Source organism: Xenorhabdus sp. TH1, from assembly GCF_037260955.1.
GTDB lineage: Bacteria > Pseudomonadota > Gammaproteobacteria > Enterobacterales > Enterobacteriaceae > Xenorhabdus > Xenorhabdus griffiniae.
Window position 1 is genome coordinate 1,875,036 of record NZ_CP147734.1, and the last position, 57,671, is coordinate 1,932,706.

Annotated in this window: 46 protein-coding genes (2 of these 46 cut by a window edge); 28 read left to right on the plus strand and 18 right to left on the minus strand. The window is 41.8% G+C overall.

Annotated features, from left to right (window positions below):
• The 7 genes from WDV74_RS08360 to WDV74_RS08390 all read left to right on the plus strand — a co-directional run.
• On the plus strand, window positions 1-2,830 hold the 3' portion of the coding sequence (locus tag WDV74_RS08360; protein WP_338885493.1) for an aminotransferase class III-fold pyridoxal phosphate-dependent enzyme. It extends 2,684 nt beyond the left edge of the window; only the last 2,830 of its 5,514 coding nucleotides appear in the window; the start codon falls outside the window, past its left edge; its stop codon occupies window positions 2,828-2,830.
• Window positions 2,827-4,077: an MFS transporter gene (locus tag WDV74_RS08365; RefSeq protein ID WP_273559014.1), complete on the plus strand. Its 1,251-nt coding sequence runs from the start codon at window positions 2,827-2,829 to the stop codon at window positions 4,075-4,077. The genes WDV74_RS08360 and WDV74_RS08365 overlap by 4 nt, the downstream gene beginning before the upstream one ends.
• A gap of 1 nt (window position 4,078) precedes the next feature.
• The gene (locus tag WDV74_RS08370) at window positions 4,079-5,083 is read left to right on the plus strand and encodes a ketopantoate reductase C-terminal domain-containing protein (protein ID WP_338885494.1); all 1,005 of its coding nucleotides are present in this window, start codon (window positions 4,079-4,081) and stop codon (window positions 5,081-5,083) included.
• Window positions 5,083-6,303 (plus strand): SRPBCC family protein, encoded by a 1,221-nt coding sequence (locus WDV74_RS08375; protein WP_338802937.1) that lies wholly within the window; start codon window positions 5,083-5,085, stop codon window positions 6,301-6,303. The genes WDV74_RS08370 and WDV74_RS08375 overlap by 1 nt, the downstream gene beginning before the upstream one ends.
• Window positions 6,300-9,611 (plus strand): condensation domain-containing protein, encoded by a 3,312-nt coding sequence (locus tag WDV74_RS08380; RefSeq protein WP_338885495.1) that lies wholly within the window; start codon window positions 6,300-6,302, stop codon window positions 9,609-9,611. Before WDV74_RS08375 ends, WDV74_RS08380 begins: the two co-directional genes overlap by 4 nt.
• Before the next feature lie 66 nt (window positions 9,612-9,677).
• A complete protein-coding gene (locus WDV74_RS08385) occupies window positions 9,678-10,367 on the plus strand; it encodes an alpha/beta fold hydrolase (RefSeq protein ID WP_338885561.1) in 690 nt (229 codons plus the stop codon).
• 126 nt (window positions 10,368-10,493) lie between these two features.
• Window positions 10,494-11,393: an IS982 family transposase gene (locus WDV74_RS08390; RefSeq protein WP_338882223.1), complete on the plus strand. Its 900-nt coding sequence runs from the start codon at window positions 10,494-10,496 to the stop codon at window positions 11,391-11,393.
• Window positions 11,394-11,563: 170 nt separating this feature from the next.
• Here the strand turns inward: WDV74_RS08390 and znuB are convergent, their stop codons facing one another.
• Together znuB and znuC are read right to left on the minus strand one after the other, a co-directional pair.
• Window positions 11,564-12,349: a zinc ABC transporter permease subunit ZnuB gene (gene znuB / locus WDV74_RS08395; protein WP_189759472.1), complete on the minus strand. Its 786-nt coding sequence runs from the start codon at window positions 12,347-12,349 to the stop codon at window positions 11,564-11,566.
• Window positions 12,346-13,095 (minus strand): zinc ABC transporter ATP-binding protein ZnuC, encoded by a 750-nt coding sequence (gene znuC / locus WDV74_RS08400; RefSeq protein ID WP_338885562.1) that lies wholly within the window; start codon window positions 13,093-13,095, stop codon window positions 12,346-12,348. The genes znuB and znuC overlap by 4 nt, the downstream gene beginning before the upstream one ends.
• Window positions 13,096-13,180: 85 nt before the next feature.
• On the opposite strand from znuC, the gene znuA reads away from it, so the two are divergent.
• The 3 genes from znuA (at window position 13,181) to lpxM (ending at window position 16,568) form a co-directional block, all read left to right on the plus strand.
• Complete coding sequence (gene znuA / locus WDV74_RS08405; protein WP_338882225.1) at window positions 13,181-14,137, plus strand: zinc ABC transporter substrate-binding protein ZnuA; 957 nt, start codon at window positions 13,181-13,183, stop codon at window positions 14,135-14,137.
• Window positions 14,138-14,156: 19 nt separating this feature from the next.
• Complete coding sequence (gene mepM / locus WDV74_RS08410) at window positions 14,157-15,476, plus strand: murein DD-endopeptidase MepM (protein WP_338882227.1); 1,320 nt, start codon at window positions 14,157-14,159, stop codon at window positions 15,474-15,476.
• Window positions 15,477-15,599: 123 nt separating this feature from the next.
• The gene (gene lpxM / locus WDV74_RS08415) at window positions 15,600-16,568 is read left to right on the plus strand and encodes a lauroyl-Kdo(2)-lipid IV(A) myristoyltransferase (RefSeq protein ID WP_338882229.1); all 969 of its coding nucleotides are present in this window, start codon (window positions 15,600-15,602) and stop codon (window positions 16,566-16,568) included.
• 82 nt (window positions 16,569-16,650) lie between these two features.
• Here lpxM and pyk read toward each other — a convergent pair whose 3' ends face one another.
• Both pyk and WDV74_RS08425 read right to left on the minus strand, forming a co-directional pair.
• On the minus strand, window positions 16,651-18,093 hold the full coding sequence (gene pyk / locus WDV74_RS08420; RefSeq protein WP_338882230.1) for a pyruvate kinase: 1,443 nt from the start codon (window positions 18,091-18,093) through the stop codon (window positions 16,651-16,653).
• 231 nt (window positions 18,094-18,324) lie between these two features.
• Entirely contained in the window at window positions 18,325-19,173 is an 849-nt protein-coding gene (locus WDV74_RS08425; protein ID WP_338882231.1) for a MurR/RpiR family transcriptional regulator, read from the minus strand.
• Window positions 19,174-19,515: 342 nt separating this feature from the next.
• Here WDV74_RS08425 and zwf point away from each other — a divergent pair, with 342 nt between their 5' ends.
• The 3 genes from zwf (at window position 19,516) to mdtI (ending at window position 22,473) form a co-directional block, all read left to right on the plus strand.
• Window positions 19,516-20,991 (plus strand): glucose-6-phosphate dehydrogenase, encoded by a 1,476-nt coding sequence (gene zwf / locus WDV74_RS08430; protein ID WP_338882233.1) that lies wholly within the window; start codon window positions 19,516-19,518, stop codon window positions 20,989-20,991.
• Between the two features lie 737 nt (window positions 20,992-21,728).
• Window positions 21,729-22,139 (plus strand): multidrug/spermidine efflux SMR transporter subunit MdtJ, encoded by a 411-nt coding sequence (gene mdtJ / locus WDV74_RS08435; RefSeq protein WP_338882234.1) that lies wholly within the window; start codon window positions 21,729-21,731, stop codon window positions 22,137-22,139.
• Between the two features lies 1 nt (window position 22,140).
• Window positions 22,141-22,473, plus strand: coding sequence for a multidrug/spermidine efflux SMR transporter subunit MdtI (gene mdtI / locus WDV74_RS08440; RefSeq protein ID WP_338882235.1), 333 nt, complete (start codon window positions 22,141-22,143; stop codon window positions 22,471-22,473).
• Window positions 22,474-22,565: 92 nt separating this feature from the next.
• Here mdtI and WDV74_RS08445 read toward each other — a convergent pair whose 3' ends face one another.
• A complete protein-coding gene (locus WDV74_RS08445) occupies window positions 22,566-22,910 on the minus strand; it encodes a RidA family protein (protein ID WP_338882237.1) in 345 nt (114 codons plus the stop codon).
• A gap of 100 nt (window positions 22,911-23,010) precedes the next feature.
• Here WDV74_RS08445 and WDV74_RS08450 point away from each other — a divergent pair, with 100 nt between their 5' ends.
• The 4 genes from WDV74_RS08450 to fadD all read left to right on the plus strand — a co-directional run bounded on the left by WDV74_RS08450 (window position 23,011) and on the right by fadD (window position 28,578).
• The gene (locus tag WDV74_RS08450; protein WP_338882239.1) at window positions 23,011-24,927 is read left to right on the plus strand and encodes an ATP-dependent DNA helicase; all 1,917 of its coding nucleotides are present in this window, start codon (window positions 23,011-23,013) and stop codon (window positions 24,925-24,927) included.
• Window positions 24,928-25,007: 80 nt separating this feature from the next.
• Window positions 25,008-25,703, plus strand: coding sequence for a tRNA (adenosine(37)-N6)-threonylcarbamoyltransferase complex dimerization subunit type 1 TsaB (gene tsaB, locus WDV74_RS08455; RefSeq protein WP_338882241.1), 696 nt, complete (start codon window positions 25,008-25,010; stop codon window positions 25,701-25,703).
• A 19-nt stretch (window positions 25,704-25,722) separates the two neighbouring features.
• On the plus strand, window positions 25,723-26,412 hold the full coding sequence (locus WDV74_RS08460; protein WP_338882243.1) for a Slp family lipoprotein: 690 nt from the start codon (window positions 25,723-25,725) through the stop codon (window positions 26,410-26,412).
• A 474-nt stretch (window positions 26,413-26,886) separates the two neighbouring features.
• Window positions 26,887-28,578: a long-chain-fatty-acid--CoA ligase FadD gene (gene fadD / locus WDV74_RS08465; protein WP_338882244.1), complete on the plus strand. Its 1,692-nt coding sequence runs from the start codon at window positions 26,887-26,889 to the stop codon at window positions 28,576-28,578.
• A 70-nt stretch (window positions 28,579-28,648) separates the two neighbouring features.
• On the opposite strand, the gene WDV74_RS08470 is transcribed toward fadD, so the two are convergent.
• The gene (locus tag WDV74_RS08470; RefSeq protein WP_338802927.1) at window positions 28,649-29,035 is read right to left on the minus strand and encodes a LecA/PA-IL family lectin; all 387 of its coding nucleotides are present in this window, start codon (window positions 29,033-29,035) and stop codon (window positions 28,649-28,651) included.
• Between the two features lie 47 nt (window positions 29,036-29,082).
• The gene (locus tag WDV74_RS08475) at window positions 29,083-30,126 is read right to left on the minus strand and encodes a phage tail protein (protein ID WP_338882245.1); all 1,044 of its coding nucleotides are present in this window, start codon (window positions 30,124-30,126) and stop codon (window positions 29,083-29,085) included.
• A 589-nt stretch (window positions 30,127-30,715) separates the two neighbouring features.
• Between WDV74_RS08475 and rnd the strand changes: the two genes are divergently transcribed.
• Window positions 30,716-31,873, plus strand: a complete 1,158-nt coding sequence (rnd, locus tag WDV74_RS08480) for a ribonuclease D (RefSeq protein ID WP_338882247.1) — start codon at window positions 30,716-30,718, stop codon at window positions 31,871-31,873.
• A 180-nt stretch (window positions 31,874-32,053) separates the two neighbouring features.
• Here rnd and minE read toward each other — a convergent pair whose 3' ends face one another.
• The 3 genes from minE to minC are packed head-to-tail and all read right to left on the minus strand — an operon-like array spanning window position 32,054 to window position 33,846.
• Window positions 32,054-32,323: a cell division topological specificity factor MinE gene (gene minE, locus WDV74_RS08485; protein WP_193848106.1), complete on the minus strand. Its 270-nt coding sequence runs from the start codon at window positions 32,321-32,323 to the stop codon at window positions 32,054-32,056.
• 3 nt (window positions 32,324-32,326) lie between these two features.
• The gene (minD, locus tag WDV74_RS08490; RefSeq protein ID WP_338882249.1) at window positions 32,327-33,139 is read right to left on the minus strand and encodes a septum site-determining protein MinD; all 813 of its coding nucleotides are present in this window, start codon (window positions 33,137-33,139) and stop codon (window positions 32,327-32,329) included.
• A gap of 23 nt (window positions 33,140-33,162) precedes the next feature.
• The gene (gene minC / locus WDV74_RS08495) at window positions 33,163-33,846 is read right to left on the minus strand and encodes a septum site-determining protein MinC (RefSeq protein ID WP_338882251.1); all 684 of its coding nucleotides are present in this window, start codon (window positions 33,844-33,846) and stop codon (window positions 33,163-33,165) included.
• A 154-nt stretch (window positions 33,847-34,000) separates the two neighbouring features.
• Between minC and WDV74_RS08500 the strand changes: the two genes are divergently transcribed.
• From WDV74_RS08500 to WDV74_RS08515, 4 genes are read left to right on the plus strand one after another with little or no spacing between them, the layout of a single operon-like run.
• Window positions 34,001-34,282, plus strand: coding sequence for a YcgL domain-containing protein (locus tag WDV74_RS08500; protein ID WP_338882253.1), 282 nt, complete (start codon window positions 34,001-34,003; stop codon window positions 34,280-34,282).
• Window positions 34,283-34,328: 46 nt separating this feature from the next.
• Window positions 34,329-35,417 carry a lytic murein transglycosylase gene (locus WDV74_RS08505; RefSeq protein WP_338882255.1) on the plus strand — a complete coding sequence of 363 codons (1,089 nt, stop codon included), beginning with the start codon at window positions 34,329-34,331 and terminating at the stop codon, window positions 35,415-35,417.
• A 37-nt stretch (window positions 35,418-35,454) separates the two neighbouring features.
• Complete coding sequence (locus WDV74_RS08510) at window positions 35,455-36,111, plus strand: fumarylacetoacetate hydrolase family protein (RefSeq protein ID WP_338882257.1); 657 nt, start codon at window positions 35,455-35,457, stop codon at window positions 36,109-36,111.
• A 20-nt stretch (window positions 36,112-36,131) separates the two neighbouring features.
• Window positions 36,132-36,566, plus strand: coding sequence for a YcgN family cysteine cluster protein (locus WDV74_RS08515; protein WP_338882258.1), 435 nt, complete (start codon window positions 36,132-36,134; stop codon window positions 36,564-36,566).
• 608 nt (window positions 36,567-37,174) lie between these two features.
• On the opposite strand, the gene WDV74_RS08520 is transcribed toward WDV74_RS08515, so the two are convergent.
• Complete coding sequence (locus WDV74_RS08520) at window positions 37,175-38,170, minus strand: 2-hydroxyacid dehydrogenase (protein WP_338882259.1); 996 nt, start codon at window positions 38,168-38,170, stop codon at window positions 37,175-37,177.
• A gap of 247 nt (window positions 38,171-38,417) precedes the next feature.
• Between WDV74_RS08520 and WDV74_RS08525 the strand changes: the two genes are divergently transcribed.
• Genes WDV74_RS08525 through WDV74_RS08535 form a run of 3 tightly spaced genes read left to right on the plus strand, consistent with a single transcriptional unit; the run spans window position 38,418 to window position 41,582 of the window.
• On the plus strand, window positions 38,418-41,030 hold the full coding sequence (locus WDV74_RS08525) for a YdbH family protein (RefSeq protein ID WP_338882260.1): 2,613 nt from the start codon (window positions 38,418-38,420) through the stop codon (window positions 41,028-41,030).
• A 35-nt stretch (window positions 41,031-41,065) separates the two neighbouring features.
• Window positions 41,066-41,251: a YnbE family lipoprotein gene (locus WDV74_RS08530; protein WP_338805397.1), complete on the plus strand. Its 186-nt coding sequence runs from the start codon at window positions 41,066-41,068 to the stop codon at window positions 41,249-41,251.
• 10 nt (window positions 41,252-41,261) lie between these two features.
• Complete coding sequence (locus tag WDV74_RS08535; protein ID WP_338882261.1) at window positions 41,262-41,582, plus strand: YdbL family protein; 321 nt, start codon at window positions 41,262-41,264, stop codon at window positions 41,580-41,582.
• A gap of 494 nt (window positions 41,583-42,076) precedes the next feature.
• Here WDV74_RS08535 and WDV74_RS08540 read toward each other — a convergent pair whose 3' ends face one another.
• Entirely contained in the window at window positions 42,077-42,715 is a 639-nt protein-coding gene (locus tag WDV74_RS08540; protein WP_338882262.1) for an FMN-dependent NADH-azoreductase, read from the minus strand.
• 288 nt (window positions 42,716-43,003) lie between these two features.
• On the opposite strand from WDV74_RS08540, the gene hrpA reads away from it, so the two are divergent.
• A complete protein-coding gene (gene hrpA, locus WDV74_RS08545; protein WP_338882263.1) occupies window positions 43,004-46,924 on the plus strand; it encodes an ATP-dependent RNA helicase HrpA in 3,921 nt (1,306 codons plus the stop codon).
• Window positions 46,925-47,064: 140 nt separating this feature from the next.
• Here the strand turns inward: hrpA and WDV74_RS08550 are convergent, their stop codons facing one another.
• From WDV74_RS08550 to ydgH, 6 genes are all read right to left on the minus strand, one after another.
• Window positions 47,065-48,063 carry a fimbrial protein gene (locus WDV74_RS08550; RefSeq protein ID WP_338882264.1) on the minus strand — a complete coding sequence of 333 codons (999 nt, stop codon included), beginning with the start codon at window positions 48,061-48,063 and terminating at the stop codon, window positions 47,065-47,067.
• Between the two features lie 144 nt (window positions 48,064-48,207).
• Window positions 48,208-50,763 (minus strand): fimbria/pilus outer membrane usher protein, encoded by a 2,556-nt coding sequence (locus WDV74_RS08555; RefSeq protein ID WP_338882265.1) that lies wholly within the window; start codon window positions 50,761-50,763, stop codon window positions 48,208-48,210.
• Window positions 50,764-50,787: 24 nt separating this feature from the next.
• Window positions 50,788-51,474: a molecular chaperone gene (locus WDV74_RS08560; protein WP_338882266.1), complete on the minus strand. Its 687-nt coding sequence runs from the start codon at window positions 51,472-51,474 to the stop codon at window positions 50,788-50,790.
• Between the two features lie 81 nt (window positions 51,475-51,555).
• Entirely contained in the window at window positions 51,556-52,086 is a 531-nt protein-coding gene (locus WDV74_RS08565) for a fimbrial protein (protein ID WP_338882267.1), read from the minus strand.
• A gap of 717 nt (window positions 52,087-52,803) precedes the next feature.
• Window positions 52,804-54,195, minus strand: a complete 1,392-nt coding sequence (locus WDV74_RS08570) for a basic amino acid/polyamine antiporter (protein WP_338882269.1) — start codon at window positions 54,193-54,195, stop codon at window positions 52,804-52,806.
• Window positions 54,196-54,722: 527 nt separating this feature from the next.
• Entirely contained in the window at window positions 54,723-55,676 is a 954-nt protein-coding gene (gene ydgH, locus WDV74_RS08575) for a DUF1471 family protein YdgH (RefSeq protein ID WP_338882270.1), read from the minus strand.
• Window positions 55,677-56,059: 383 nt separating this feature from the next.
• Between ydgH and pntA the strand changes: the two genes are divergently transcribed.
• Together pntA and pntB are read left to right on the plus strand one after the other, a co-directional pair.
• Window positions 56,060-57,595 carry a Re/Si-specific NAD(P)(+) transhydrogenase subunit alpha gene (gene pntA, locus WDV74_RS08580; RefSeq protein ID WP_338882272.1) on the plus strand — a complete coding sequence of 512 codons (1,536 nt, stop codon included), beginning with the start codon at window positions 56,060-56,062 and terminating at the stop codon, window positions 57,593-57,595.
• A gap of 25 nt (window positions 57,596-57,620) precedes the next feature.
• Window positions 57,621-57,671 carry the 5' portion of a Re/Si-specific NAD(P)(+) transhydrogenase subunit beta gene (pntB, locus tag WDV74_RS08585; protein ID WP_338885563.1) on the plus strand. The gene runs 1,338 nt beyond the window's last position, so 51 of the gene's 1,389 nt are visible here — the first part of the coding sequence; the start codon lies at window positions 57,621-57,623; its stop codon lies beyond the right edge, outside the window.

Here is a 57,671-nt window from a genome sequence, read left to right on the forward strand (position 1 = left end):
TTGGCACAAGTACCTGTCTGGCTGGCAGAGGGATTTGGCAAATTTACCCGAACCGGCTCCTGTCGTGCTGACAGAAGAGGGGAATGTACTTGCGACGGGGGGATTTTATCTTGAGAAATTATCGGCTGACTTGACGGCTAAGATTTTGGCTTATGCGGCTGGACAGCGTGCGACTCCTTACATGCTGATGTATACCGTCTACTCTATTTTTTTGGGTACGGTACTCAAACAATCCCAATTTGTTATGTCTACTTCAGTATCCGGGCGTAACTTTGACAATTTCGACAATCTGGTGGGCTTGACGACGGCAATGTTGCCCGTTCGGGTAAATACTTGCAATGGTGAACAACGTTTCAGTGAGTATCTTGACCTTACTTGTGAACAATTGTTGGATATTTTTTCTAACCAGGATGTCACGATTGAAGATTTGACGGTGCAGAATTGCAGCCTGGGGCATCATTCGGAAATGGTAAACCGTTATCTTAATTACGACTTCAATTTCAGTCCCCGTAAACTTAAGCTTAATGAAAGTGGTAGTTGGTCTTTGTTACTGGATAACCCCAAACGCTACATTGTTGGTCAATTGTCTTTGGATGTATTTCAGAGCGAGCACGATCTGTATTTACATTGGGAATATGCAGCACAAGCCTACAACAAGGCGCAAATCAAAACGCTGTCAGGTAAGCTGGTACAGTTACTGGATTATCTCATTAACTCCCCGAAGAGGGATACACTGACCCTGGCTGATATTGTCACTTATCTGAACTCGCTGGATACACCCTCTATTGCCATTGGGCCGTTGCGGAAGGATTTTCTGTACAAGGCACCAATCCATGCCTTGTTTGAACGGCAAGCCGCCGATGATCCACAGGCATGTGCATTAATCGATGCCAGTTTGAAAGAAGGACAGCGTCAGCTTTCATTTGCCGAATTGAACCGACAGGCAAATGCATTGGCACATCATTTGCTGCAACAAGGTTTACAGCCAGAAGAGCCTGTTTTTATCAGTGTACGTCGTGGGATACCCTTAGCCATCTCGGTATTAGCAGTACTGAAAGCGGGGGGCGTGTACGTTCCTATTGATAAGAAGCTACCTCTTACCCAAGTCGAATTCTTGCTCTCAGAACTTATTCCGCGATTTGCCCTGCTCGATGGGGATTATGGAGGCTTAAATGATGGTAATGAGGTGAGAAACTCTGACCATATTTCGTTGCTGAAAACGCTATCTCATGTCCGGTATTTCAACTTTTACGATGAAGGGATGTTGCTGCGTCAATGTGGGGTTGCCCCGGGGGATACCGCGTTACTGCAAAATCCGGGAAAAGTAATACCTGCGGGGCAAACAGCCTATATTACCTGTACCTCAGGAAGTACCCAAAATGCTAACAACGTGATGAACTCCCATGGGGCTATCGCCCATCACTGTTTGATGATGAAGGAATATCTGGCGATTTGTTCGGAAGATCGGATGCTTCAATTTACCGATTTGTGCTGGGATATCGTTCTTGAGGAACTTTTTCCTGTTTGGAGCGCAGGAGGCAGGGTTGTATTTTTCGGTGATACCCCGCCAAATACGTTTGCTGATTTCAACCAATTGCTGATTGAACAACAGATTACGTTGGCCGATTTACCGTCTACCTATTGGCAAGGATGGGTGGATAGTTTGGAAGATCCTGCCATAGATTACCCATCCCACTTACGGCGTATTTTAGTGGGAACTGAAAAAGTTGATCCACAGACGTTGAAAAAGTGGCAGAAATTTGTGCCTGAAGGGGTAATTTTCTCCAATGCTTACGCCCAAACTGAAACCACTATTACCGCTACGGATTCAGTGATTACTAGGGATACACCGGTGGGAGAAACTGTGCCGCTTGGGAGGCCGCTCGCCAATACCGGATTTTATGTGCTGGATGAGTCAGGCAAACCAGTGCCACGCGGTGAGCCTGGTGAATTGTATATCGGTGGTCCGCTGGTATCTAAGGGATACTATGGCAATGACACTCTGACAGCCACCAGATATGTAGTTGATCCTTATATCCCTGCTGAAATTTGCAACCAGACAGCACCACTTATGTACAAAACCGGTGATTTGGTCAGCATGGATGAACAGGGATGCCTGTCTTTTCTTGGTCGAACAGATTTTCAGATCAAGGTACGAGGTTATCGCATTGAGCCAACCCAGCTGGAAAGTACCATTGGTCAGTGGGAAGAAATCGAACAAGTTGTACTGACGACAAACAGCGTGATTGATCCGACTATTCCTGTGGCAGAAACAAAATTGCTTTGTTATGTGAAAACCCAAGCCGACAAAGCGGTACAAAGAGAATTAAGTGAACGGATCCGGCAGTTCATCAACTGTAATTTTGCTCATTATATGCAACCACATCGCATTATCTATCTGGCTGAATTCCCTAAAACCGCTAACGGCAAAGTTTCGATAAAGCAGTTCCCTTTGCCGGAACGAACTGTACCCAATGATCCTTTACAGTATCTTAACAGTGCGGCGGGGCGTTTGCTGATGACTCATCTTAGGCAACGTGAACTGGATATGGGCGAAAGTTTCGTGGCGTCGGGCGGGGATTCGTTAACCGCGATCAAGATCTTATCTGCATTGCAAAAAGAGCATGGAGTTACCCTTAAGTTGCCGGAGTTTATGGCTTGTCCAACATTGGCTAGCCTGATCGAATGGATAGATTCAACATTGGTTGTGAACAAAGAAGAGGTTGTATCACAAACATTCGTGTCGGATAGCCATAAGCAGATAGCAGGGCGAAAAGAAAAACCTGTATTACAGGCTCGTCGTCGTAACAAAAAGGGAATTGTTGGATGAAGGGCATACATGGATTTTATCCGCTCTGGATTGGCATCGCGGTGTCGATATTTGGTAGTGAATTGACGGAATTTGCTTTCGGGTTATGGCTGCTTCAGAAACAAATGTCAGTCATGGCTTATACGAATATGTATTTAGTATTAGTGCTTCCGGCCTTTTTACTGATGCCGTTAGTGGGCTATGTGATTGATCACTACGATAAACGCAAGGTGCTGCTACTCACTGAAGGGATTGCGGGTTTGGCCTTGGCAATTGTGCTCTTGTGCAATCATTTTGGCTATATCAATTCCATCGTAGTCTATCTGTATATCGCCCTGACCAGCGTGCTGACCGCGTTGCAGATTGACTGTTACAGCACTCTGGTTTTTCGGCTGGTTCCACAATCTTCATTAAATCGGGCAAATGCATTGGGCAGTCTTAGCGATTCATTGCCACAAATGCTTGCTCCGGTTGTTGGTGCGTTTCTGTTTTCTCACTATGGCCTGGGTATGGTGCTGACGGTTGATCTTCTAACCTTTATGGTAAGTGCGTTCGCCGCAGGGTTATTGTTCAGGGTGAAGTCTGTACAGTTTCTGCCGCACGATGATGGCACATTATCTAAGTTGAACTGGAAAGCCATTTTTCCTGATATGGAATGTGTTCGTTTGGTTAAGGCATCGCCAGAAATGACTTATATGATCGGGTATACCTTCTTTAAGTCAATTTTGGTTGGTGGAACGCTAATCACGATTGTTCCTTATTTTACCACCTATTTTTCTGTCGCAGATGCAGGCTACATGATGTCTGTCGGCGGAGTTTCTATGGTGATAGTCAGCCTGATGTCGGCATGGAAGCCCTCTATATTGCGATATATGCCATTGCTGTTATTGGAGTTTTTATTTGCGATTGGTTTTTTGATATTGACGCAGATAAAAAATGTTTACGTCTTAGGGGCTTGTATTGCTATCAGCTTTATCACGATGCGAATAAGCATTATTAAAATGCAAACGTTATGGCAAACCATTGTGCCGAAAATCTATCACGGTCGTGTTTTTGCCTTACGTAATCTGGTTAAGACATTCAGTAGCTTCATTATTTATCTTATCACTGGGATTGTCTTGGAAATATTACTGGCTCAAGAGGGAGGGTGGGCGATTTGGGGGCAAAGTAACCCGATGGATCTTTATTTTATTGGGATCACCCTTCTGATATTACCTCCCTTACTTATCACGACACAAAAACTGTTATTAGCGATAGGGGGGAAATAATATGCTGAAGATAGGCATTATCGGTACAGGCGCGGTTGCATGTTATTTGGCTCATCAATGCAAGAAACAAGGATGTCAGGTTTTTTTATTATCTTCACGAGGAATAAGGAACCAGACATTACCTATCAGTCACATACAACTCAGTGATGATACAAATCATGAGCAGGCAATCAGCAAAGATCTCGGCAGTATCGTTATTGATGGTCATTTCACTGATTATGCAGATTTTCTGTCTAAAGATTTTGATCAATTGTATGTGTGCAGCAAGACGGTATCCAATCAACATATTTGCCAGCAATTATCGCGCAATAAACATCAGCTCCGTAGCCCTGTGGTTATATTCCAAAATGGTTTTACCACAGAACAAACCTTTATTGATGAGGCATTAGGTGTCACGGTCATCCGTGGTGTACTCAACTTTTCGGTGACTTTGCATAACAAACAAAACCTGAGATTGATGTTTCTTAAAACCAGCTATCTTGGATGCATTGAACTCACTGAACAGGCAGAAGCGGATATTTTGGCGGTTTTGGATTTACTCAACCGAGTCGGCATTCCCTTCGAAGGTTGTGAAGATATCGGACATAAAGCGTTTGCCAAAAACACGCTCAATGCGGCGGCCTCTGTGTGCGGATTAGTCCGTATCGGCGTATATACAGCGATGCGTAATTATGCTTCCCGATCTGTTATTCAGTCGATTATTGACGAGTGTGCTGCCATTGGCGAAAAAACCGGATATGTCAAAGATAGCGAAAGTTTCCGGCGTCAGTCCGTGGGGTATTTAATGTCAATTCCCGATTTTAATTCTTCTTTGGTATTGGATGTGATCAATGGCCGGGAAACAGAGGCAGATACCTTACTGGCTTCCTTGGTCAAACTTAGCCAACGAATAGACATTGCCACGCCAAATCTGAATTTTGTTTATCGTTATTTCGATTTTTATAACACATATATAACCCAATCCCAGACATTCACGAAAACGATCCTGGTCGAAGGAGATGCCTAATGAGTAATAATACTACAATCGATACTACAGTCATGTTACCTGAAGGTGGTGAAGGTGTTCTGAATAACGTATTTTCTCCTTATGCTGATTATTTTGTCGACATGATCGACCAGCGTCACTCTCATATTGCGATTGAACCGGTTGGAATATATGAGAGCCAAATTAAACATTACGTTTGCCAGGATTATTTCAATTACGAACAGAAAGAACTGTGGAAAAGTATTCCCCAGTTTATAGCGCCCATTCAATCATTGGAAAAAGTAGGGGATTTTATTACAGTCGATTATCAGGGGCGTGTTCCGATGATTGTGAGTAAAGTCGATGATAATCGTTGTGCCGTATTTGAAAATGTCTGTCCTCATCGGGGAGCCAGACTTGAACATCATAAGGAAGGGTGCAAAAAAGCTTTTGTTTGCCCTTATCATAGTTGGTCATTCAGTCATCAAGGCCATCTGATAGCTGCTCGTTGGCGAGAAGCTTTCCCTGAAATACCCGATCAATATCGTTCACTTAATGCAATTGATACGCTACAAAAGTTTAGTATGTTGTGGCAAATGCCAGGTGAATCTATGCCTGACTTTTCGCTGGAACATTGGTTTTCTGCCATTGATGATCAAATTTCCGCTATCGGCTTTGAACAGCACCAATTGTTGAATTCCCGTGAAAGGATGATTAAAGCTAACTGGAAATTACTGATTGAAAATTTTATTGAATATTATCATGTCCAGTCTCTGCACCGAAACAGCCTGGCTCCCACATTAAATGGCCAGCTTTATTCATTGGATTCTTTTGCCCAGCATGGACGGATTTTGACCCCACTGAAAAATTTGGCTCAGGTTCGTCGACAAACACCACATAAGACACGTCGGGAGATGGTAGCCACTTATTTGCTGTTCCCCAATGTGATTATCGGGGTACAGCCTTATCATGTTTTTGTCTCTTTTTATCATCCTGTGTCGGTAAACCAAACCTGGTCGAAGACGTTCAACTTTATCCATAAAGCAGATGAGGCGATAAGCGAGGTATGCCAACTGGATGTGGAATATCTGGCAGAAGCCCTTGAAGAAGATTACGAGGCGATTGAGCAAGTCCAAAGAAATCTGGAAGTATGCACCGCGCCGAGCCTGCTGTATGGCGAAGCGGAATCCCTTATTGTGCAGTTGCATCGCAATTTGGCAGCCATTTTGAACCAAAGTGGTAAGGGAGCAAACAAGGTATGAGTGAGATAAGAGATCTGGAGCGTGCTGATTTTGAGATTGATGAAGTGCCGGTCTCTGCTGGCCAGCAAGATTTGTGGTTGGCAGAACAATTAACTGCAAAACAGCTTTACATCGTACCCGTAACCTACGAATTAGTTGGCTCATTAGATCAGGATAAATTGCTGGATGCGATTGCCCAGACGATACAAAACAGTGAAGCTTTCCGTACCGCATTTGTCGAAAGCGATCAGGGATTGGTTCAGCATATCTACCCTGAGATTGAATTACCCGTTACTGTGATAGATCTATCTAGGCAAGGCATAGCATCAGATAATGATGAGCGCCTGCAACAGGCATTGACGCACTGTCAGCATAATTTGGAAACCCCATTTACTTTGGGAAAACCCGGTTTGGCACGTTTTTTATTGATCAAGTTAGGAGAGCAAAGCCACATTTTGCATTTTTGCCTCCATCACCTGATTTGCGACAATGATTCAGTGGCATTGATTCTTAATAATATTGCGACAGTGTATGCGGGTGGTTCGTTACCGAGCGGTGATACTGATCGCCTTGAATACGCTGAATTTGCCAGCTGGCAGGATGAATTGCTGCGCGGTGATTATCTGGCTAATGATGAAGAATATTGGTTGACAGAACTTGAAGGAGTAGATGGACGCTTGGAACTGGCTATTGGTAATCCTGTTCCATCGAAAAGTGAGCAAGGTGGTATGATCCGGTGCCAGCTAGCCCCTTCTTTAGTTACCTCCTTCAATGATTGTGCCGCTACTTTGGGTATTTCACCAGCACTGGGTTATTTTACCCTATATGCTTCTCTTTTGTATCGGCTGACGGGGCAGCAAACCATAGTGTTTGGGGTACCGGCCTCTTTGCGAGATGATCAGCGTTTGGAGAAAACGATAGGTTATTTTATCAATGTGTTGCCGATTAAAGTGATATTCCATCCGCAAATCAGTTTTGCTGATATTGCAGCCCAGCTTAGTCGCCAGCTCTACAATGGCATTGAACACCAGCAATTGCCTTACAGCCATATTGTACGTTGTGTCAGCCATGCCCAGCAAATCCCGCAGTCCCCCTTATTCAATGTGATGTACAACTATTTTGTTGGTCAGGGAGATTGGGTATTGCCCGGAACCCGATCTCGTCAACATGAGTTGATACCCGTTGGGGGAAAATTCCCATTGACGTTGTTTGTGGTTAATCACGCTGATACCGTAGAGTTAAGTTTTGAATATCAATACGCACATGTTGCCGCAGATTATGCTGAAGTATTAAGCGACAGTTATCAGCAATTGTGTACGGCGATGGTTTTTGATGTTGATCAGGAAGTGTTGGCGCAACCTTTGTTGAATGAAGCTGATTATCAACGTCAAGTCCTGGCATTCAACCAGACTGACACTGTCTTCCAAGATGATTTTTGTCATCATTTTTTCCGTCAATTGGACGCTGAACCTGAGCTAACGGCGGTTGAATATTGGGACGAATCGCGAACTGGACGACTCAGTTATAAAAAACTGTACCACTTAAGCCAATGGGTAGCTGACGAATTACGCAGTCATATTATTTCAGGTTCATCACGGCAGGCTAAGGTGGTTATTTTCTCTGGCGCCACCCCCTTGTCCCTAGCCACGATTGTTGCTTGCTTGATTGAAGGTATTGTATGGATACCGGTAGATAGCCAATTACCCCTCAACCGTCTGTTGCTGATTGTTCAAGATGCCATCCCCGATGCCATAGTGATAGAAGATAAGATCGCGGGCAAAAATGCATCTTTATTGGCGGCAATGGAGCGTTTCGATATACCCGTTATTGAGTTAAACAGCGAATGGGAAATAAGAGATGATAATAATCACATAGGCTGCATCCCTTTGATTCCTCGTTGGAAACTCATTGCAGAAAATGACTGCCTTTGCTACATGATTTATACCTCCGGTACGACAGGGAAGCCAAAAGGTGTCGAAATTTATCGCAAGGGCCTTAACAACTATCTCAATTGGACAACACAGGCTTATATGCCGCCAGGTACGTCTGATTTGGGGGGATTGGGTGTGCCAGTGACCACTTCCTTCGGGTTTGATGCCACTATTACGAGTTTGCTTCTGCCATTAATTGCGCGAGGATACGTCATCCTTTTTTCTGCGCAGGCCAGCCAAAATGCGGCATTATTGCGCTTATTTGAGCTAAATCAGCCTTTAGGATTGATGAAAACGACGCCTTCACAATTGGAGCATTTAGCATTAAGCATGGGGCAGAAGCAGACTCCGCTGGATGTTAAGGTCATAGTGATCGGGGGGGAGCAAATGAGTCGTGCTCATTTGGGCTATCTCAAAACAATCGCGCCAGAAAGTAGGTGTTTTAATGAATATGGACCGACAGAGACTGTTGTTGGTTGTTGCGTGGAGCGGTTAAATATCGCTGCTGAATCAAACCAACATTATCATGGCGTGTTACCGATAGGTTCTCCCATAGCTAATACACAGATGTATGTGTTGAATGAAAGAGGTTGCCATCAACCCTCTGGCGTGATTGGTGAATTATGTATTGGTGGGGAGGGAGTAGCTAAAGGATATTGGCAACGCCCGGATTTAACAGCCGCTGCATTCATTGCCGATCCATTCGCAAAAGTTAATGGGAAATGGCTTTACCGAACTGGCGATCTGGCTTGTTTTACCATGGATAATAAACTCTTATGTCTGGGGCGAAAGGATAATCAGATCAAGCTTCGTGGTTACAGGATTGAACCGGAAGAAATTGAGTCGTGGATTAAACAGGTGCCGGATATTGATAAGGCTGTGGTCGTGATTGAAAAACAGCTCCATGAACGGCTTTGTGGCTACCTGGTTGCATCTTCACGGTTTACGGGAAGTGCGCAAGAACTTATTGATAAGGTCAAACAGTATCTGCAAGGCCAATTGCCGGATTACATGATCCCAACACAATGGCGGGTAATTGAAGCCATTCCTTATACAATTAACAATAAGATCGATACTGCTGCATTATTGGCATTAGGGGGGAACCGAATCTCTTCTGATGCAGAGGAGCATCTGGAACATGACTTGGATTCTGATATAGCAAAACAAGTCTTGAGCCATTTTAGCGAGGCGCTAAATCGCCATATTGTTTTGCTAGAGGATAATTTCTTTCAACTAGGGGGAGATTCTCTGATGGCAGTGCACCTGCTGGCAAAAATCAACGTACATTTCGCTATTGAAGTAAAACTCAAGACGTTCTATCAACAGGCATCCCTGAAAAATTTGATTACGTTGGTAGAAGAAAGGATCCGTCATGGTAATAGACATATTGGCAAGTGATTTGAGGAGTGTAGTTTGGAAAATAATAAGTTGTTTATTATACCAAAACCGATCAGTAGTCCGAGGTTGAGACTCTTTTGCTTTCCATATGCGGGGGGATCTGCGAGAACTTATCTTGATTGGGCAGCGTATTTTAATGATGATATTGAGATAGTGGCAGTTCAACCGCCAGGGCGGGCAACTCGAATTGGTGAAACCTTGTATGAAGATTTGCCTTCTCTGGTCGATGAGTTAATCGCTCAGGCTGCATTTATTACGCAGATCCCTTATGTATTTATTGGACATAGCCTGGGATGCCGTGTGGCATTTGAACTTGCTTGTCAATTGCAATCCCGTGCTTATCCCATTCCTGTCCACTTCTTTGCGTCAGGGTGTCCAGCTCCACATTTGAAGGATAATAATCCTTATACTCATAACTTGCCTCGTGACCAATTTATCCGTGAGCTACAAAAAATGAATGGCGCCACTGATGAAATATTGTTAAATGATGAACTTATGGATATATTGCTGCCGGTTTTAAGGGCTGATTTCAAGATGGCTGAAACCTATCAGCCAGCACGATTCGTCCTAAAAAGCCCAGTAACTGTTTTAAGTGGTGATTCCGATCCTGACGTTAAACCAATTGAACTTTATGCCTGGTCAGAATTATCCAGCGAAGATTTAACGATACAATATATTCAGGGAGATCATTTTTTTATTGATCAAAATAGAGGGCGGGTTATAGAGGTTATGTTGTCTGCATTATCACCAATGTGACACCTTGCCTATCGGAAAGGGTTATAACTTAACGCGATGCTCGACTTTTATGGTGAGTTGAAATGACATAGCCGCTCCTTTATAACTTTAAGTCGCCAAACTGAGAGAAATAAAGGAACAAAGGCTATGTCACAGCAAGATTTTATCATTTGGGTGTTTTGTTGGGTAGACGATAATTTAACGGCGTTACAGCAAAGCTCTCGATTCAGAAGCCGGGGATACCCACCTAAGCTGAGCGATGCGGAAGCCATCACGATGGAAGTGGTGGGTGAATTCTTAGGCTTTTCAACGGATAAAGGAATTTGGACGTACTTTCGTGATCACTGGTGCGAGTGGTTTCCGGGACTGGGTTCACGCGCCAATTTTGCTAAACAGGTTGCGAATCTTTGGGCTGTTAAACAAAAGCTGCAAGAAAAGCTGGCGAGGTTATTGGGTGCGTTCGATAGGCCGGTACATATTGTCGACGGATTTCCGTTGCCCATCTGTGGATTCAAAAGAGCGAAAGGCAGTGCCAGCTTTAAAGGACAAGCTGATTATGGGTACTGCGCCGCCAAAAACGAAACTTACTACGGCTTTAAAGGGCATCTCATGATAGATGAAATTGGCGTAGTAACGGGATTCACATTGACGCCCGCCAATGTCAGTGAGCGTGAAGCGGTCTGGGACTTGACTAGCCCAATAAAAGGCTGTTTGCTCGGCGATAAAGGTTATTTAGGTTTTGAATTTCAAGAGGAAATGAAGCAGTCGGGTATTGAAATGATAGCCCCGGTGCGTGCCAATATGGATGACCCAGTCCCCAGAGAAACAAGAAAGCGCATTAATGCCAAACGGCGCTTAATTGAAACCGTCATTGGTCAACTCGCTGGGCAATTTGCTATCGAGAAGTGCTGGGCACGGGATTTGTGGCATTTGAGTAATCGAATAGCCAGAAAACTGCTTTCTCATACACTGGGTATTTTTGCCAATTTTAAACAAGGTAAAAGTCAACGCGACTGGCTTCAACAAGCCCATGTTATAGGGAGCTAAAGTTGAGCATCGCGTTAACTTACCTAAATATAACCCTTGTTATACGCATCAAACTTCAAGTTGCAATTTACAACACGCTATGAAGCTCGATATCTCCCTGCTTCGCGGGGAGATATCATATGCATCTTGAAGTGAGATTGGTATAGTTGTATTTGAATTGTCGCTAAAAATCAGTTTCTTGCCTTGAACGTTAAGCTCAATGCAAATAACACTGCCGAACAAAGTACAACGGAAGGTCCTGCCGGTGTGTTATAAAATGCCGATAATGTTAACCCTCCCGTAACAGAAAGCATACCGACAATAATTGCAAAAACGGCCATTTGTTCAGGTGTGCGGGAGAAACGACGGGAGGTAGCGGCAGGGATAATCAGCAGGGAGGTGATAATTAATGCCCCAACGAATTTCATTGCCAGCCCAATAGTTAATGCTGTCACTAACATCAGCAGGATACGCAGACGTTGAATTTTAATGCCATCAACAAAGGCCAAATCTTGGCTAACTGTTATTGATAGCAGGGCGCGCCATTGCCATGTCAGTAATCCAGTAACAATCGCGACACCGGCCGCAATGAGCCAGAGATCTTCGTAAGTTACGGACAATAAATCGCCAAACAAATAAGCCATTAGATCGACCCTGACACTGGTCATAAAACTAACGACGACTAAGCCCAGCGACAAGGCACTGTGAGCCAGAATGCCTAATAAGGTATCAACTGCCAATTGCGGGCGCTTTTCCAGCCAAACCAAAATAGTGGCTAAGATAAGAGTCACTGCAATCACCGCATAAAATGGGTTCACATTCAGTAAGAAACCAAATGCAACACCAAGCAGTGATGCGTGTGCCAGTGTATCACCAAAATAGGACATTCTGCGCCAAACGACAAAAGAACCAAGAGGCCCCGCGGCAATTGCCAAAAAAATACCGGCGAGCCAGCCGGGAAGCAATAATTCAATCATCGGCGTGATTCCCCAACATTTTTCAAAATAATTTTCCCTCTCAGATCATGATGATGATTGTGGTGATGGCGGTAAACTGCCAGTTGCTCTGCGCCATGATGCCCAAACATTGCAATAAATTCTGGGTGCATTGACACCACTTCTGGTGTGCCAGAACAACAAATGTGCTGATTGAGGCATAAAACCTCGTCTGTTTTCGCCATGACTAAGTGCAGGTCATGGGATACCATCAGTACAGCGCAATTAAGCTCTGTTCTGATTTGGTTGATTAAGTCATAAAGCGCCAGTTGGCCATTGACATCCACGCCTTGTGTTGGTTCATCAAGAACTAAAAGCTGGGGGTGATTCAGTAAGGCCCTGGCGAGTAATACCCGCTGAGTTTCTCCACCAGACAGCTTTTGCATGGGTTGCTCTAATAAGTGAGCAGCCTTGACTCGATTTAATACCGGTATGATATCTGCTGGTTTTACGTTTGGCCTTAGCAGCATAAACCGCTTAACAGTCAGGGGTAGAGTGGGATCAAGGTTAAGTTTTTGTGGAACATAACCAATTCTTAATGTGGGGTTCTGTTCAATCGTGCCCGAAGTGGGTTGGATTAAACCAAGAACGACGCGAACCAGCGTTGATTTTCCTGCACCGTTTGGGCCGATCAGGGTCAGAATTTTCCCTTGCTTGAGATTGAATGAAATATTGTTTAATACCTTGCGGTTACCAAATTCAACCGTAATATTTTTTAGGGTAATCATAATTGATGAGTTAAACGTGTCTTGCAGAATTATTGAAATGTTATAATATAACATAATTTAGTTTTCTGCATGGAATATTCATAGTATGTTACACAACTCACAAAAATACCCGCATAAATTTTTTCATAACATCGCATTAGCGACTATGTTAATGGTAGGAATAAATTGCTCCGCACAGGCCGATGTTGTCACATCTATTCGTCCATTGGGCTTTATTGCTGCTGCCATTGCCGATGGCGTAACAAATACTCAAGTACTTCTTCCTGATGGCGCTTCTCCACATGATTATGCGTTACGGCCTCTGGATGTACGGAAAATTAATCAAGCTGACTTGGTTGTTTGGATTGGCCCAGATATGGAAACTTTTTTAGCAAAACCTATAGCTAAAATTGAACGAAGTAAACAACTGTCACTGGCTGAATTATCTACCATTAAGCCACTTTTATTGAAAAATAGTGAAGAAAATGGTAATGATTCCGGTGCTGAATCATATCAGCATGAACATGAGGACGATCACCATCATCATGGTGAATATAATATGCACATTTGGCTTTCTCCAAAGATCGCGGAAAAAGCCGCTCAGGCAATATACGATCAGCTTATTGAGCAGTATCCTCAACAAAAACAGCAATTAGAAGTAAACCTACGTAAATTCAATGGACAGCTTGCACAAACTGATAAGAATATTACTTATGTTTTAAAACCCATACAAAAAAAGGGTTATTTTGTTTTTCATGATGCATATGGCTATTTTGAAAAACATTACCAATTGGCTCCACTCGGTGTTTTCACGCTCAATCCTGAAATACCACCCGGTGCGCAGAGACTACACAAGATACGAACACAATTGGTTGAGCAAAAAGCAAGGTGTATTTTTGCTGAACCTCAATTTAGGCCAGCCGTTATTCATGCCGTAGCAAAAGGTACTGATGTACGTATTGGAATACTTGACCCTTTAGGGAGCGGTATCACATTGGATAAAGATAGCTACATGAAATTTATAACTCAGCTATCAAAACAATATGCGAGCTGCCTAAGTTAGTACAATAAGGAATTTTTTAGTGCAGCAGATAGCTAAAACTATCGTTCTGGTATACAACAACCTGCCTAAACCCCATAAGATCATGCTAGGGTCTCTAACGCTAGTCACTTTGGCTATCGCGATATGGCGGCCTGTTGTTTATCATGAACGAGAAGAACAACGGACAGGTAATATCATTATCAGTACCCCCGATAGCATTCCAGATGCGACGGATGATGTTGCTGGGGATGCTAATGAACAACTTCCCAATGAAGGTATTGGGGATGATGATGGTAGTGCTGTTGATACAGCAGCAAATGTTCCGCACCAATATGTTGTTTCTAGTGGTGATACCCTGAGTTCGATTTTAACTCAGTTCGGAATTGATTCCTCTGATGTCGCTTTGTTAGCCAATCAATATAAGGTGTTGCGTAATTTAGGTATTGGTCAATCATTATCGTGGTCTACTGACGATAATGGGAATCTAAAAACGCTGACATGGAATATATCACGTCGTGAAACCCGCGTTTATACTCGTGAAGGGGATGTTTTTAACGAAACGCAAGAGTTCCAGAAGGGAGAATGGAAGAACAGTGTTATCACAGGCATAATCGATGGCAGCTTTAATAGTAGTGCCTTGGTTGCTGGATTAACAAGTGGTGAAGTCAGAGAAGTGACTAAAGCACTGCAATGGCAGATAGATTTCCGCAAATTGCGTAAAGGGGATCGTTTTTCTGTGTTGATGTCCCGCGAAATGCTTGATGGAAAAAGTGAACAAAGCCAGTTGTTAGGCGTTCGCTTACAGAGTGGTGGCGACGATTATTATGCCTTCCGTGCCGATGATGGTCGTTTTTATGACAGTAATGCTTCCGGTTTGGAGCGTGGTTTCCTGCGCTTTCCCACAACTAAACAATTCAGAGTGTCTTCTTCTTTCAATCCTCGTCGTTTAAATCCGGTAACAGGCAGAATTACAGCACATAGGGGGGTTGATTTTGCTATGCCAGTGGGAACTCCGGTTCTAGCGGTAGGTGATGGTGAAGTCGTTGTCGCCAAATTTGATGGGGCAGCTGGTAATTTCATTGCCATTCGGCATGGTCGCCAATATACAACGCGATATATGCACTTGAGGAAAATATTGGTAAAACCGGGTCAGAAAGTGAAACGGGGTGAGCGTATTGCGCTATCAGGAAATACGGGGCGTTCAACAGGCCCACATTTGCACTTTGAATTCTGGGATAACCAGCGACCTGTGAATCCTCTCACGGCAAAATTACCGCGTTCTGGTGGTCTGAGTGGTAAAGAACGTACAGAATATATCGCTGCGGTTAAAGAAATTAAGCCTCAATTATTGCTGGATTAAGTGCATTAAATCCCGATTATTGACAGACATAAAAGCGGATGATGGCTATCGTCCGCTTTTATATTATTTTTTGTTATAAACTTGTTCTTCGATAGCAAGTGTTGGAATCATCAGAGCTAGCTCATGAATAAAGAAAAAGATACAGACAGTAAATTGGGATATGTCCCTCGATTTCATCGAGCTTATTTACATCCCCGTTATTGGGGGCTTTGGGCTGGCGTAGGAATATTGGCAGGGTTATCTTATGTCCCTGTAAAATGGCGTGATCCATTTCTGGCTAGAATAGGTATTTGGGCAGGAAAAAAAGCGAGCAGTGCTCGTCACAGAGCGAAAATCAATTTAATTTACTGCTTTCCTGAGTTAACGGAACAACAACGTGAAGAGCTGATTGATTGCATGTTTGCTACTGCTCCTCAATCATTTGTTATGCTGGCGGAACTTTGTCTCCGGGGAGCAAAATCGACACTTAAACGTACCCAATGGCATGGCGAGGAGATTATTCAAGCCTTAAATGCCCAAGGCAAAAATGTGATTTTTATGGTTCCACATGGCTGGTCTGTTGATATTCCCGCGATGTTATTGGCTGCACGTGGCCAAAAAATGTCAGCGATGTTTCATCATCAAAATAATCCTGTGGCTGATTACTTATGGAATAAAGCGCGCTGTCACTTTGGTGGTCGTTTGCATTCCCGTGATGCGGGAATTAAACCCTTTATCTCTACAGTGCGTGAAGGCTTTTGGGGATATTATTTGCCCGATCAGGATCATGGCGAAGAACATAGTGAATTTGTTGATTTTTTTGCCACTTACAAGGCTACGTTGCCTGCACTTGGGCGCTTAATGAAGGTTTGCCGTGCTGCTATTGTTCCGTTATTTCCGGTTTATAATTGCCAAACTCATCAATTGGATATTTATATCCGTCCACCCATGGAGGATATTGCAGGGCAGGATGATACCTATATTGCTCGCCGAATGAATGAGGAATTGGAGGAATTGGTGAAGCCGAATCCTGAACAATATACTTGGATCTTAAAATTACTTAAGACGCGGAAAGCAGGGGATATTGAGCCTTATAAAAGGGAAGATCTGTGATGTTTGGGATAATAAAATTAATCATAATAAGAGGCAGTGTACTGCCCCTTATCCTTTACCATTTGTTTTTATGCATAGCCCATTATTCTACTTCAAGTACGCGGCAGGTATTGGTACTGCCAATCGTTCCCATTTGATCACCTTGGGTCACGAGTACCAAATCCCCAGGGATGAGGTAACCTTTATCGCGTAGACGATTTACTGCTTCGCTAGCCGCAGCGATCCCATCAGTATGGGAGCTACAATAAACGGGGGTTACACCACGATAAAGGGCGGTACGGTTTAAGGTTGATTCATGGCGAGACATAGAGAAGATAGGTAGGCCAGAACTAATGCGGGACATCATGCGAGCCGTGCGGCCAGATTCAGTCATGGCAATAATTGCCTTAACACCTTTCAGATGGTTGGCTGCATACATAGTAGACATTGAAATCGCTTCTTCAATGCTATCAAATGTAATATCCAAGCGATGCTTGGAAACATTAACACTTGGCATCTTTTCCGCCCCAAGACAAACTTGTGCCATAGCAGCAACGGTTTCCGCAGGATACTGACCTGCCGCTGTTTCAGCAGAGAGCATAACAGCATCAGTACCGTCTAGTACCGCATTGGCAACATCCATGACTTCAGCACGCGTCGGCATTGGATTGGTAATCATGGATTCCATCATTTGCGTAGCCGTAATCACGACACGATTTAATTGGCGAGCACGGCGGATCAATTTCTTCTGTACACCAACCAGTTCAGGGTCACCGATTTCAACACCGAGATCACCACGAGCAACCATGACAACATCTGATGCCAGAATAATTTCATCAATAATTTCGTCACTGCTGACGGCCTCCGCTCGTTCAACTTTTGCGACGATTTGGGTTTCGCAACCGGCATCCCGTGCAAGACGACGGGCATAATTTAAATCCTCACCTGAACGAGGGAAAGAAACAGCAAGATAATCAACCCCAATTTTGGCTGCTGTAATGATATCTTCCTTATCTTTTGTTGTTAGTGCTTCAGCTGATAACCCGCCGCCCAGTTTATTAATTCCTTTATTGTTGGAAAGTGGGCCTCCTACGGTCACTTCCGTGAACACTTTCGTTCCCTGGACATCCAGGACTTTCAATTGAACTCGTCCATCATCCAATAGTAGGATATCGCCTGTCGTGACATCAGACGGCAGGCCTTTATAGTCAATACCGACTTTTTCTTTATCTCCTTCTCCTCTACCCAGATTGGCATCCAACAGGAATTTATTCCCAACATTCAGGAAAACTTTTCCTTCCTTAAACGTGGATATGCGTATTTTGGGCCCTTGAAGATCACCAAGGATGGCAACGTGATAACCTAAGCGGGCAGCAATTTCGCGCACTTTATTGGCTCGTTGGATATGCTCTTCCGCAGTGCCATGAGAGAAATTAAGGCGGACGACGTTGGCTCCCGCTTGGATAACTTTTTCTAGATTGTCGTCACGATCTGTAGCTGGGCCAAGTGTAGTGACGATTTTTGTTCTTCTGAGCCGTCTGGACATGTATTACTCCGTTGACCTATGAAGCATACCTTTTGTTTTTCAAGTTACCGCCTCGTTGAGCGGTAACTTGAAATCCATTGGGTATATGAATTTTTGATTACCGTAGAATAACCCTTTAATTTGTTGCTTATTAACCCCTGTACTGTGAATATGTAGATGGGGAAAGATCTATTATGTTATCAATCTGAAGGGTTGATAAATAGTGAACAAAAACACAGTCTATTTTCAGGTTTATTCATGCTTATCAAACCGCGAATTACGCAACGCCTCTTTGACCCTCTTCAAATTATCCCTAAATTTTGAGCCTCGGCGCAGAGTGAAACCTGTGGCCAACACATCAATGATGGTTAATTGAGCAATTCTTGAAACCATCGGCATATAAATATCTGTATCTTCGGGTACATCCAACAGGATGGAGAGGGTAGCTTCATGTGCTAATGGGGAACCTGTTGAGGTGATGGCAATCACCGTTGCATCGTTCTCACGGGCCAGTTTAGCAATTTCTACAAGACTTTTTGTTCTTCCTGTATGGGAAATTAATACGACGACATCTCCTTCAGTGCTGTTTATACAGCTCATTCGTTGCATCACAATATCGTCAAAATAGGTCACTGGAATATTGAAGCGAAAAAATTTATTCATGGCATCATGGGCTACAGCGGCTGATGCTCCTAAACCAAAAAAAGAGAGTTTTCTGGCTTGTGTCAGAAGATCGACTGCACGGTTAATTGCTGCAATATCTAGATCACTTTTGACCGTTTCCAGGCTTGCCATGACCGACTCAAAAATTTTATTTGTATAAGAGGTGACGCTGTCACTTTCTTCCACGTTGCGGTTTACATAAGGTGTACCATTGGCGAGGCTCTGTGCCAGATGCAATTTAAAGTCAGGAAACCCTTTGGTATCGAGGCGACGACAAAAACGATTAACTGTCGGTTCACTCACATTCGCCATTTTAGCCAGGGTAGCAATGCTTGAATGGATGGCGGTCTGTGGTGAAGCAAGGATGACTTGAGCAACCTTTTTCTCTGATTTACTCAAAACATCAAGACTATTTTGGAGCCGTTCCAGTGTGTTCATAAAACGAAGTTCAACCTCGGTTTTAACGATTTCATTAACAGGAGAAATCTATGTCATTTTTATGAAAATATACTACTTGTTATTGAAGTCTGGCAGTGGCATAACAAGATAACTTAGGATTTTTCATGAAAATATGACAAGTGTCTAACTTTCATCTTAGTAAGATTACTTCTTAATCGTTGTAAACTTTCAATTGACGAACGTTATTCGGTATAAATTATGGACATATTGTCAGTGAATACGATAATGAGCAATCAGTGTTTACTGCATATAACCAAAAGAGTACATTATCTACAAATTTTGTAAAAAAATTACAATATCCCGTAATTGAGGAGATGCAACATGGCGGTGACGTCTACAGCTCAGGCTTGTAATTTGGTAATTTTTGGGGCGAAAGGAGATTTAGCACGCCGGAAATTAATGCCTTCCCTTTACCAGTTGGAAAAAGCGGGTTATATCCATCCTGATACCCGAATTATCGGCGTCGGTCGAGCTGATTGGGATAAAAAAACTTATATCAAAGTCATTGAAGAAGCATTGGTGACATTTATGTCTGAGGAACTAGACTCTGAATTGTGGAAAAGGCTCAGTTCGCGTCTGGAATTTTGTAATTTGGACGTAAATGAAACAAAACATTTTACCGAATTGGCAAAAATAATTAATAAAGATGGCTTACCCGCTATTCACTATTTTGCCATGCCTCCAAGTACATTTGGAGCAGTATGTCATGGGCTAGGCGCTGCGGGGTTGAATGCGGAACCCAACCGTGTGGTGATGGAAAAACCACTAGGAACAGATCTTGCCTCTTCCAGAGCGATTAATGATGAAGTTGCGAAATATTTCAATGAAAATCAAATCTACCGTATTGACCATTATTTGGGAAAAGAAACGGTATTGAACTTGTTAGCGTTGCGTTTTGCCAACTCGCTTTTCGTCAATAATTGGGACCATCGCACGATTGATCATGTGCAAATTACCGTTGCTGAGGAAGTGGGTATCGAAGGGCGTTGGGGCTATTTCGATCAGGCAGGGCAGATGCGCGACATGATCCAAAATCATCTTCTGCAAATTCTGACTATGATTGCTATGTCACCACCGGCTGACCTGACAGCAGATCGCATTCGCGATGAGAAAGTGAAAGTACTGCGTTCATTGCGTCGGATTGATCAAACCAACGTCAGGGAAAAAACGGTTCGCGGGCAATATACCGCAGGTTTTGTGCATGGTAAGAAAGTTCCGGGTTATCTGGAAGAAGAGGGAGCGAATAAAGCCAGTAAAACGGAAACTTTTGTGTCGATTCGTGTCGATATTGATGACTGGCGCTGGTCTGGTGTGCCTTTCTACCTGAGAACTGGAAAGCGGTTGCCAGCTAAGTGCTCTGAAGTTGTCGTCTATTTTAAAGAGCCTTCTCTAAATCTGTTTGCTGAATCCTACCAGCAATTGCCGCAAAACAAATTGACAATCCGCTTGCAGCCAGATGAAGGTATTGATATTGAGGTGCTGAATAAGGCGCCGGGATTGGAACATAAACACCGTTTGCAAACGACCAAACTGGATCTGAGTTTCTCTGAAACATTTAACCAGACGCATCTTGCTGATGCTTATGAAAGGTTATTGTTGGAAGCAATGCGCGGTATTCAGGCATTGTTTGTCCGTCGTGATGAAGTGGAAGAAGCCTGGAAATGGGTGGATTCCATTATGGATGCGTGGGCGGCGGATAATGAACCACCGAAACCTTATCAATCAGGTACGTGGGGGCCAGTGGCTTCTATTGCTATGATTACGCGTGATGGCCGTTCATGGAATGAGTTTGAATAACCTGCGCGTTTTTAATTCGCATTAACTTACTCATTAAGAAAATAACAGCCGGACTTGATATTTATACGCATTAAACTTCAAGTTGCAATTTACCAACACGCTATGAAACCTGATTTCTCCCCGCGAAGCGGGGAGAAATCACACGCATCTTGAAGTTAGATTAGTATATATAAATACTTATGCTTTGTATTTGCGAAATTTTAGGGGCAGAAAATGATTTTCATTTTTGCCGAATCAAGAGACTAAATTTGTTATATGAATAAATAAAATTCAGTATAAATAAACGGTTATTCAATTTTTCTTACTAAAAGTAGAGTTTGATTAACTAAATACAAACCATTGCTTTTTATTTTGGACTATGATAGAAATACATCATTCATTTACTAATATGAGGGTTCGTAGTATATCATGCGATAGTTATACGATTGTCGTGTGATGAAAGAATAAAACATCATGAATAGCGCCAAAAGCGTCAACATTCAACATAGTAATAAAATTCAACGTTGTACCCATGTTTTTTTCCTCTCAACTATCTTATCCAGTGAGCACTATTGGTGCGGCGCTCTTTAGGGCCTTCTCCTACTAACCGGTTCTTCACCGGCAATTTTTATTTGCCAAAATATTTCGCTAAGAAGTCAGTTTGATTCTGATATTGCATAATCGCATTTGCAGCCGACTTTGTTGGCATCTATAGCTTGATATCTTGGCATGCTTATCAGTATGTTCAGGAGAAAAAAATGATTTATTGGATATTTCTTGTACTGGCGATCATGACAGAAGTGATTGGCACTCTGTCGATGAAACATGCCAGCGTATCGGGTGATTTCACAGGTATGATCGTGATGTATACCATGATCACAACTTCTTATATTTTGCTGGCCGTTGCTATAAAAAAAGTGGCATTGGGCGTGGCTTATGCACTTTGGGAAGGTATTGGGATCCTGTTTATTACCACGTTTAGTGTGATGTGGTTCAACGAGTCACTGTCACCGATGAAAATGAGTGGATTAGTATTGTTGATAGCCGGAATCGCCTTGATCAAGATGGGAGAGAAAAAGAGTAAAGGTCAGGCTTCAAACAATGCATCCCAAGATAATCCACCAACAGTAGTAAATAATGTTTCGAACAAGCAAATCAGGGAGGCATGATATGCAAATTCAATTTGAATGGTGGCATGGTGCATTCTTAGTTTTAGCTGTTGTTTTGGAAATTGTGGCTAATATTTTATTGAAATTATCCAATGGATTTCAGCGCTTCTGGATGGGTATGCTGTCTCTGGTTGCTGTTTTGGGCGCATTTAGTGCGTTGGCCCAGGCAGTAAAAGGGATAGAACTTTCCATTGCTTATGCTTTATGGGGGGCATTCGGCATTATTGCTACAGTGGCAGCGGGCTGGATAATGTTTAACCAAAGACTGAATTTTAAGGGATGGAGCGGTATTGTGTTGCTATTGATAGGCATGATTATTATTAAGATGGCTTGATTTTTACTCTCCATTCCTTAAATTTTATTTCTAAGCATGGCATTGAACGAGCAATAGCTCATTCAATGCCATGTTTGTTTGGTCGGTGTGGATTATAAAGCGGCGATAATTTTGATTTCGACTTTATACTTAGGATCCATCAATGCTGCTTGAACCGTGCAGCGGACTGGAGCACTTCCGGCAACCACCCATGCGTCCCAGGCGGCGTTCATACCTGTAAAATCAGCCTTATCCGCCAGAAAAATCGTCGCATCCAGGATCTTGCTTTTATCTGAACCAAGACGGTGTAACAGGGTATCAATGGCTGCCAGAGTATCGGCGGTTTGCTCTGTAATATCACCGTCCAGTTGTTCTGGCACGCTGGTATAATAGATAGTGTCATTGTGAACGACCGCTTCTGACCAACGGGTATCTGGATCAATGCGTTTAATAGTCATTAAATCTCCTGTTAATTTATCCAGTTTTTTGCTGAATTGAGTAGTTATTACAACTTAGTATTGGCATAATTCTGCTACATTTTATTGAAAGAGACTGTTTGTGTCAGACGATTTTGCGAAAAATGGCATACTAGCCAAAGCCATACCCGGTTTCAAGCCACGCGATGCCCAGCGGGAAATGTCTTCGGCTATTACAGTTGCGATTAAAAAACAGCAACAATTGGTCGTAGAAGCGGGAACCGGAACCGGTAAAACATTTGCTTATCTGGTCCCTGCTTTGCGCTCGGGTAAAAAAGTAATTATTTCTACTGGTTCTAAGGCATTGCAGGATCAGCTTTACAATCGAGATCTGCCCACTATCGTTGATGCGTTAGGTTTTACTGGCAATCTGGCGCTATTAAAAGGGCGCTCAAATTATTTATGCCTTGAACGCCTTGAACAACAGTCAATCGGCAATTCCCAGTTAGAAGCTGAAGTTTTGGCGGAAGTCATCAAATTGAGGCATTGGTCAGGCCATACAACAGATGGTGATATCAACACCTGTCATCAAGTGGCGGAAGATAGCACGGTTTGGCCATTGGTCACGAGTACTAATGACAATTGTCTTGGCAGTGATTGCCCATGCTATCAGGAATGTTTCGTTCTGAAAGCCCGTCGAAAAGCGATGGAAGCTGATGTGGTGATTGTTAACCATCACCTATTTATGGCAGATATGGTGGTTAAAGATAGCGGATTTGGTGAATTAATCCCGCAGGTTGATGTGATGATTTTTGATGAAGCGCACCAGCTCCCTGATATTGCCAGCCAGTATTTTGGTCAGCAGCTAAGTAGCCGCCAATTGATGGACTTATCGCGCGATATCATCATGGCTTACCGTACTGAAGTGCGGGATCAGGCACAACTGCAAAAAAGTGCAGATCGTCTCAGCCAAAGTGCACAAGATTTCCGTTTGTCACTAGGTGAAAACAGCTATCGGGGCAATCTTCGTGAGGTTTTGCAGCAGCAGCCAGTTCAGAGGGCATTAGTGCGGTTGGATGATGCTCTTGAACTTTGTTATGACGTGATGAAACTCTCTTTAGGGCGTTCAGTTATGTTGGATGCGGCTTTTGAACGGGCAACGGTTTACCGCCATCGTCTTAAGCGTCTGATTGATGTCAACATACCCAATTACAGCTATTGGTTCGAAAGTTATGGGCGGCATTTTTTGTTGGCACTAACACCGTTATCTGTTGCCGACAAATTCAGTGAGATGATCCGTGAACAATCAGGTAGTTGGATTTTTACATCGGCAACATTATCGGTTAATGAACAGCTAAGTCATTTCACTGAACGTTTGGGGCTAAAACAGGCCCAAACATTACTCTTGTCGAGTCCATTTGATTATCAACGTCAAATGTTATTATGTGTTCCGCGTCATTTACCATCACCGAATCAAAATGGTGGTGCAAAATGGCTGGCTCGTATGTTGAAACCATTAATTGAAAGCAATAAAGGGCGCTGTTTTTTCCTCTGTACTTCTCACCAGATGATGCGCAGTTTGGCGGAGGAGTTCCGTGCCAGTATGACATTGCCGGTATTGGTGCAGGGTGAAACGAGCAAGACACAATTGTTGGCACAATTTATCTCTGCGGGTAATGCATTGCTGGTGGCGACCGGCAGCTTTTGGGAAGGGGTGGATGTCCGTGGTGATGCATTGTCCTGTGTCATTATTGATAAATTGCCGTTCACTGCGCCGGATGATCCTTTGCTTAAGGCCCGTATTGAGGATTGCCAACTTAAGGGAGGAGATGCTTTTCACGAGATCCAGCTTCCTGATGCCGTGATTGATTTGAAGCAGGGGGTTGGGCGCCTGATCCGTGATATTGATGATTATGGCGTTGTCGTCATTTGTGATAATCGGCTGGTGATGCGTCCATACGGTGAGGTTTTTCTAAACAGCCTGCCTCCCGCTTCCCGTACCCGTGATTTATCAAAAGCAATTGCTTTTCTGAACTCACGCCCACTGCGGTCTGAGTAATAAAATGTCAGGGCGATGATGTTGGGGCTATGGTAGTATAGCCCCTTGTTTTGAATCCTATATCTTGCCGGAGTTAAGGCATGTCCACGCGAATTTTAGCTATTGATACTGCAACTGAAGCCTGTTCTGTTGCGCTTTGGAACGAAGGTGCTATTGAGGCACAGTTTGAAATTTCCCCACGGGAACACACCCAACGTATTTTACCGATGGTTCAAGCGGTCTTATCAAAAGGTGGAGTGAACCTGCAACAATTGGATGCGTTAGCGTTTGGCCGTGGACCGGGCAGTTTTACCGGTGTACGGATTGGTATTGGCATCGCCCAAGGGCTGGCATTGGGCGCTGAATTACCGATGATTGGTGTTTCCTCACTGAAAACAATGGCACAAGGGGCTTTTCGCTTAAAAGGGGCAACAAACGTTTTGGTTGCTATTGATGCGCGGATGGGAGAAGTTTACTGGGGACAATACACGCGTAATTCACAAGGTGAATGGCAGGGTGATGAAACGGAAGCGGTTTTGAAACCTGAACAAGTGCGAGAGATTATGAGTTCCTTATCAGGAGAATGGGGAATTGCTGGCACGGGATGGGAAGCCTATCCTCAACTATTAGACAGCCACTTAATATTGACAGCAAGCGATGTTACTTTACCCCATGCGGAAGATATGCTGCCATTGGCAATTCAAATGTGGGAAATGGGGGAAGCGACAGCGGTTGAACATGCTGAACCTGTTTACTTGCGTAATGAAGTGACATGGAAAAAATTGCCCGGCCGTTAAGGAACTTCTGTCTGGCGCCATGAAATTCATGCAACTTGTGGCAGAAAGCGGTGTCCATGAGTATAAAGGGCTTAGTGTATGGCTAACCCAATGGATGGTTAGTCTCATAAGATTTGGAGGCGTTATGCTCAATGGAACACACTATCGAAGCATACTGCAAACGGTAACATTATTGGGCACCCTGCTACTTGCGGGCTGTGTGTCAGTTCCTGATGTTATTAAAGGAACGACTAAAACACCGGTGGAAAACTTGCTTTCTGTCAAGAACATGCCTGAGTTATACATTGGGCATGAAGGAAGATTTGGTGGCAAAGTTCTTAGTGTCTTGAATGAAAAAAACCAGACTCGTTTGGAAATATCGGCTATGCCACTAGCAGGCAATGCTTCCCCCCGTTTGGATGCACCTTCTTTGGGGCGAGTTTATGCTTACGTAAATACTTTTTTAGAACCCAGTGATTTTAAAGATCATTATGTGACCGTTGTAGGTTTGATTACTGGCCTTGAAAAAGGGAAAGTAGGCAATAGTCCGTATAATTACGTTGTGATGAATGCAACAGGAGTGAAACGTTGGTATGAATCTCAGAGAATGATTTTTCCTCCTGCTGTCGGAATGGAACCATGGGGCTATTATGGCAACCCTTATGATCCGTTTTGGCGCGGTTATTCACCACTCCAGCCCGTATCAGTTGAAACAATTTTAACTGAATAAACCTCTTGTCACCCCAAAAGTACCTGATGGCAGGTATTTGTTTCATAACAAAAACAAACCTGCCACTGGCGATACCTAGGATTATCCCATCTGTATAAGGGACGGCTTTCCGTCATTTCGTGACACGAACTTCTAATAATTATATTTTTGAAGGATATGTTTATTTATAACTATTTGGAATAATAGTAAGACACCAAGTCAAAAAATTAGTAAAGCAGTGTATAATTAACTAATTATAAGTCCAAGTGCTAATAATTTAACTATTTTATTGATAAATAATAAAAAACACTCAGGCGGCAAAAGCTGCCTTATTTTTTTGTAGTCATTGATAGCATTAAATTAGTGATGTATATCGCCAACCTGAACATTGTTGCTTTGCAAACTGGTACGCTGAGTTAATAATTTGTTAAATATACGAGTCAGTTTTTTTATGGTCAGTGGTTACATCGCAATTAGATTTCAGGAGTATTCAACTTGGAAAAAGTTTGGTTAAAACATTATCCGGCAGATGTTCCAGCAGAAATCGATCCCGATCGTTATTCATCGTTGATTGAAATGTTTGAAAATGCTGTAACGCGTTATGCCGATCAAGTCGCATTTATCAATATGGGCGAGGTAATGACTTTCCGTAAATTGGAAGAGCGTAGCCGTGCCTTTGCTGCCTATTTACAAAATGGCCTGGGCTTGAAACAAGGGGATCGCGTGGCATTGATGATGCCTAATTTATTGCAATACCCCGTGGCACTATTTGGTATTCTGCGTGCAGGTATGATTGTTGTAAATGTGAACCCGCTCTATACTCCACGTGAATTGGAGCATCAGCTTAATGACAGTGGTACATCTGCTATTGTTATCGTTTCTAACTTTGCACATACCTTAGAAAAAATTGTCTTTAATACACAAATCAAGAACGTTATTTTGACGCGCATGGGTGACCAACTTTCTCGCCCCAAAGGAACCCTTGTTGATTTTGTCGTTAAATATGTCAAACGACTCGTGCCTAAATATCACTTACCGGAGGCTATTTCGTTCCGTAGTGCGATTCATCAAGGCTACCGTATGCAGTATGTCAAACCGGATGTGAAAAACGAGGATTTGGCTTTTCTGCAATATACGGGGGGAACCACAGGTGTGGCAAAAGGTGCAATGCTGACCCATCGTAATATGCTGGCAAACCTCGAGCAGGCCAAAGCCTGTTATTCTCCGTTATTAAAGCCTGGGCAAGAGTTAGTGGTAACTGCATTGCCGTTGTACCATATCTTTGCTTTGACAATAAATTGTCTGTTCTTTATTGAATTGGGTGGGCAAAATTTGTTGATTACCAACCCTCGTGATGTAAACGGCACGATCAAGGAACTATCGCGTTATCGCTTTACCGCACTATCAGGTGTTAACACATTATTCAACGCTTGGCTGAATAATGCGGAATTCCAGAAGTTGAATTTTTCCTCACTACGTTTATCTGTTGGTGGCGGCATGGCCGTACAACGAGTAGTGGCTGAAAAATGGCAAAACTTGACAGGTCGTCGTCTACTGGAAGGATATGGATTGACGGAGTGTTCCCCTCTGGTTTCAGCTAACCCGCATAACTTGACCTATTACAGTGGTAGCATTGGCTTCCCCATTGCTTCTACAGAAATCAAGTTGGTAGGGGATGATGGCAATGAAGTTTCACCGGGCGAGGCAGGTGAAATGTGGGTGCGTGGACCACAGGTAATGAAAGGTTACTGGAATCACCCTGATGCAACGGATGAGGTATTGAAAGATGGTTGGCTGGCAACAGGGGATATTGCCAGCGTGGATGAAAAAGGCTTTATCAGTATTGTTGATCGGAAAAAAGACATGATCCTAGTTTCTGGATTTAATGTTTATCCAAATGAAATAGAAGATATTATTTCTTCCCATCCTAAAGTGTTAGAGTCTGCTGTAGTCGGTGTTCCGAGTGAAAACTCAGGAGAAATTGTCAAAGCATTTGTGGTACGCAAAGATCCCAGTTTGACTGATGATGAACTGAAAACTCACTGCCGTCGTTACCTGACAGGGTATAAAGTGCCGAAGATCATTGAATTCCGTGATGAATTACCAAAATCCAATGTAGGTAAAATTCTTCGCAGAGAACTTCGCAATGAAGAATTGGCAAAAGTGGATAACGCTGCAACAAATTGAGTATATTTGTACATCAACAACGCCGGTTTTACCGGCGTTGTTGTGCATGTTTTATGAATGGTTTAGTATTTTATTTAAGTGGCTCTATTTCAGTCAGATAATCAGGTGCATACCGTGACTCTATTTTGACATTAACGTGAAACACGCCTGTATTATCACTAAAATCACCGGGGTAATCATTAAATAAGAATATTAATTCACCATTTACAGGAATTGTTTTATGGAGCACACCATTACCAATCCTGTAGAGTTTATCCCCAATTTTAGCAACCAGGCTATATTCAGAATTATTGGGTTCATCAACTACACCTTGAGGTGCAGTATATGGATTCCCTGGTCCTCCATATTGCACCCATCCATTAGCAATAATAGATATTACATCTCCTGCTTTTAAAAAAAGCCCAGTAGCTTGACCATTTTCAGCTATAGCAGGAACAGTTCCAGACCAATCATACATGGGTATTATCTCCAAGTTATATTTTGAAAGTGACAGAGGAATTAATATCATGACTCTTGAATGTCAGGCATTCGCACCCGAACAGAAACAAATCTGCCATCGGGAATATCGATTAAATCACCGCTTGAGTATCCTTCTTTTATATTTCTGGCAAATACAGGCGCGTTTGAATGTTCTCGGTGGTAGGTCATTAATTTGATTGAGCCATCGGGTAGAATTTCGTGATCGATCCAAATCATTGGCAGGTCGTTTTGACATCTTGGAATTTCGATACTGCCTATTGCTCCATTATTACTGAATCCCATAGCACCTTTGATGAGATAAATACCTTCTGACATACGTTCAGCAGTAGCACCCGCTGATTCGTCGTTAGTCGTAAATTTGCCATCGGGGTGAATGAATATGGTGGGGGAGATTGTTCTTAAGTAGCCATTAGATATGGTGGTGTTTTTATCTGTCCATAGATGGCTGATTTTCGTGACACCTCCACCATCATTACCGTGTATGATCGCAACGCCATAGTTATAGCTTGCAACGAATCCAGCCCAGGTATCTGATAATCTAGTTACATAACCACATGACCACGAATAACCGGTTCCACCATTATTGCTTTGAAGTCGAAATGCGTGTCCACCATAGGCTCGTGACATTATCCATGATGTAAGATCATTGATGGTAGCAGGATTAATCCAATTCCCATTAATGAAACCAGAACCATTATCTATTACCCATTGCTGAGTTGCCGCACCAATATTCTTCACAAACTCCGTTTTATTCGGAATATCAGCCCCGTTCTGATCTTTTTTCAAATAAAGATTGGCGTTATTATTAAGGGCGTTTTGGTTGGCAGTATTGGCTAGATCATATGCTACTTTTACTGCTTTAGATGTTGCGACGGTTATCTCACTGTCACTATCTGTCTCATTACTCAGTGTAACAAATCCCGGTTCTACTTGAGTTGCATATGGGTGATTACGGCTTTTAGCGTGCTCATCAATTGCTTCTTTGATTGAATTTTTAACATATTGTGATGTGGGTACTACTACGACGTTATCTTCTAATGCTTTTGATTCAGGCTTTTTAGCTTGCACAGTTTATTCCCTCATTTAATCAACAATACTATTGCTAAGTAACATGAAGGCGGTGGGTGACTACTCCGCCTGTGAACATCAATAAAATGGGTTCATCAATACTGGAGAGTACATCTTGACTAACTTCAATGGGTGAGATGCATGTTTTGATGGCAGGATGACATAAAATAACAGGTATGAAATTAATAAAATTTAATGTGGTTGGGATAATAAATGTTCACCTTTTCATTCCTTAATTTCCCACTTGTACAATCTCCCACATAAATCTAATCAATTTATTCAACTCCCTACATAGTGACCTGTCAACTTTTGAGTTAAGTTTATCGGAGAGGCATATACCGCTAAAGCGGATAGGTGAATAACCTACATTATACGGCGATGATCATTTCATATCTCATTCCTCCTGCAAGTGTCTTACAGGTTCGTCTGATATCCCTTGGAGTAAATTTGTCAAAGTTGTGGTAAGAGAAAAGCATGTCTAATACTATAGAAACAGCTATTTGAGTGAAGGACGTCTAGAGATTTTTATTGTGTGTACATAACTGTGTACATTGTTATATTTTTTTAGTATTTATGGTTGTGTAACATAATGTATTTAAAGGATATTTTATTGTTTAATTGTGATTATCAGTTGATTACTACCGATGCCCAATTGCAGTCAGCCTGTGAACAGGCAAAAAAACATGCAAGAATTGCACTGGATACTGAATTTGTACGTACACGGACGTATTATCCTCAATTAGGTTTGATACAACTGTTTGATGGTGAACAGCTTTCTCTGATTGATCCCCTCGAAATTTCGCAATGGCAGCCCTTTAGAGAGTTACTGACTGATCCGAACGTATTAAAGTTTATCCATGCTGGTAGTGAAGATTTAGAGGTTTTTAGTAATAGTTTTCAGTGCTTGCCGGAACCTATGATTGATACTCAGGTGCTGGCTGCATTTATTGGTCATCCTATGTCATGTGGCTTTGCGACATTGGTTGCTGAGTATTTACATACCGAATTGGATAAAAGTGAGTCCCGCACTGATTGGTTGGCTCGACCGTTGAGCGAAAAGCAATGTCAATATGCTGCGGCAGATGTCTACTATTTATTACCATTGGCCGATATTTTGATGGAAAAAACAGGGCAGGTGGGATATTTGGATGCGGCAAGAGATGAAAGTAACTTGATAGCCCAACGCCGTAAAGAAGTATTAATGCCGGAATACGCTTATAAGGATATTGGTAACGCATGGCAATTGCGCCCAAGACAATTGGCGTGTTTGAAAAAACTGGCTGCATGGCGTTTAAATCAGGCTCGTGAGCGTGATCTGGCAGTTAATTTCGTGATCCGTGAAGAAAATTTATGGCAGGTTGCCCGTTATATGCCAACTTCTTTGGCAGAATTAAATGCCTTGGGTTTGAGTGGACAAGAAATTCGTTGCCATGGTCGCCGGTTATTGGCAATAGTTGCAGAGAGTAGGGATATTCCAGAAGAAGAATGCCCGGCTCAAATTGTGAATTTGGTTGATTACCCTGGTTATCGTCAGGCATTTAAAGAAATTAAATCCTTGGTCATTCAGGTAGGGGGATCCCTTCATTTCAGTGCCGAATTACTGGCTTCTCGCCGTCAGATTAATCAATTACTTTGTTGGCATTGGAAATTGAAAGCATCGGAGTATCAACCTGAGTTAATTAGTGGTTGGCGAGGTAAGTTACTGGCTGAACCTATCGCTGAAATATTGGCAAATTATTCGCAGTAATAGCGTAAATTCAGTAACAATCATGGTCTTATTTATGGGATGTAGTGCTTAAGATGTAAATTTTATTCCCTGCCTATCTATCAGGCAGGGAAATTGCCTTTACTTCCTGATCTATTATTCAGATAGCCAATTGTTTTACAAGAATCACCGCCTTAAATTAAATAGCGGCGTTTGATACTGTTATTTTGGCGATTCCTCAGCCTCTGGTAGTGTTACATTCAATTCTAGTACAGAAATATCATCATTTTTTTGCTCAAACTGCACAGAAAGCATATCTGGATCGATTTGTACATACTTACAAATTACAGCCAGAATATCCCGTTTCATGTCGGGCAAATAGGCAGGCTCAGAGTCACCACGGCGTCGCTCTGCCACGATGATTTGTAGCCGCTCCTTGGCGATATTGGCTGTCGGTTTTTTTCTCGACAGGAAGAAATCTAACAAAGCCATGCGTTACCCCCCAAACAGGCGTTTTAAAAAGCCCTTTTTTTCTTCTTCGATGAAACGGAAAGGCCGCTCTTCACCGAGTAAACGTGAAACAGTATCTTCGTATGCTTTACCCGCGTCAGAGTCTTTATCCAAAATGACCGGTTCCCCTTGGTTGGATGAACGGAGAACAGATTGATCTTCCGGGATAACACCAAGCAAAGGAATGCACAGAATTTCCAGTACATCTTCCATACTCAACATATCGCCGCGGTTCACACGCCCTGGATTATAGCGTGTCAGCAAAAGGTGCTCTTTGATAGGTTCATCACTTTGCTCTGCACGGCGTGATTTGGATGCCAGGATCCCTAAAATACGATCAGAGTCACGGACAGAAGAGACTTCCGGGTTAGTTGTAATAATTGCTTCATCGGCAAAGTAGAGCGCCATCAATGCACCGCTTTCAATACCAGCAGGTGAATCACAGATAATGAAATCAAATCCCTGTTGAGCCAATTCATTCAGAATTTTCTCAACGCCATCTCGGGTGAGTGCTTCCTTATCGCGGGTTTGGGAAGCGGGCAGAATATAGAGATTATCAGTGCGTTTATCTTTAATCAGTGCTTGATTCAAGCTGGCGTCACCTTGAATGACGTTCACGAAGTCAAAAACCACGCGGCGCTCACAGCCCATAATTAGGTCGAGGTTTCGTAAACCGATATCAAAATCGATAACGACGGTTTTTTTTCCTCTTTGGGCTAGGCCGGTAGCAATGGCCGCGCTTGAAGTGGTTTTGCCAACGCCACCTTTACCAGATGTAACAACAATAATGCGTGCCATGAAGCGATTCCTTGTTATAAGGGCTAGACTAAAGTTTCAATAGTTAATTCATTGTTCACCAGACGAAATTTTGCCGCCTTGCCGACAAAATTTTCTGGAATTTTCTCGCTGAGCCAATATTGACCTGCAATAGAGGTGAGCTCAGCGTTTAAATGGGTACAGAAAATCTGGCTTTCTTGATCACCAGATGCGCCTGCCAATACGCGTCCACGCAGCACACCATATATATGAATATTTCCATCAGCGATTAACTCTGCACCAGCGCTCACATTATTTGTCACAATAAGATCACTGTTTGGTGCATAAATTCTTTGTCCTGAACGAACAGGTGTATTAATTATACGAGTTTTTTTGAAAATAGGTTCAGTCGGTTTATTTTCTGGAGCAAACGCTTTTTGACTTTTACCTTCTTTCAATAAAGGAAGTTCAGATTTTAGAACAAATTCTCGTTGTTCTTCGTTTTGACAACCGCTGATGCCAACAATGCGCAACCCAACGGATTCAATGGCTCGGTGGAGTGCGAGAAGATCTGCATCAACAGGGAGGGCAGATATATTGATAACAACGGGAGCATTTTTCAGGAATTCGGGTGCTTGCTCCATTTTTTCCTGCATAGCTTTATGAATAACTTCCGGTTGGTCATCATATAAATGAACGACCGAAAGTGTAAAATTACTGCCTTTTAGCTCAATTGGCGATTGTGACATCGATATTCTGACTCAGCAAGGTTAAGTTTCCCAAGGTAGTTTAACAAATATGTTCCAAGCCTCGGGGAGACAATATTCTTAAATATAATAAGCATGTTATAGTTAGTGAATTATTCAAGCAAGTCACAGCGTTAATTTAAAAGAGTTTATAACAATGATTTGTGTAATCTACAGAAGCCCAAAACGTGACCAAACATATCTATATATTGAAAGAAGAGGGGATTTTTCGCGCGTTCCTGAAGATTTGTTAAACGCATTTGGTGAACCTCAATATTCAATGATGATTTCATTAACAGAAAGAAAAAAACTGGCTAATGCTGATATTGAAAAAGTAAAAACCGCGTTGAATGAGCAAGGTTTTTACCTGCAAGTGCCACCACCAGTGGAAAATTTGCTCAATGCGCATCTGGCACCAAATAAGCCGTCTAAGCAATAAAAATCGCTGGCAACTGCCTGATCCTGAATTGAGGAGGAGCCGATTTATGAAATTAATCACTACTGGGCTAACCTTATTGACAGCAACTCTGCTAGCAGGGTGCAGTACATTAAGTGGTAAACAATTGTACAATCCATCCGTGTTGACTTCACGATCCCAAGCTGAAGCCAGGGCATTGGCGCAGGATTTTCCATTGAATACTCGTGAGCCATCACAGTTTCCCGCTTATGTGATCTTGCTAAAACAGCAAGCTAGAGAGCAGGGGATCAGTGAAAAAACGTTGGATCGGGCATTTGCCAATATCCATTTTATTCCGCGCGTCATTAAAGCCGATCGTAACCAGCCAGAAAAAAAAGTGACTCTGGATGATTACCTAAACCGCGTTTTACCAGCCTGGAAGATTGAACAGGGTGCCAAGGCATATGAAGAGAATAACTCCCTGTTAGAAAAGATCAGCCACAAATATGGTGTACCTCAAGCCTATGTTGTTGCTTTGTGGGGATTAGAAAGCGGTTTTGGCAAATTTCAGGGAAATGAAGATGTCATTTCGGCTTTATCTACGCTGGCTTTTGAGGGACGCCGAGAAGTGTTTTTTATCAAACAGTTACTGGCAGCGTTAGAAATAATTGAAAATCAATATATTGATAAAGATCAGGCACTAAAAGGTTCTTGGGCGGGCGCAATGGGACAAAACCAATTTATGCCAACCTCTTACTTAACGTATGGTGCCGATGGCGATGGTGATGGTCAAATTGATATTTGGCGTAATAAAGCAGATGTTTTTGCCTCGACTGCCAATTACTTACATAAGGAAGGATGGAAACCGGGCTTACCTTGGGGGTATGCCATTTCGTTACCTACAGGCTTTGATATCGCTTTAGAAGGTGTTAAACCCGAACAAGGAAAAACCATTGATCAGTGGCAGGCATTGGGGATTTCATCTCCACATTTTGCTAAGTTGCCGGCAGAGACTAAAGGCTGGATAGTTATCCCTAATGATTCGGCTCAACGGGCATTTTGGGTGACACAAAATTTCCGCACCATTATGCACTGGAATCGTTCTTACTATTTTGCCCTCAGTGTTGGTATGATGGCAGACGGTATTATGCAACGTACTTATTTTCTCACTCGCTGAAAATCAAATCCTGAAAACAAGATAAAGGAACCATGTTATGTATCAACATCGGGATTGGCAGGGGGTATTGTTGGATTTTCCTGCTAATAAGGTTGTTTGTGTCGGTAGTAATTATGACAAGCATATGAAAGAAATAGGCTCCCAATCCACTGAAGAGCCTGTGATATTTATCAAACCTGAAACCGCGCTGTGTGATCTGCGCCAGCCTGTTTTCATTCCACAGGAATTAGGTGTTGTGCACCATGAAATAGAATTAGCTGTTTTGATTGGTTCAGCACTTAAGAATGCCAATGAAGAACGAGTTAGTCAGGCGATTGCAGGTTTTGCCGTTGCACTGGATTTGACATTACGTGATTTGCAGCGGGAATTTAAACAATCGGGGCAACCGTGGGAAAAAAGCAAAGCATTTGATCGATCATGCCCGATATCGGGGTTTATTCCTGTCAGTACTTTTGGTGATCCACAAAATGCTTTGCTTTCTTTGACAGTAAATGGCGAATTGCGTCAAAACGGCAATACGAGTGATATGCGAACGCCTATCCTCCCGTTGATTAGCTATATGTCGCGCTTTTTTACCTTACGTCCGGGCGATATTGTTTTGACAGGAACGCCTGAAGGCGTAGGACCATTACAATCTGGTGATGTATTAAACGTTTCTCTCAATGAGCACGTTTTGACAACCAGAGTGATTTAACACGAAGGATGACAGAAATTATGTCTCAAGCTTTCTGGCAGGTGAAAACCTTAGAACAAATGACAGACCAAGAGTGGGAGGCACTGTGTGATGGCTGCGGTCAGTGCTGCCTGCATAAGTTGATGGATGAGGATACAGATGAAATTTATTTCACTAATGTTGCCTGTAATCAACTGAATATTAAAACCTGCCAGTGCAAGAATTATGAAGATCGTTTCAGATACGAGCCTGACTGTATCAAATTAACCCGTGAGAACATGAATACTTTTGAATGGCTGCCAAGGACGTGTGCTTATCGTCTGATTGGTGAGGGAGGGAAACTCCTTCCATGGCACCCACTGGTCAGTGGTTCAAAATCGGCAATGCATGCGGAGCGTATTTCTGTCAGGCATATTGCTGTGCGTGAAGAAGATGTGGTGGATTGGGAAGACCATATTTTAAATGCACCAATGTAGTTATTTTATTATTTGATATAAAAGGGATTTTATATCGAACTTTGTCTGCACTTACCTTCCATCCTTGATATATCAAATTGCAAACAAAATGATTAACTCTGTATGGGTTAATTCCCTTATGCTGGTGAGTATACCAATCTCACTTCAAGATGTGCGTGATTTCTCCCCTCGGAGCGGGGAGAAATCAGGTTTCATATCGTGTTGCAACTTGAAGTTTAATGCGTATAGCCCTATTACGACAATGATCTAATTAATTTAATGCCCATCGTAATAAATATTAGAATGGAACTTATGCAGCATACAAAATATATATTAAATACTGTTTGTATATTTTTATGTCAGACAGTTAAGGCCACTACCGTGCAGCTATGGATGTTTGTTTGATAATGAGGGAAAGTAAAATGAAGAACAGATTGATGAGCTATGTAACGTTTGTAGGGGTTTGGGTTACCATAACATTAACGATTGGCATTATATTGTCATAATAATATAAGATAAATTAACCATAAACCTCGCTTTGGCGGGGTTTTATTATTTGATGCCTGATTACCCAGTTTAGACTGGGTAATCACAGTCCGTCAGGCGTGGTTGTTAGTGATTATTAAAAATTATTCAACAAGATTTGGACAAACCTTTCCAGAGACTAATTGCTGAATATTTTGCAAAGTTGTTTCACTAATACTGGTTAAGGCTTCTTCGGTTAAAAATGCTTGATGGCCGGTGAATAGCACATTATGGCAGGAAGACAGGCGGCGGAAAATATCGTCTTGGATAACATCATTTGATTTATCTTCAAAGAATAAATCTCTTTCATTTTCATAAACATCCATCCCCAATGCACCAATTTTTTGTTGCTTCAGTGCATTAATAGCCGCCACGGAATCAATGAGGGCGCCTCGGCTGGTATTAATGATCATCACACCATCTTTCATTTTGTTGAATGCAGTTTCATCCAATAAATGATGGTTTTCCGGTGTCATGGGGCAATGCAGGGAGATCACATCCGATTCAGCATATAAAGTATCCAGATCTACATATTCCACACCCATATTCAAGGCTTCGGGATTAGGATAGGGATCATGTGCCAGTAAACGCATACCAAAGCCTTTCAAAATCCGCAAAGTAGCAATACCGATTTTTCCTGTTCCAATAATGCCCGCAGTACGTTTATACATGTTAAAACCGGTTAACCCTTCCAGGGAAAAATTGGCATCACGGGTACGCTGGTAGGCGCGGTGGATACGTCGGTTAAGACATAGCATCAACCCAACAGTATGTTCAGCAACGGATTCAGGGGAATAAGCAGGGACTCGAACAACCTGGATGCCTAATTCTTTCGCTGCATCCAAATCGACATTGTTAAATCCGGCACAGCGTAGTGCCAGGATTTTGATATTCATCTCTGCCAGTTCTTGCAGCACTTCCCGTCCACCATCATCATTGACGAAAATGCAGACAGCATCTGCATCAACGGCATTTTTGGCAGTTTGTGGACTTAAAGGAAAATCAAAAAACTCGATATGATAATCAAAGCCAAGTTTTTGGTTGAGCATTTCAAAATGCTTACGGTCATACTGCTTTGTACTGTAAACAACCAGTTTCATAACAACATCTCCACTATACAGTAACTATAGAATCATTCGAGCCATTCATTAAATTCACTTTGCTGCAAACTGCCTGCAATCATGACGTCTCCTGAAGGTTCTAAGCGTTATCTTTCGCTATACTCGAATAAATCGCCGGATAAGCTATTCATAGGGATAGCTTGTATAATAAATCGGCTTAGAGCCTGATATGAGATTATCATAACAGGAAGTTGTTCTTAGGTTGACAAGAAGAGATAAGGATTTAATGGCAAAAATACTCAAAGTGTTTGCAGTGATGATGGTAATGCTGGCGTTATTGGTGTCGATGGGATGGTATACACTTCCACGCTGGTTACCATTGATTGCCAGTTATTGGTTGCCACCAGGCGTTACTTTTTCTTTGAGCCAACCTCGATGGAAGAACAGTGGATTGTGGTTAGATGAACTGTCATTGCAGGCAAAAGCGTGTGAATGGATCAAAGTTTCCGGACTATCTGTGGAATATTTATCCGGGAATCGCCATTGGAATATTCATGCCACCAATATTGACAGCCAGAACCAATGCCTGGCTCAACTTCCTGTAGCAGAAGAGCAATCACCCTCGCTATCTGTGCAAGAGATATTATCCGCAATACCTTCGCTTAGTCTTACTGTTGATCGGCTGGCTCTTATGCCTTGGCCCGAATTTGCTGGTAAACTTCAATTGAGTTCATCATCCCAAGGGCAAATGTTCTCTTATCAAGGGGAAAAATTAAAACTCAATGCACATATTGCAGATAAACAAGATCTCATTGTGCAGAGTTTTTTTGTGAAGCTGCCTGAACAGGTGATTTCCCTGAATGGACATATTGCATTGCCCTTAAATACTGCAACGCTACCAAGACATGGCCAAATCATAGCGCACGTATCTCTAAGCCAATATCCCGAACCGTTGCAATTGGCATTGAATTGGCAGGAACAGCACGGGTTGTTCACCGTTATTAAAGAAAAAAATCAGCAGCTATTGGCTGAATTACCTTGGTCATTCGACGGATCGCAGTTCCAGATTGTTAATGGAAAATGGCAATGGCTGGAGAATCATCAAGCGTTGTCTGGACGAGTAAATATTAAACTTGAACAATGGAAAAAAGGCCTATCAGGTATGTTTGTCAGTGGGCGGATAAATCTGGTTACTCAAAATAAGCAGGGTAAAGGCAATGTAGTTCTTTCCGTGAAACCAACTCCAATCAATATAACCAATGCTCATATTCCGTTTCAGTTTACCGGGCAAATGAATAGCGGCAGGATGGTTATGACGATGTCATTGCCTGCTGTTATAACAGGGCCGTTGGTTGATCCTAAAATTATTTTTCGTCCAGGTGCCCTGTTTCGGGCATGGGGGAGAGTCAGTGAAACATTGACTGTCAAGGAAGCCAGATTACCTTTAGCGGGCACTTATTTGACTCTTGGTGGTTTTACTGGTCGCCTTCAAGCCATTGTGACGGCACAAGACAGCTATTGGGGGAGATTTAAGCTACATCTGGATGGTTATGCAAAGGATTTTATACCCGATCAGGGAAATTGGAATTGGCGTTATTGGGGAAATGGGCATTTACCACCGTTACAAGCCAAATGGGATATCGCGGGCAGGGGAAGTTGGAATCAATCAAAGATAACAGTAGATACATTAAATACCGGCTTTGATCTTATCCAATATGGTTTCGTGAAGATGCAAGCACCGCGGTTAAAACTGACAAATGCGTTAATTTGGGAGCGGGCGGTAGATAGTCCCAATTTAACGGGAGATTTACAATTATCTGCCCAGAAAACAGAATTTCGTTCTGGTAGTTTTTTGCCTGCTTTTGATTTTAAAGCCACGCTTGCAGGAGAATCTCCTGATAACTTTATGTTGAATGGTAAGCTATATTCTAACGGTATTGGTCCCATTCCCTTTTATAGTCGTTGGGATGGAGAGCGATTAAGGGGAGAAGCCCGCTGGCCGAGGCAATCTTTATTAGCCTTTCAATCTTTAATTCCGCCAGATTTGGGGATTACCGTGCTTGGTGGAACTCTCTATGCTCAGGCTGCTTTTTCCGCAGCAAAGGGGCAAGGGTTACTGGCTGGTGGTCATTGGGTGGTCAAAAATGCGGGTATGTGGCTGAAAAATGGGGAAGTTAATGACCTGGATTTTGTTTTTCCATGGCGTTTACAGGAGGACACGTGGCAATTAGGGTTGGGATCGCCCGTCCAGTTGCGGATCAAGGCAATTAAGGGGCTGTTTGATATGCAAAATGTAACAGCCGATCTGCTAGGATACTATCCCGCAACAGACAAACAGCCATTGACGTTGACCAATGTGAATGTAGATATGCTGGATGGAAAATTGGCGATGGACCAATTACAGATCCCACAAAAAGAAGCTGCGGTATTAAGGTTTAGCAAACTGAATTTGAGCAAATTATTTGGCGTATTGAAAGTCAAACAAATGGCGATGTCAGGAAAAATTCATGGTGAATTACCCGTATTATTAAACGATAAACGTTGGATTATTCAACGGGGATGGGTATCCAATGAGGATTATCTGACATTAAGGTTGGATAAGGATACAGTTGATTCCATAGGAAAAAATGACTTATCGGCAGGTATGGCAATGGATTGGCTGCGTTATTTAGAAATCGATCGGTCAAAAGCTTACGTTACGCTCGATAACTTGGGGATCTTAACATTGCATTCAGAGATTAGTGGAGTAAATCCCGTGGTGGATAGAAAACGTGAAGTCAGGCTTAACTATCATCATGAGGAGAATATTTTTCAATTATGGCGTAGTCTGCGTTTTGGCAGTAATCTGGAAGAATGGTTGCAGAAAAATATATCTGTGATAGGTGGGGATGATAAATGATAACAAATATTGGATTCAAGTTGCCAATAGCAAGAATGAGTGTAATGTGGATTAGCATAGCCTTATTCTGTATGGCATTGATGGGCTGTCTCAGGTTGGAAGTGGCGACACCGGATAAGCCTATCAACATCAATATGAACGTGAAAATTGAGCATGAAATTCATATTAAAGTTGACAGGCAAATTGAAGATATGCTTAAAAATAATTCTAACTTATTCTAAGGGCTAACATATGAAAAAAGTAGGAATGATATTTCTGTTAAGCCTGTTATTCAGTTCTTTTGCTAATGGCATGACGTTAAATGAAGCAAAACAACAAGGGCTGGTGGGAGAAACATTCAGTGGCTATTTGGCACCAGTAAAGAATGCCCAAGAAGCCCAAACAGTAGTGAAAAAAATTAACAATGAGCGGCAAAAGAAATATGCGGAGATCGCTGCTCAAAATAACATGACGACAGAGCAAGTTGCCAGGATGGCAGGAGAGAAGTTGGTAAACCGCGCAGCTTCAGGCGAATATGTCCTTGGTATCAATGGTAATTGGGTGCAGAAATAGGGGGAATGATTCGACTTGGTTTGACCATAGCATTAAAAATTTTTATCAATCGCCTGTTAAAATCTTCAATTTATGTGCTATATAATTAGTTGACATTTATTGCACTTATCCTTCTTTGTTTTTCTAAGAGTGGAAGTTATTTGGCGTGTGACATAGCTACTGGTAAGGAAGTACCGAACCAATCAATATATGTATATATTTTATGTGCGCTGTGTTCTAATTGAGTATAAGAATAATGTAACAAAGGATAATATTTTACATCAAGCTGTGTAGATTTATGCATACTGCATTTATATTAATCAATGTATTATTTATTCTTCGGTATGACTTTATTAAATAAATTAAAAGTCACCTTCTAAAATACTATATATGCATTGCAATTTACAACACGATATGAAACCTGATTTCTCCCCGCTACGCGGGGAGATAATAAGACGCATCTTGAAAGGCGATTGGTATAAGTTTTTATTACTTCTCTTAATTTCGTGATATTTTTAAGCAACGGTTTTTTCAGATTGCTTCTGTCCCATTTTCGCTATGATATCATCTATCGCGTCACGGGCATCTTGATGTGTCTGGTTAGCGGATTCGGCTCCCTTAGCTAAGCCTTCAGCAAATATAAATTCCACATCTGTAATGCCGATAAACCCAAAGAAAGTGCGTAAGTAGGGTGTCACCAAATCTGTTGGACTGTTTTTGTGAATGCCGCCCCGGCTGGTCAAAATAACAGCGCGCTTGCCTTGTATTAACCCTTGTGGGCCTTTTTCAGTGTACTGGAAAGTCACACCAGCACGGGCGATCAGATCAAAATAGGCTTTTAGTTGAACAGGGATTGTGAAGTTATACATTGGTGCGGTGATGACAATAACATCATGTTCTTTTAACTCTGCAATTAATTGATCTGACAGGGCCAATACTGTTTTTTGACGTTCTGTCAATTCTGCATCGCTTGGACGCAAGGCACTGACTAACTCTCCGTCTAGTACTGGAACTGGGTTTTCAGCCAGATCACGTGTGGTAATGTTGCTCTCTGAATGATCAGCTAACCATTTTTCAACAAAGTAGTTAGCCAGTTTATTGCTTTGGGAATATTGCGCCAGGATGCTGGATTTCAGAACCAGTACTTTACTCATTCTCTACTTCCTCAGTTATCTACAACCCAAGTTACCTAAGATACTAATAACTTCATTGATAATATTGCTTGTGAAGCATATTTTATATAGGGAATTGTTCAGTCAATAGCTTAATATTTTGAGATATTCATTCAAATTTATTGAATCAAGCGATGAATTGGTGAGGGGAGTACGTGAGATCACTCAAGATATGTTACACTTCTAATATCGTTATGTCATAAAAAAACAATCCTCTGAGCCTGCAAAGACAGCGCTACTCAGTTAAAAAACGTCACAAGGATTTATCACGTGAAATCACCTTTGACAGCACTATTTGCTGAATTATTCGCTGAACTTGATCACACACCGCTGCGCGATCAGTTCCGTTTAAAAAAACGTCTGCATGGAGCAGCAAAAATAAAGAATCAAGTCTCCTTGCAGGCTGTAGCACAATCCATCGCTGCGGATATAGCGACGGCAAAACAGAAAATTATGAATCGCCAGGCTGCGTGTCCTTCGATTCAATATCCTGAAAACCTGCCGGTTAGCCAGAAGAAAGACGATATCTATAAGGCTATTCGGGATAATCAGGTTGTTATCATTGCCGGGGAAACCGGTTCAGGTAAAACAACTCAGATCCCCAAAATCTGCCTTGAATTGGGAAGGGGAGTTAAGGGGTTGATCGGCCATACCCAACCCCGTCGTTTGGCAGCACGTTCGGTTGCTAATCGTATTGCGGATGAACTGGAAACACCGCTTGGCTCGACGGTTGGTTATAAAGTTCGTTTTAACGATCAGGTCAGTGAAAATACGCTGGTCAAATTGATGACTGACGGTATTCTACTGGCAGAATTACAGCAAGATCGCTTGTTATTGCAATATGATACGTTAATTATCGATGAAGCCCATGAACGCAGCTTAAATATCGATTTTATCCTCGGTTATCTGCGCCAATTACTGCCAAAACGCCCAGATCTAAAAGTCATCATTACTTCTGCAACTATCGATCCTGAACGTTTTTCCCGTCACTTTAATAATGCCCCGATTATTGAGGTATCTGGACGTACTTATCCGGTAGAAGTGCGTTATCGCCCCGTAGCGGGTGATGAGCATGACAGTGATCGCGACCAGCTTGAAGCTATTATTGATGCAGTGGATGAATTAGGGCGTGAAAGCTCAGGTGACATACTGGTATTTATGAGCGGTGAACGAGAAATTCGTGACACGGCGGATGCCCTCAATAAGCAAAATTTCCCACATACCGAAATCTTGCCACTTTTTGCACGGTTATCTAACAGCGAGCAGAACAGAATCTTTCAACCCCATGTTGGTCGCCGTATTATTCTGGCCACCAACGTGGCGGAAACATCCTTGACTGTACCTGGCATCAAGTACGTGATTGATACCGGTTTTGCACGTATTAGCCGATACAGTTATCGCACCAAAGTGCAGCGCTTGCCGATAGAACCGATATCGCAGGCTTCTGCCAATCAGCGGAAAGGGCGTTGTGGCCGTGTTTCGGATGGGGTTTGTATTCGCCTTTATTCGGAAGAGGATTTTTTATCACGTCCAGAATTCACCGATCCGGAAATCTTGCGCACTAATCTGGCCTCCGTTATTTTGCAAATGACCTCCATTGGGTTGGGGGATGTCAGCGCCTTCCCGTTTGTTGAAGCGCCGGATAAACGCAATATCCAGGATGGAGTTCGTCTGTTGGAGGAGTTGGGGGCTATTGATCCGGAGTCATTGTCAGAAGGGGGTTATCGACTGACTTCAATGGGGCGACAATTGGCTCAGTTGCCTATCGATCCCCGCTTGGCACGTATGGTACTGGAAGCGAAGGTACATGGTTGCGTTCGTGAAGTAATGGTGATTGCTTCTGCATTGTCAATTCAAGATCCACGGGAACGACCGTTGGAAAAACAGCAGGCTTCTGATGAAAAACACCGCCGTTTTGCGGATAAAGATTCAGATTTCATTGCCTTCCTGAAGTTATGGGATTTTCTGGTGGAACAGCAGAACGCGCTTTCCAGTTCCCAGTTCCGTAAACTTTGTCGGCAGGATTATCTGAATTATCTTCGTGTGAGGGAATGGCAGGATATTTATACTCAGCTACGTCAGGTTGTGAAAGAAATCGGGTTGCCGATTAATAGCCAAGAAGCTGATTATCGCAGTATCCATGTTGCCTTGCTGACAGGGTTGTTATCCCATATTGGGCAGAAAGATACGGATAAACAGGAATATACCGGTGCGCGCAATGCCCGTTTTTCCGTTTTTCCTGGCTCTGGGTTATTTAAAAAACCACCAAAATGGGCGATGGTGGCTGAATTGGTGGAAACCAGCCGTTTATGGGGACGTATTGCCGCGCGCATCGAGCCTGAATGGGTAGAGCCATTGGCGGTTCATTTAATTAAAAGACACTATAGTGAACCGCACTGGCAGAAATCTCAGGGAGCGGTAATGGCAATGGAAAAAGTTACCTTATATGGTTTGCCAATTGTGACGGGGCGTCTGGTCAATTACAGCCGAATCGATCCCATGTTATGCCGCGAATTATTTATCCGCCATGCACTGGTAGAAGGCGATTGGCAAACTCGTCATTCGTTTTTCCGCGCTAATTTGAAATTACGTGAAGAAGTAGAAGAACTGGAACATAAATCTCGCCGACGGGATATTCTGGTGGATGATGAAACCTTGTTCAGTTTCTATGATCAGCGCATTGGCAAAGACGTTGTTTCATCACGCCATTTTGATCGTTGGTGGAAAGTTGCCAGCCAGGATCAACCTGAATTGCTCAACTTTGAAAAGAGTATGTTAATCAAGGGAGATGCAAACAAAGTCAGTGCGTTGGATTATCCAAATTACTGGCACCAAGGTAACTTGAAATTCCGTTTGAGTTACCAATTTGAACCGGGAACCGATGCTGATGGCGTAACAGTACATATTCCTTTACCGGTATTGAACCAAGTCAAAGATGAAGGATTTGATTGGCAAATCCCGGGCATTCGCCATGAATTGGTTGTTGCGTTGATTAAGTCATTGCCAAAACCAATACGTCGTAATTTTGTTCCGGCACCTAACTATGCGCAGGCATTTCTGGAGCGTGTGACACAACCCCAGGCCCCTTTACTGGATAGCCTTGAGAAAGAGTTGCGTCGCATGACGGGGGTGACAGTGTCACGTGATGACTGGCAGCTAGAACAAGTACCTGATCATTTAAAGATCACATTCCGCATTATTGGAGAGAAGAAAACGGGTGAAAAAAATAAATCGTTAGCGGAAGGCAAAGATCTGTCAGCATTGAAACTGAAATTGAAAGAAAAAGTCCAGGAAACACTTTCCGCAGTTGCAGATGATGGTATAGAGCAAAATGGATTGCATATCTGGAGTTTTGGAACATTGCCTGAATGTTATGAGCAGAAGCGTGGGGGCTATTCTGTTAAGGCATTTCCGGCATTGGTGGATGAGAAAGACAGTATCGGTATTAAACTATTCGAAACCGAGTCCGAACAACAGAATGCTATGTGGGAAGGAACGCGCCGCCTGTTATTGTTGAATATTCCATCGCCGATTAAATACTTGCATGAAAAATTACCAAACAAATCTAAACTGGGGCTGTATTTCAATCCATATGGAAAAGTATTGGATTTGATTGATGATTGTATTTCCTGTGGTGTTGATAGATTGATCGCAGAAAATGGTGGACTAGCTTGGGATGAACAGGCTTTTTCCAGTTTGCATGATAAAGTTCGTGCTAATTTGAATGACGCCGTGGTTGATATTGCCAAACAAGTTGAGCAAATCTTGACTGCGGTCTTTAATATCAACAAGCGCCTGAAAGGGCGGGTGGATATCTCTCTCGCACTGGCGTTATCTGATATTAAAGAACAAATTTCTGGTCTGGTATTTAATGGATTTGTGACTTCCCACGGTTGGAAACGCCTGGCAGATGTCCTGCGCTATTTGAATGGTATCGAACGTCGATTGGAAAAATTGGCGGTAGATCCTAATAAGGATAGGGCGCATATGAGCAGAGTTGAACATATCCAGCGTCAATGGCAACAATGGTTGGCAAAACTGTCTGTGCAGCAGAAGCAGTTAACGGAAGTAAAAGAAATTCGTTGGATGATTGAAGAACTTCGGATCAGTCTGTTTGCCCAACAATTGGGTACTGCGTATCCAATATCGGATAAGCGTATTTTACAGGCGATGGAAAATATCGCGTCGTGATAAATCGGGGCAGTTGTGGCTTACAGCTGCCCAAAATACGCTTAAAAGAATCCATTACTATTTTAGTTACAACATACTAATTTAACTCACTAACACTCCCCACTTAACAACATTACTATCAAGCAGGGGATAACTATCATTTACTGATATGTAAAAGTGATTGTTGCTGTTGCATCTGCTTTGCCCGGCTTAATTTCTGCTTCCGTTTGGATATAACGGGCGATTAATGGGATGGTTATATTTCCACCAGACTGCGTGGAGCCAAATACAACGGGAGTACGCATCGTTATGGGGTGGTTTTGATACAAAATTTGTAAACCAACTCCTTTTGCCGCGACGTTGTCATTATTGTCCAATGCCCAGATATCTTGGGTATTCCAGTTTACCGAACGGCCATCTAGCATCAACCCAACATCCACATTAGCATCGCAATTTATATTGATATCAAAACGTTGCATTCCCGCTGTACTGTAAATGCCGCGAAAATCACTTTTTTTAATATCCCCCATATTGACTAAGATATTTTTTTGATTGAGAGAGCAACCTTTGGTCATGATATAGGTATTCGACAAATAGAAAGTATGGACGGGGAGATTGTGGCCTAATGTCGCACGGGTCAGTTTTGCCTGCTTAACCATCCCCGAACCGGTTGTCTGTGCAGTCTTGATTAACTGTACAGTTAAATAACCCCATGATTTACCGCAATATTGTTTTTTCCAATGAAATTTGGACGGAGCAGGGCAAGTAATAGGATAGGTGGTAGTTCTGGGGAACCAATCAATACCATGACCCGCTTCCCAGGTGTTAATGCGGATACCCACTCCCGGAACACCGGATTCATAAATGGCATCCTGGTTATAGTTTGCAGGCGTGAGGTCGGGTTGTTCCCATATTGTAGGCAAGGTAGTATTGCAGAGGGCAATATTGTCTTTTTCATCCACTTGATCCAGACGTATCTCTTTGATAGTTGTCCCGATAGGATGCTCCCTGGGAATTGTAATTACTCCAAAAGAAACTGGAGTCATACCAGGTACAAAACCCGCAGAATATTGGCAATAATGGTTCGCTAAGCTAGAAAAACTACTCATCGTGCCGATGAGAAATGTACTTGCCAATAATAATTTTAATTTGTTGGCCATAGAATAATTTCCACTATTTTTATATATATGCATTAAACTTCAAGTTGCAATTTACAACACTATGTGAAGCTTGATGTCTTCCCGCTTCGCGGGAAGACATCACACGCATCTTGAAGTTAGATTGGTAATACCATTTGCAAGAGATTATTCGCAAGAAGCTTCAACCATATACAAACCTGAAGCAGGTTCTTCATCAGAGAGTCGATAGTTGGCATAACACTCTTGTATTTCTTTATATCCCCATTTAACCCATATCCGACCAAATTTAGGAATACCACTGAGATAAACTTGCCCATTATTACTGACAATTGCACTGTTGGAAGCATCAATATCATGCTGTTTTTCCAGTGTCACAGTTGCACCAAATGGGATCTCTTTGCCTTGATGAGAAAGTATCAGTAAAGCGCGATAACCAATACGAGTCTGGAAATTAGCCAGTGTCAGTGAGCCTTGGGTTGGAATAATAGTTTGCGTATTGATATCAATATCAACGTTATTACCCATTGAATGTGTATCCAAGGCAATGCGATTTTTCCGATAGCTACTGGCATAAGGCACAATGGCATAGCCTTTCCAGTCAGTTTTGATACCAGCATGGTTTTGCACTTTGATTGCTGAAGCACCATTGGCGCGTACTAATACCGGTGTATCCCCCAAAGGCTGGGAAAGGGTGATACCATAAGGATGTGCGACAATCCCACCATTTAAACCATAAGTAAGTTGTTTGGCGTATTTGTCGTAATTGTAACCAACGTTGACCTGGCCATATGTTCCTTTATATTCTGCGCTGATATTTCCGCCAACGCTTTGATTACGGTCAGTATAATTTTGCTGAATGCTATAAATCAGATTGCTATCTTCAAAAGCTGTACCATTTAAGCTGACTTGGTGAGATGTATCACTGCTTTTGTTGCTAGTCATGCTATAGCTTACCCAACTATTTTTCAGCCAACGGTCAAAGGGAACTTGCACACTGAATGAAACGATTTGTTCACTGCGATTTGAACCGGGGAAAGAGCTATGAGAATAATTCAAACTATAATTGATTGAATTGTAACTTGTGTTATAACCCGCACTGATATTTCTTTCGTAGCCTTTTTGATACCAGTAATCTTGTTGAAAAGCAGATAAATAAAGGGTTCCCCAATCACTAAGGGATTGATTAATATGTAATTGTAATTTACTGCGTTTATTGCTGCTCCTTCCATCTATTGCAGTATTCAATTCATTTGCTTCTTTAAAATCGTAAAAATTTTGTGTCGAATAACGATAACCTGCAAGAGTGAGGTTAGTGCCTGTCTGAGAGAGATCTTTAGCATATTGGAAACGATAAGATTGACCATAATGACTGGAATTCGACATTAAACTGGTTTTAGCATAAGTTACATCAAAAGAAAGGGAACCCCAGTCGAAAAGGCTATAACCTGTCCCTAAAGCTAATGATTGATAATCTTTGGCGATTGTAGTTCCACCATAGGCAGTGACACGATTAGAAATACCATAAATTACCGTACCTTGCATAAAGTAGGGTTCTTTTCCATAGTGTGAATTAGATTGGTATTTTCCCAAGGTTAGCGAATGTCGTAGGCTATTTTCTCGTAACATAATCGGTACAGTGGAAAAACTCTGCACAGAACGGTGTTCTTTCCCATTAGCTTCTTTGACAATAACTTCTATATCCCCGGTTGAAGTTGTTGGATAAAGATCATTGATGACAAAAGGCCCAGGAGAAACGTAAGATTCATAGATAATGTAACCATTTTGTTTGATGGTGACTTGGGCATTACTTTGGGCGATCCCTCTAATTATTGGTGCAAATCCTTTTAGACTATCGGGCAACATATTATCATCGGAAGACAATTGCATACCACGAAACTGAACGCTATCAAAGATAAGTGAGGGAGTATAACTGTCTCCAAATATTAATTGGCTTTTCAATGCATGAATATCTCGCTGAAGATATATATTGATATTCTGCCATTTTCTATTTTGACTACTGTAAGTTGAATAGTTACGCAAACGCCACGCATCCCAATTAATGCCCGTTCTAAGATTGAGAAAATGGTTTTTCGTTGAACCTGCTTGCTCATCCTGCCAAGTCATCGAGCCACTATAGCTATAGTTGACCAACAGGGACGTGAGTCCCTGATCCCATAAATGAGGTAGCACATAGTCTCTTGCCTGATTTTTCAAAGCTGCTTGGGGAATACTGATATCCAGACGTTGGTGTTTGAAATCGAAAGACGTCGATGCGGATGGAATATATTGTCCAAGATCAGAAAGTTCAGTTTCTTCCGGCAAAGTAAGTAGTACGGGGAATGAGTCAATATTTACCCCAATATCCTTGAGTTGTTGTATCTTAATTTTGGGAGATAGCTTGTTATTGAGGATAATAAAATCGACATTCCCTGTATCCACCTTTTCCCGATTAAGGTAGATATCTACCCAATAGCGACCGGGAGGTTGTTGATCATCTTGGGTAAAGATAGATAGATCAATATCTTCAAAACCTGAATGAATTTCTAACGCATTGATGTTGAAATACTCTTCAGCGTAAGTTTTATTGTTATACATCCAAAGGGATATGGTTAACAATGCACAAAGAGGCACTTTACAATATAGACAATGCAAGCTTAGCTTGATAAGCAACGTCCAATTATCAGGACTATTTTGTTGAAGATAATGACGATAGTTATCCATAATAAATTTCTAATAGTTTTTTAATTACAACTTGCGTCTTTCTTCTGACGTTACACCACCAAAGTCATTAATCGTTTTCCAAGTTACGTGATTAATATTTTTTATAGGAATATCCCAACTCAATTGTTGAAAAGGTGGGATCATTCCTGCAGATTTAATCTTGTAATTTTCTACATTGTTGCCGGTAGCTAACTCAGAAAAAGAGATATAGTAGGGCGTTGGGTTTTCTGCAATGAGTTTGTGCCCATTGGTTTTAAACTTCAGGGTCTTATAAGCAATACCGGCATTGTCAGATAAGTTGGCAGGGCGATAGAATAGCTTAAACCGAGATTTTACCGTGATTTGCAATTGATTTTGTTCTGATTTTGTTGTAGCAGGAATAGATTTAATATTGAGCCAAAACAAAGACTCTTTGTCATCAGGTAAATCATTGCCAATTTTAACAATTCGTAAAACATTCTCATTCTCGGCTGTTAATTTAAAAAGAGGGGGGGTAATAATAAAAGGCGTTTTGGTTTTATCATTCTCACTTTCAACCCACGATTGAATGAGATAAGAGATATCAGTTTCTGGATTATTAATAGAAATAGAGGCTTCTTTCTGGTCACTAATATAAACAACACGTGTGCCGCCAATGACGACGCCAGCAAAAGAGATATTCGTATTGAAAATGTAGATGAGAATAAAAATTAAAATGCGAAAGTATTTCAAAGTGATTGCTCCAAACAATATTTAGACCAGAGTGATATTGTTTTGGCTTCCCTGCCATAACTTCCTTTTCTTATAGGTAAGTTAGTTATAGATAATAGTGAAATTAGCTACTGCGTCACCCGCACCTGGAGTCACAGTTTTAGCTGTTGCAATGTATTTGGCAACGAATCTCAATTCTTCGGTTTTTCTTTGCGAGAAATACTGAGGACGTGAATTTTCTGCCAGATTGATCATGGTATTACTATCATCTTCATAAAGTGCAATTGCGACACCTTGAGCTGGATTCTCTCCTCCATTACCAGTTAACGCTAAAAATCGGCTACTAGCTCTGTCTGACTGGCCGTCAAATTTGACCTGTGCGTGTTGGTAATTTTGTGGGCAGTCGGTCAATTTAATACTAAAACGGGTAGGGGCAGAAGTACTATAAGCTCCAGAAAATGAGTTTGAGCTGATAGTTCCCATATTTACGGTTTGATTAGCCGAATTTGAATCGACTTTACACGCAGTGGCGGTAATTTTTCCAGTAAATTTAATTTGCCCGTCAGCAGCATGAGCTGCGGACATAAGTACAGATGAAACAAATAAAGATGAAATAATTAGCTTGGCTTTCATGTTTTAATACATCCTACCTCTGACGAATTTACTCGACAGAGAAACAGATTATTAGGTTAATGTTAATTCCGTACATAAATACGGCCACGGATTACTAGATTTACTTCTAAAAATTAACGACTCATATTCTCTCATCAACCGATGAGATAAAAATATAGTAGCGAGTAATTAACAAAGATCAAAATAATAACTTGACTAATCTCATAATTTGAAGTTTTTTGCTATTAAGAAAAAATTAATAGAATTGTTATGCATAACATGGATTTTTTTCTGAACATCAATGAATTTTTATTCTGTCTTATAAGATTAATTATTAATTGATAGTACTCTGTATACAGAATATATCTTAATTTTAACCTTTTGTTAAAACTTTAGATAAATTATTAAGAGCTTATTATTTATTTGTAACACATATTTTGTTTTTAGATTTTTAAATCTAATTATTTTAATTAATTAAGAGATTAAATCTATACTTGGGCTAAATGGAAATAACTTATATCTACTTAAAATTAACTTTTTATTGACTAATTATTTATAATAAATACCTTGTTACAGCTTAAATCCCATTTATTTTAAAAATATATTGATGTAGAAACATAAGTAATGGTTATGATTTGGCTGCAATGTAACCTGGTTCTTATTTCATTAGTTACAACATACTTTTTGAAAAATAAAAAAAGGGAGAAAATAAATCCCCCCCCTAAAACTATTTCAATACTAATGCATTAAATGCCATATAGATGGAATTGTTACCAGAAACAGAACCAAAATGGTTGTTTTTTCTATAACAGTTAACGGTACTCTTTCTTGATTTTGTCTGCGTGCATATAGAAAAACCAGTAATCCAGGAGCGTATAGTACTACTGAAAGTAAGAGGTTCATTAGCCCCGAAGCATAAAGCAACCATAACCCATAAGTACAAGAACCCAGAGCAATAAAGAGTAAAGCACGGCTACTACGTTGAAAGGAAACTTTCACTAAAAATGCCCCGACAAGAAAGTAGGGGACAAGGATCATTTCAGAAGCAATAGAGAGTAATGTGTTGTAATTACTGCCGCTTAGCCAAATTAAAACCAAAGAAAGTTGAACGGCACCATTTGTGATCCAAAGTGATGATTCAGGAGCTTTCTTGCTATTTTGTTTTTTGAATACTTTAGGGAATGAGTCGTGTAAGGAAGCGATAAACGGTACTTCTGCTGCCATAATTGTCCAGCTCAAATAAGCCCCACAAACAGAGATGATCAAGCCAGCAACAATCACGATTTCACCCGCAGAGCCTATTAGCTTAACCATCAAAGTGGCCATAGAAGGATTACGCATATCCGCTAACTCTGGTCTGGTGACCAACCCTAGTGAAAGCAAAGTAGTCAACACATATACCCCTAATGCTGAAATAACAGCCAGTATAGTTGCGATACCAATATCTTTACGCTTTTTAGCTCTGGCGGAAACAACAACAGCACCTTCAACACCAATGAAAACCCATAGTGTGATTAGCATCGTGTCTTTAACTTGCTGCCAAACAGGAACGCCCATCTCAATGCCGCTGAAATCAAAAGAAAATACGTCCATTTTGAAAGCGATAACAGCTAAGATAATAAATAGCGTTAATGGTAATAATTTTGCCATTGTCGCCAACAGGTTAACTCCCGCAGCCGTTTGGACACCACGCAATACCAACCAGTGAACAAACCAAAGTAAAATAGACTCACCGATTAACGATTGCCAGGTATTGCCATCGCCAAAAATTACTGAGTGTTCGGTATCAGTGAAAAAACTTAATGCGGCAAAAACAATAACTAAGTAAGAAACATTGGCAATAATGGCACAGAACCAATATCCCCATGCAGAACAGAATCCAACTAACTCACCAAAACCTTCTCTTGCGTAAGTGAAAATCCCGCTATCCAAATCAGGACGAAGTCGTGAGAGTAAAAGTAAGGAAGTGGCTAAAAAGAGAATACCTATGCCTGTTATTCCCCAACCAATCATTAATGCAGCAGGACTGCCTACTTGTGCCATGTTTTGCGGCAAACTGAATACGCCGGCACCGACCATAGAACTGAGTACCAGTGCAGTCAGAGACGTAAGGCCTAAATTCTTTTCCAAAGATAATTCCTAAAAATAATATAATCGACACGACTGGGTAGAATACTTGTCCTGAATATCGAACACATATTGGACATTTATTGCATCCATGCTATGAATTGCAGAACAAATTCAGTAGATAAATCTAAAAGCAGGGCGATTCTACGGAGTGAAAGAGTTGGATGCAATGGTTGACTATGCAAAAAAACATAAATTTTATGCACAAAATCATGGGTAGGAATAAGAAAACAGATTACAGATAATTTTTTAATGCATGTTATTACCTTAATCAACATGGAAGTGCTTACAAGATAAGCATATTGGATAATATTGGCTGTAAATTTTACAATATTAAAACAAGCAATAAACATTTATATGAGGGGTATTGATGAAAATGAAGGATAAATAGGGTAGTTTACAAATCTTTCTGTATTTTAATGTTAGTGAATTTTTTATCTATAAATGATGTAATATCAAATAGATAAGATAAAAAAAGCACAAATTTTCTTTGTGCCTTTTTTATCGCTTGCTGAACGATAATAATATGATTATTTGAATAAATCTGCACTGATGGTGACATTACCACCATTAGATTGCCATTCTCTAGTAATATGGTAGTATTTTGCCCCTTTTTCTGCCGCACGCTTGGCAACCTGATAAGAAACCTCCGGTGCGGTAGTATAATAACCATAAAAGGTAATAGAATCGAATGGAACCATTTGAGCCGCTGATGCTTTATTCAGCTCTTGAATTTTAGTGCCATCAGGTAGAGTAACGGTGTAACGACCACCTTTTGATGACTGAGTTTCAAAAAAACGCCCGACTATACTGCTTGTTGAAGTTGAAGAAGCAACACCTGGAATTTCAACTTTTCTGGATTCTTCCCCACCTTTTGCCAGAGCCTGGCGCCCCGCTTCAGAATCGGCTGGGATCACAGCTTCACTAGACTGAACCTTACGTTTTGGCGCATCTTCTTTATAAACATATGCTGTGACTATTTGGTTTCCACCATTATTTGGTGAAATATCACGGACAATATAGAAAGACACAGCATCTTTCTTTTTAGCTGCTTTGGCGATGGCTTCTTTCAGATCAGGATCAGTCGGGAAATAACCATTAACAGTTACAGTATCGAAAGGCTCTAAAGTAATAGCTTCAGTTTTAGGTAACTCTTTGATGCCACGATAGATACGATAGTGAGGCGTTTTATCTGCTTTTTCCGCATCTTTGTGGTATAAATCGGCGACAACACGTAAATTACCACTTCCATTAAGATCATCGAGACTCTGAATGTAAAAACTGGCAGCCCCTTTTTTATCTGCCTGACGGGAAACTGCATCCGCTGCTTCATAAATTGCATTAAAGCGGCCAGTAACTGAAATTCGCTCAAAAGGTTTAAGCTCTGCCGCCTGTTCTGGTGTTAATTCTTTAGCTGCATGTGCAGCGGTTATCGTGGTTAGTGAAAACATCGCAGTAGCGATGATCGTTGTCTTCAGCTTCATAAAAAATCCTTTCGCCTTGCGCATTAAAATATTTATAACGTGCTGAACATTGTTATATATCACATAGGTCGTAATTATTACATGTAATAATGCTGATTACCGCAAGAAATTATGCCTACTAAAGAAACGTTTGCTAGCCCTTAGTATAAGATGCTAAGAATTTTAATAAATATAGTAATTTATACAAGATAAATAATTATTTACATTAAAAGGTCATTTTGTTTCTCTCATTTTATGATAATTCGTTGACATTATTTTCTTTAAGTTACTATTTGGTATTCTATTGATAGGTCTTGTTGATAGCAGCAATAAAGTTAATCTAATCGTTAAATAGGTTCCAAAGAGGTAATAATCAGCAATATTTCATTAGATAAGGATACATTATGCGTATTGGTGTACCAAAAGAGCGACTTTCCAATGAATCGCGCGTTGCTGCCACCCCATCAACCGTGGAGCAATTGCAGAAATTGGGGTTTGACGTCACAGTTGAGACAAAAGCAGGGCAACTTGCTAGTTTTGGTGATGTTGCTTATCAAAAAGCAGGGGCTGATATAGCAGAAATCCACCAAGTTTGGCAATCAGACATTATTTTAAAAGTAAACGCCCCTGAAGAGGATGAAATTGCCTTAATGAAAGAAGGTGCTACGTTGATTAGTTTTATTTGGCCAGCGCAAAATCCGTCATTAATGGCAAAACTAGCGGCACGTAAGATCACTGTTTTTGCTATGGACGCAGTTCCGCGAATTTCTCGTGCTCAATCTTTAGATGCCCTCAGCTCAATGGCAAATATTGCGGGTTATCGCGCTATTGTCGAATCTGCCCATGAATTTGGCCGTTTTTTCACAGGGCAAATTACAGCGGCAGGCAAAATACCACCAGCTAAGGTCATGATTATTGGAGCAGGTGTTGCAGGATTGGCTGCAATTGGTGCTGCCGGTAGCCTTGGTGCAATTGTCCGTGCTTTTGATACACGCCCAGAAGTTAAGGAGCAAGTTCAAAGCATGGGGGCTGAATTCTTAGAATTAAATGTCAAAGAAGAAGCGGGCAGTGGTGATGGTTATGCAAAAGTGATGTCAGACGCTTTTATCAAAGCAGAAATGGAACTGTTTGCTGCACAAGCAAAAGAAGTCGACATTATCGTTACAACTGCATTAATTCCGGGGAAACCGGCACCACGACTTATCACGAAAGAAATGGTTGATTCCATGAAACCTGGCAGCGTAATTGTCGATCTGGCTGCCCAAAATGGGGGTAACTGTGAATATACGGAAGCCAATAATCTTGTCGTGACCACAAATGGGGTGAAAATTATCGGCTATACAGATTTGCCCAGCCGATTGCCGACGCAAGCATCACAACTTTATGGATCAAACCTGGTCAATTTACTGAAACTATTGTGCAAAGAAAAAAATGGAGAAATCACCATTGATTTTGATGATGTCGTTATACGTAGTGTCACTGTCATTAAAGAAGGTGAAATCACATGGCCATCCCCGCCTATCCAAGTTTCGGCACAACCTACAGTTGCCAAACCGACGTCAGTAAAAAAAGAGGGGAAACCAGCAGAAAAACCTAAATCTCCGTGGCTGAAGTATGGAACGCTCGTACTAGCGATAATTCTGTATGGCTGGATAGCACACGTTGCGCCAAAAGAATTTTTATCTCATTTTACTGTTTTTGCCTTGTCTTGTGTGGTGGGTTATTACGTTGTCTGGAATGTCAGTCACTCATTACATACGCCATTAATGTCTGTTACCAACGCCATTTCCGGGATTATTGTAGTTGGAGCCGTATTGCAAATTGGAGAAGGAGGATGGGTAAGTTTCTTCTCATTCATTGCTGTGTTAATTGCCAGCATCAATATTTTTGGTGGCTTTACTGTCACTCAACGTATGCTGAAAATGTTTCGTAAAGGATAGGGGGTAACTTATGTCAAGCGGAGTAATATCAAATGGAATAGTTACAGCAGCCTATATTGTTGCCGCCATTTTGTTT

Coding starts and splice junctions, on each gene's coding strand:
- WDV74_RS08365 (WP_273559014.1), top strand. CDS start 2,827: ATGAAGGGCATACATGGATTTTATCCGCTCTGGATTGGCATCGCGGTG.
- WDV74_RS08370 (WP_338885494.1), top strand. CDS start 4,079: ATGCTGAAGATAGGCATTATCGGTACAGGCGCGGTTGCATGTTATTTG.
- WDV74_RS08375 (WP_338802937.1), top strand. CDS start 5,083: ATGAGTAATAATACTACAATCGATACTACAGTCATGTTACCTGAAGGT.
- WDV74_RS08380 (WP_338885495.1), top strand. CDS start 6,300: ATGAGTGAGATAAGAGATCTGGAGCGTGCTGATTTTGAGATTGATGAA.
- WDV74_RS08390 (WP_338882223.1), top strand. CDS start 10,494: ATGTCACAGCAAGATTTTATCATTTGGGTGTTTTGTTGGGTAGACGAT.
- znuB (WP_189759472.1), bottom strand. CDS start 12,349: ATGATTGAATTATTGCTTCCCGGCTGGCTCGCCGGTATTTTTTTGGCA.
- znuC (WP_338885562.1), bottom strand. CDS start 13,095: ATGATTACCCTAAAAAATATTACGGTTGAATTTGGTAACCGCAAGGTA.
- znuA (WP_338882225.1), top strand. CDS start 13,181: ATGTTACACAACTCACAAAAATACCCGCATAAATTTTTTCATAACATC.
- lpxM (WP_338882229.1), top strand. CDS start 15,600: ATGAATAAAGAAAAAGATACAGACAGTAAATTGGGATATGTCCCTCGA.
- pyk (WP_338882230.1), bottom strand. CDS start 18,093: ATGTCCAGACGGCTCAGAAGAACAAAAATCGTCACTACACTTGGCCCA.
- WDV74_RS08425 (WP_338882231.1), bottom strand. CDS start 19,173: ATGAACACACTGGAACGGCTCCAAAATAGTCTTGATGTTTTGAGTAAA.
- zwf (WP_338882233.1), top strand. CDS start 19,516: ATGGCGGTGACGTCTACAGCTCAGGCTTGTAATTTGGTAATTTTTGGG.
- mdtJ (WP_338882234.1), top strand. CDS start 21,729: ATGATTTATTGGATATTTCTTGTACTGGCGATCATGACAGAAGTGATT.
- mdtI (WP_338882235.1), top strand. CDS start 22,141: ATGCAAATTCAATTTGAATGGTGGCATGGTGCATTCTTAGTTTTAGCT.
- WDV74_RS08445 (WP_338882237.1), bottom strand. CDS start 22,910: ATGACTATTAAACGCATTGATCCAGATACCCGTTGGTCAGAAGCGGTC.
- tsaB (WP_338882241.1), top strand. CDS start 25,008: ATGTCCACGCGAATTTTAGCTATTGATACTGCAACTGAAGCCTGTTCT.
- WDV74_RS08460 (WP_338882243.1), top strand. CDS start 25,723: ATGAAATTCATGCAACTTGTGGCAGAAAGCGGTGTCCATGAGTATAAA.
- WDV74_RS08470 (WP_338802927.1), bottom strand. CDS start 29,035: ATGTATGATTGGTCTGGAACTGTTCCTGCTATAGCTGAAAATGGTCAA.
- rnd (WP_338882247.1), top strand. CDS start 30,716: ATGTATTTAAAGGATATTTTATTGTTTAATTGTGATTATCAGTTGATT.
- minE (WP_193848106.1), bottom strand. CDS start 32,323: ATGGCTTTGTTAGATTTCTTCCTGTCGAGAAAAAAACCGACAGCCAAT.
- minD (WP_338882249.1), bottom strand. CDS start 33,139: ATGGCACGCATTATTGTTGTTACATCTGGTAAAGGTGGCGTTGGCAAA.
- minC (WP_338882251.1), bottom strand. CDS start 33,846: ATGTCACAATCGCCAATTGAGCTAAAAGGCAGTAATTTTACACTTTCG.
- WDV74_RS08500 (WP_338882253.1), top strand. CDS start 34,001: ATGATTTGTGTAATCTACAGAAGCCCAAAACGTGACCAAACATATCTA.
- WDV74_RS08505 (WP_338882255.1), top strand. CDS start 34,329: ATGAAATTAATCACTACTGGGCTAACCTTATTGACAGCAACTCTGCTA.
- WDV74_RS08510 (WP_338882257.1), top strand. CDS start 35,455: ATGTATCAACATCGGGATTGGCAGGGGGTATTGTTGGATTTTCCTGCT.
- WDV74_RS08515 (WP_338882258.1), top strand. CDS start 36,132: ATGTCTCAAGCTTTCTGGCAGGTGAAAACCTTAGAACAAATGACAGAC.
- WDV74_RS08520 (WP_338882259.1), bottom strand. CDS start 38,170: ATGAAACTGGTTGTTTACAGTACAAAGCAGTATGACCGTAAGCATTTT.
- WDV74_RS08525 (WP_338882260.1), top strand. CDS start 38,418: ATGGCAAAAATACTCAAAGTGTTTGCAGTGATGATGGTAATGCTGGCG.
- WDV74_RS08530 (WP_338805397.1), top strand. CDS start 41,066: ATGAGTGTAATGTGGATTAGCATAGCCTTATTCTGTATGGCATTGATG.
- WDV74_RS08535 (WP_338882261.1), top strand. CDS start 41,262: ATGAAAAAAGTAGGAATGATATTTCTGTTAAGCCTGTTATTCAGTTCT.
- WDV74_RS08540 (WP_338882262.1), bottom strand. CDS start 42,715: ATGAGTAAAGTACTGGTTCTGAAATCCAGCATCCTGGCGCAATATTCC.
- WDV74_RS08550 (WP_338882264.1), bottom strand. CDS start 48,063: ATGGCCAACAAATTAAAATTATTATTGGCAAGTACATTTCTCATCGGC.
- WDV74_RS08555 (WP_338882265.1), bottom strand. CDS start 50,763: ATGGATAACTATCGTCATTATCTTCAACAAAATAGTCCTGATAATTGG.
- WDV74_RS08565 (WP_338882267.1), bottom strand. CDS start 52,086: ATGAAAGCCAAGCTAATTATTTCATCTTTATTTGTTTCATCTGTACTT.
- ydgH (WP_338882270.1), bottom strand. CDS start 55,676: ATGAAGCTGAAGACAACGATCATCGCTACTGCGATGTTTTCACTAACC.
- pntA (WP_338882272.1), top strand. CDS start 56,060: ATGCGTATTGGTGTACCAAAAGAGCGACTTTCCAATGAATCGCGCGTT.